General features: G+C 62.4%; 53 protein-coding genes, 2 tRNA genes and 2 pseudogenes (2 of these 57 only partly in view). 17 read left to right on the plus strand and 40 right to left on the minus strand.

Going from position 1 to position 56,384, the window contains the following annotated elements; all coding sequences use genetic code 11:
• The 4 genes in view from SK1NUM_RS08035 to SK1NUM_RS08050 are tightly spaced (at most 18 nt apart) and all read right to left on the minus strand, a layout consistent with a single transcriptional unit that may run on beyond the window.
• On the minus strand, window positions 1-2,038 hold the 5' portion of the coding sequence (locus SK1NUM_RS08035) for a glycine--tRNA ligase (RefSeq protein WP_223927972.1). It extends 1,001 nt beyond the left edge of the window; 2,038 of the gene's 3,039 nt are visible here — the first part of the coding sequence; it begins with the start codon at window positions 2,036-2,038; its stop codon lies beyond the left edge, outside the window.
• A gap of 18 nt (window positions 2,039-2,056) precedes the next feature.
• On the minus strand, window positions 2,057-3,709 hold the full coding sequence (locus tag SK1NUM_RS08040) for a DUF885 domain-containing protein (protein WP_212321001.1): 1,653 nt from the start codon (window positions 3,707-3,709) through the stop codon (window positions 2,057-2,059).
• A 10-nt stretch (window positions 3,710-3,719) separates the two neighbouring features.
• Window positions 3,720-4,760, minus strand: coding sequence for a bifunctional glycosyltransferase family 2/GtrA family protein (locus tag SK1NUM_RS08045; RefSeq protein WP_212321002.1), 1,041 nt, complete (start codon window positions 4,758-4,760; stop codon window positions 3,720-3,722).
• Window positions 4,761-4,764: 4 nt separating this feature from the next.
• Window positions 4,765-5,736 carry a phosphodiester glycosidase family protein gene (locus tag SK1NUM_RS08050; protein ID WP_212321003.1) on the minus strand — a complete coding sequence of 324 codons (972 nt, stop codon included), beginning with the start codon at window positions 5,734-5,736 and terminating at the stop codon, window positions 4,765-4,767.
• 89 nt (window positions 5,737-5,825) lie between these two features.
• Here SK1NUM_RS08050 and SK1NUM_RS08055 point away from each other — a divergent pair.
• A tRNA-Ile gene (locus SK1NUM_RS08055) sits at window positions 5,826-5,902 on the plus strand.
• 23 nt (window positions 5,903-5,925) lie between these two features.
• Here SK1NUM_RS08055 and SK1NUM_RS08060 read toward each other — a convergent pair.
• On the minus strand, window positions 5,926-7,164 hold the full coding sequence (locus SK1NUM_RS08060; RefSeq protein ID WP_212321004.1) for an alpha-amylase family protein: 1,239 nt from the start codon (window positions 7,162-7,164) through the stop codon (window positions 5,926-5,928).
• A gap of 70 nt (window positions 7,165-7,234) precedes the next feature.
• On the opposite strand from SK1NUM_RS08060, the gene SK1NUM_RS08065 reads away from it, so the two are divergent.
• Window positions 7,235-7,846, plus strand: coding sequence for a TetR/AcrR family transcriptional regulator (locus SK1NUM_RS08065; protein ID WP_212321005.1), 612 nt, complete (start codon window positions 7,235-7,237; stop codon window positions 7,844-7,846).
• A gap of 70 nt (window positions 7,847-7,916) precedes the next feature.
• Here the strand turns inward: SK1NUM_RS08065 and SK1NUM_RS08070 are convergent, their stop codons facing one another.
• The 4 genes from SK1NUM_RS08070 to SK1NUM_RS08085 form a co-directional block, all read right to left on the minus strand.
• Window positions 7,917-13,436 carry a DUF5979 domain-containing protein gene (locus tag SK1NUM_RS08070; protein WP_212321007.1) on the minus strand — a complete coding sequence of 1,840 codons (5,520 nt, stop codon included), beginning with the start codon at window positions 13,434-13,436 and terminating at the stop codon, window positions 7,917-7,919.
• Window positions 13,437-13,718: 282 nt separating this feature from the next.
• Window positions 13,719-13,791: transfer RNA gene (locus SK1NUM_RS08075), tRNA-Asn, on the minus strand.
• Between the two features lie 60 nt (window positions 13,792-13,851).
• Window positions 13,852-14,577, minus strand: a complete 726-nt coding sequence (locus tag SK1NUM_RS08080; protein ID WP_212321009.1) for a histidine phosphatase family protein — start codon at window positions 14,575-14,577, stop codon at window positions 13,852-13,854.
• Window positions 14,578-14,614: 37 nt separating this feature from the next.
• Window positions 14,615-15,100, minus strand: a complete 486-nt coding sequence (locus SK1NUM_RS08085; protein WP_212321011.1) for a hypothetical protein — start codon at window positions 15,098-15,100, stop codon at window positions 14,615-14,617.
• 130 nt (window positions 15,101-15,230) lie between these two features.
• Between SK1NUM_RS08085 and SK1NUM_RS08090 the strand changes: the two genes are divergently transcribed.
• Entirely contained in the window at window positions 15,231-15,959 is a 729-nt protein-coding gene (locus SK1NUM_RS08090) for a sigma-70 family RNA polymerase sigma factor (protein ID WP_212321013.1), read from the plus strand.
• 10 nt (window positions 15,960-15,969) lie between these two features.
• Here SK1NUM_RS08090 and dnaG read toward each other — a convergent pair whose 3' ends face one another.
• The 8 genes from dnaG to dusB all read right to left on the minus strand — a co-directional run bounded on the left by dnaG (window position 15,970) and on the right by dusB (window position 25,109).
• Entirely contained in the window at window positions 15,970-17,805 is a 1,836-nt protein-coding gene (dnaG, locus tag SK1NUM_RS08095) for a DNA primase (protein WP_212321015.1), read from the minus strand.
• Between the two features lie 34 nt (window positions 17,806-17,839).
• Window positions 17,840-18,448, minus strand: coding sequence for a response regulator transcription factor (locus tag SK1NUM_RS08100; protein WP_223927424.1), 609 nt, complete (start codon window positions 18,446-18,448; stop codon window positions 17,840-17,842).
• Window positions 18,442-19,494 (minus strand): sensor histidine kinase, encoded by a 1,053-nt coding sequence (locus SK1NUM_RS08105; protein WP_212321018.1) that lies wholly within the window; start codon window positions 19,492-19,494, stop codon window positions 18,442-18,444. The genes SK1NUM_RS08100 and SK1NUM_RS08105 overlap by 7 nt, the downstream gene beginning before the upstream one ends.
• Before the next feature lie 26 nt (window positions 19,495-19,520).
• Window positions 19,521-20,276, minus strand: coding sequence for an ABC transporter permease (locus tag SK1NUM_RS08110; RefSeq protein WP_212321020.1), 756 nt, complete (start codon window positions 20,274-20,276; stop codon window positions 19,521-19,523).
• Window positions 20,273-21,178 (minus strand): ABC transporter ATP-binding protein, encoded by a 906-nt coding sequence (locus SK1NUM_RS08115; RefSeq protein WP_212321022.1) that lies wholly within the window; start codon window positions 21,176-21,178, stop codon window positions 20,273-20,275. The genes SK1NUM_RS08110 and SK1NUM_RS08115 overlap by 4 nt, the downstream gene beginning before the upstream one ends.
• Before the next feature lie 88 nt (window positions 21,179-21,266).
• Window positions 21,267-22,373, minus strand: coding sequence for an HD domain-containing protein (locus tag SK1NUM_RS08120; RefSeq protein WP_212321024.1), 1,107 nt, complete (start codon window positions 22,371-22,373; stop codon window positions 21,267-21,269).
• Between the two features lie 54 nt (window positions 22,374-22,427).
• Window positions 22,428-23,714, minus strand: coding sequence for a citrate synthase (locus tag SK1NUM_RS08125; RefSeq protein WP_212321026.1), 1,287 nt, complete (start codon window positions 23,712-23,714; stop codon window positions 22,428-22,430).
• A gap of 252 nt (window positions 23,715-23,966) precedes the next feature.
• Window positions 23,967-25,109: a tRNA dihydrouridine synthase DusB gene (gene dusB, locus SK1NUM_RS08130; protein WP_212321027.1), complete on the minus strand. Its 1,143-nt coding sequence runs from the start codon at window positions 25,107-25,109 to the stop codon at window positions 23,967-23,969.
• A gap of 58 nt (window positions 25,110-25,167) precedes the next feature.
• On the opposite strand from dusB, the gene SK1NUM_RS08135 reads away from it, so the two are divergent.
• Window positions 25,168-27,213 carry a M3 family metallopeptidase gene (locus tag SK1NUM_RS08135; RefSeq protein ID WP_212321028.1) on the plus strand — a complete coding sequence of 682 codons (2,046 nt, stop codon included), beginning with the start codon at window positions 25,168-25,170 and terminating at the stop codon, window positions 27,211-27,213.
• Window positions 27,214-27,292: 79 nt separating this feature from the next.
• Here SK1NUM_RS08135 and SK1NUM_RS08140 read toward each other — a convergent pair whose 3' ends face one another.
• The 7 genes from SK1NUM_RS08140 to SK1NUM_RS08170 all read right to left on the minus strand — a co-directional run bounded on the left by SK1NUM_RS08140 (window position 27,293) and on the right by SK1NUM_RS08170 (window position 34,283).
• A complete protein-coding gene (locus SK1NUM_RS08140) occupies window positions 27,293-28,378 on the minus strand; it encodes an ROK family protein (protein WP_212321029.1) in 1,086 nt (361 codons plus the stop codon).
• A 24-nt stretch (window positions 28,379-28,402) separates the two neighbouring features.
• Window positions 28,403-29,578, minus strand: a complete 1,176-nt coding sequence (locus SK1NUM_RS08145; protein WP_212321030.1) for an extracellular solute-binding protein — start codon at window positions 29,576-29,578, stop codon at window positions 28,403-28,405.
• The gene (locus tag SK1NUM_RS08150) at window positions 29,575-29,757 is read right to left on the minus strand and encodes a hypothetical protein (RefSeq protein WP_212321031.1); all 183 of its coding nucleotides are present in this window, start codon (window positions 29,755-29,757) and stop codon (window positions 29,575-29,577) included. Before SK1NUM_RS08150 ends, SK1NUM_RS08145 begins: the two co-directional genes overlap by 4 nt.
• An 8-nt stretch (window positions 29,758-29,765) precedes the next feature.
• Window positions 29,766-30,695, minus strand: a complete 930-nt coding sequence (locus tag SK1NUM_RS08155) for a carbohydrate ABC transporter permease (protein ID WP_212321032.1) — start codon at window positions 30,693-30,695, stop codon at window positions 29,766-29,768.
• Between the two features lie 9 nt (window positions 30,696-30,704).
• Window positions 30,705-31,595, minus strand: a complete 891-nt coding sequence (locus SK1NUM_RS08160; RefSeq protein WP_223927425.1) for a carbohydrate ABC transporter permease — start codon at window positions 31,593-31,595, stop codon at window positions 30,705-30,707.
• Between the two features lie 99 nt (window positions 31,596-31,694).
• Window positions 31,695-33,836: an alpha-galactosidase gene (locus SK1NUM_RS08165; protein WP_212321036.1), complete on the minus strand. Its 2,142-nt coding sequence runs from the start codon at window positions 33,834-33,836 to the stop codon at window positions 31,695-31,697.
• A 165-nt stretch (window positions 33,837-34,001) separates the two neighbouring features.
• Window positions 34,002-34,283 carry an antibiotic biosynthesis monooxygenase family protein gene (locus tag SK1NUM_RS08170; protein ID WP_212321038.1) on the minus strand — a complete coding sequence of 94 codons (282 nt, stop codon included), beginning with the start codon at window positions 34,281-34,283 and terminating at the stop codon, window positions 34,002-34,004.
• 121 nt (window positions 34,284-34,404) lie between these two features.
• Between SK1NUM_RS08170 and SK1NUM_RS08175 the strand changes: the two genes are divergently transcribed.
• The 3 genes and pseudogenes from SK1NUM_RS08175 to SK1NUM_RS15455 all read left to right on the plus strand — a co-directional run.
• Window positions 34,405-34,593 carry a hypothetical protein gene (locus SK1NUM_RS08175; RefSeq protein WP_212321040.1) on the plus strand — a complete coding sequence of 63 codons (189 nt, stop codon included), beginning with the start codon at window positions 34,405-34,407 and terminating at the stop codon, window positions 34,591-34,593.
• 98 nt (window positions 34,594-34,691) lie between these two features.
• Entirely contained in the window at window positions 34,692-34,865 is a 174-nt protein-coding gene (locus SK1NUM_RS08180; RefSeq protein WP_212321042.1) for a hypothetical protein, read from the plus strand.
• 15 nt (window positions 34,866-34,880) lie between these two features.
• Window positions 34,881-35,102: pseudogene (locus SK1NUM_RS15455) on the plus strand (ABC transporter ATP-binding protein); the annotation flags it as partial.
• 35 nt (window positions 35,103-35,137) lie between these two features.
• Here SK1NUM_RS15455 and SK1NUM_RS08190 read toward each other — a convergent pair.
• A pseudogene (locus SK1NUM_RS08190) lies at window positions 35,138-36,397 on the minus strand (IS256 family transposase).
• Between the two features lie 269 nt (window positions 36,398-36,666).
• On the opposite strand from SK1NUM_RS08190, the gene SK1NUM_RS08195 reads away from it, so the two are divergent.
• The gene (locus SK1NUM_RS08195; RefSeq protein ID WP_244980160.1) at window positions 36,667-36,993 is read left to right on the plus strand and encodes a metal ABC transporter permease; all 327 of its coding nucleotides are present in this window, start codon (window positions 36,667-36,669) and stop codon (window positions 36,991-36,993) included.
• 130 nt (window positions 36,994-37,123) lie between these two features.
• Window positions 37,124-37,519: a Fur family transcriptional regulator gene (locus tag SK1NUM_RS08200; protein WP_212321044.1), complete on the plus strand. Its 396-nt coding sequence runs from the start codon at window positions 37,124-37,126 to the stop codon at window positions 37,517-37,519.
• A gap of 226 nt (window positions 37,520-37,745) precedes the next feature.
• Here SK1NUM_RS08200 and SK1NUM_RS08205 read toward each other — a convergent pair whose 3' ends face one another.
• On the minus strand, window positions 37,746-37,919 hold the full coding sequence (locus SK1NUM_RS08205; protein WP_212321047.1) for a hypothetical protein: 174 nt from the start codon (window positions 37,917-37,919) through the stop codon (window positions 37,746-37,748).
• 99 nt (window positions 37,920-38,018) lie between these two features.
• Window positions 38,019-38,747, minus strand: coding sequence for a DNA repair protein RecO (recO, locus tag SK1NUM_RS08210; RefSeq protein WP_212321049.1), 729 nt, complete (start codon window positions 38,745-38,747; stop codon window positions 38,019-38,021).
• Window positions 38,748-38,868: 121 nt separating this feature from the next.
• On the opposite strand from recO, the gene SK1NUM_RS08215 reads away from it, so the two are divergent.
• Window positions 38,869-39,537, plus strand: coding sequence for an isoprenyl transferase (locus SK1NUM_RS08215; protein WP_263407075.1), 669 nt, complete (start codon window positions 38,869-38,871; stop codon window positions 39,535-39,537).
• A gap of 7 nt (window positions 39,538-39,544) precedes the next feature.
• On the opposite strand, the gene SK1NUM_RS08220 is transcribed toward SK1NUM_RS08215, so the two are convergent.
• Window positions 39,545-40,450 carry a tetratricopeptide repeat protein gene (locus SK1NUM_RS08220; protein WP_212321053.1) on the minus strand — a complete coding sequence of 302 codons (906 nt, stop codon included), beginning with the start codon at window positions 40,448-40,450 and terminating at the stop codon, window positions 39,545-39,547.
• Between the two features lie 58 nt (window positions 40,451-40,508).
• On the opposite strand from SK1NUM_RS08220, the gene pgm reads away from it, so the two are divergent.
• A complete protein-coding gene (gene pgm / locus SK1NUM_RS08225; protein ID WP_212321055.1) occupies window positions 40,509-42,140 on the plus strand; it encodes a phosphoglucomutase (alpha-D-glucose-1,6-bisphosphate-dependent) in 1,632 nt (543 codons plus the stop codon).
• Window positions 42,141-42,171: 31 nt separating this feature from the next.
• On the opposite strand, the gene SK1NUM_RS08230 is transcribed toward pgm, so the two are convergent.
• Both SK1NUM_RS08230 and SK1NUM_RS08235 read right to left on the minus strand, forming a co-directional pair.
• Window positions 42,172-42,717, minus strand: coding sequence for a PH domain-containing protein (locus SK1NUM_RS08230; RefSeq protein ID WP_212321057.1), 546 nt, complete (start codon window positions 42,715-42,717; stop codon window positions 42,172-42,174).
• Window positions 42,718-42,724: 7 nt separating this feature from the next.
• On the minus strand, window positions 42,725-42,880 hold the full coding sequence (locus SK1NUM_RS08235; RefSeq protein ID WP_014846469.1) for a hypothetical protein: 156 nt from the start codon (window positions 42,878-42,880) through the stop codon (window positions 42,725-42,727).
• Between the two features lie 207 nt (window positions 42,881-43,087).
• Here SK1NUM_RS08235 and mce point away from each other — a divergent pair, with 207 nt between their 5' ends.
• The 5 genes from mce to SK1NUM_RS08260 all read left to right on the plus strand — a co-directional run bounded on the left by mce (window position 43,088) and on the right by SK1NUM_RS08260 (window position 47,861).
• The gene (gene mce, locus SK1NUM_RS08240; protein ID WP_212321059.1) at window positions 43,088-43,546 is read left to right on the plus strand and encodes a methylmalonyl-CoA epimerase; all 459 of its coding nucleotides are present in this window, start codon (window positions 43,088-43,090) and stop codon (window positions 43,544-43,546) included.
• A 102-nt stretch (window positions 43,547-43,648) separates the two neighbouring features.
• Window positions 43,649-44,743: a coiled-coil domain-containing protein gene (locus SK1NUM_RS08245; RefSeq protein WP_212321062.1), complete on the plus strand. Its 1,095-nt coding sequence runs from the start codon at window positions 43,649-43,651 to the stop codon at window positions 44,741-44,743.
• Between the two features lie 206 nt (window positions 44,744-44,949).
• Window positions 44,950-46,080, plus strand: coding sequence for an AI-2E family transporter (locus SK1NUM_RS08250; RefSeq protein ID WP_223927431.1), 1,131 nt, complete (start codon window positions 44,950-44,952; stop codon window positions 46,078-46,080).
• Window position 46,081: 1 nt separating this feature from the next.
• The gene (nucS, locus tag SK1NUM_RS08255; protein WP_212321063.1) at window positions 46,082-46,783 is read left to right on the plus strand and encodes an endonuclease NucS; all 702 of its coding nucleotides are present in this window, start codon (window positions 46,082-46,084) and stop codon (window positions 46,781-46,783) included.
• Window positions 46,784-47,054: 271 nt separating this feature from the next.
• The gene (locus SK1NUM_RS08260) at window positions 47,055-47,861 is read left to right on the plus strand and encodes an alpha/beta fold hydrolase (RefSeq protein ID WP_212321065.1); all 807 of its coding nucleotides are present in this window, start codon (window positions 47,055-47,057) and stop codon (window positions 47,859-47,861) included.
• Between the two features lie 23 nt (window positions 47,862-47,884).
• Here SK1NUM_RS08260 and SK1NUM_RS08265 read toward each other — a convergent pair whose 3' ends face one another.
• Entirely contained in the window at window positions 47,885-48,583 is a 699-nt protein-coding gene (locus SK1NUM_RS08265; RefSeq protein ID WP_212321067.1) for a peptidylprolyl isomerase, read from the minus strand.
• A gap of 18 nt (window positions 48,584-48,601) precedes the next feature.
• On the opposite strand from SK1NUM_RS08265, the gene SK1NUM_RS08270 reads away from it, so the two are divergent.
• The gene (locus SK1NUM_RS08270; protein WP_212321069.1) at window positions 48,602-49,234 is read left to right on the plus strand and encodes a cob(I)yrinic acid a,c-diamide adenosyltransferase; all 633 of its coding nucleotides are present in this window, start codon (window positions 48,602-48,604) and stop codon (window positions 49,232-49,234) included.
• On the opposite strand, the gene SK1NUM_RS08275 is transcribed toward SK1NUM_RS08270, so the two are convergent.
• The 9 genes from SK1NUM_RS08275 to atpB all read right to left on the minus strand — a co-directional run.
• Window positions 49,223-49,663, minus strand: coding sequence for a DUF2550 domain-containing protein (locus tag SK1NUM_RS08275; RefSeq protein WP_212321071.1), 441 nt, complete (start codon window positions 49,661-49,663; stop codon window positions 49,223-49,225). The genes SK1NUM_RS08270 and SK1NUM_RS08275 overlap by 12 nt on opposite strands.
• Window positions 49,664-49,946: 283 nt before the next feature.
• Complete coding sequence (locus SK1NUM_RS08280; RefSeq protein WP_212321073.1) at window positions 49,947-50,363, minus strand: F0F1 ATP synthase subunit epsilon; 417 nt, start codon at window positions 50,361-50,363, stop codon at window positions 49,947-49,949.
• Between the two features lie 2 nt (window positions 50,364-50,365).
• Complete coding sequence (gene atpD / locus SK1NUM_RS08285; RefSeq protein WP_212321075.1) at window positions 50,366-51,808, minus strand: F0F1 ATP synthase subunit beta; 1,443 nt, start codon at window positions 51,806-51,808, stop codon at window positions 50,366-50,368.
• Window positions 51,809-51,816: 8 nt separating this feature from the next.
• Window positions 51,817-52,731, minus strand: a complete 915-nt coding sequence (locus SK1NUM_RS08290; protein WP_212321077.1) for a F0F1 ATP synthase subunit gamma — start codon at window positions 52,729-52,731, stop codon at window positions 51,817-51,819.
• 6 nt (window positions 52,732-52,737) lie between these two features.
• Window positions 52,738-54,375, minus strand: coding sequence for a F0F1 ATP synthase subunit alpha (gene atpA / locus SK1NUM_RS08295; RefSeq protein WP_212321079.1), 1,638 nt, complete (start codon window positions 54,373-54,375; stop codon window positions 52,738-52,740).
• 29 nt (window positions 54,376-54,404) lie between these two features.
• Entirely contained in the window at window positions 54,405-55,196 is a 792-nt protein-coding gene (locus tag SK1NUM_RS08300; protein WP_212321081.1) for a F0F1 ATP synthase subunit delta, read from the minus strand.
• Entirely contained in the window at window positions 55,193-55,744 is a 552-nt protein-coding gene (locus tag SK1NUM_RS08305; RefSeq protein WP_212321083.1) for a F0F1 ATP synthase subunit B, read from the minus strand. Before SK1NUM_RS08305 ends, SK1NUM_RS08300 begins: the two co-directional genes overlap by 4 nt.
• A gap of 8 nt (window positions 55,745-55,752) precedes the next feature.
• Window positions 55,753-55,977 carry an ATP synthase F0 subunit C gene (atpE, locus tag SK1NUM_RS08310; protein ID WP_212321085.1) on the minus strand — a complete coding sequence of 75 codons (225 nt, stop codon included), beginning with the start codon at window positions 55,975-55,977 and terminating at the stop codon, window positions 55,753-55,755.
• Between the two features lie 57 nt (window positions 55,978-56,034).
• A protein-coding gene (gene atpB / locus SK1NUM_RS08315) for a F0F1 ATP synthase subunit A (protein WP_212321087.1) crosses the window boundary here: on the minus strand, window positions 56,035-56,384 show its end. Its footprint extends 454 nt past the window's final position; only the last 350 of its 804 coding nucleotides appear in the window; the start codon falls outside the window, past its right edge; its stop codon occupies window positions 56,035-56,037.

The following is a 56,384-nucleotide window of genomic DNA, read 5'->3' on the forward strand; positions in this document are numbered from 1 at the left end:
GATTCTCAAAGGTCAGCTTCTCCAGGCCTGGTACGAATTCCTCGACAGAGTCGGCCTCAAGATCCTGGTTCCAAAAGAACAGGGAATCCTCGTAGCGTGCCCGGAGCACTGATTCATTACCGGCTGCGACCACGGCTGCGTCGCATATGCCGTTGGCCATGGTGACGAAATAGGGAAGCAGCTTCCCATCGGCGTCCCGGACCGGGAGGTAGCGCTGATGCTTGGCCATGACGGAAATCAGGATCTGGTCCGGCAACTCCAGATAGCGCTCATCGAAACCGCCGAGCACCCCGACGGGTTCCTCCACCAGATTGGCGATCTCATCCACGAGCGCTGGATTGTCTGCGAAGTCGATGGCCCCTCCCACGCTCGCGGCCAGCTTCCCGGCCTGCTCGACAACAGCGGCCCGCCGCTGCGAGAAGTCAAGCACGATCCGGCCTGCACTGAGCAAGGGCAGCAGATCATCGGCGGACGCGACCTCGTGGAATCCGACTGGGATGCCATCGCTGCGCGTCCTGCTGTCAGCGGAGGCTGCGGTGGTGCGTTGCAGATAGGTCTTCCGGCCTGCGGCAATCTCCGAGATGCGGGCCGGAACCACCTGATTGCCCCAGAGAGCAACCAGCCAGCGAATGGCCCGGGAGAAGGACAGCTTCGGATCGCACCAGCGCATGTTCTTCTCAGCACGCAGCCCCAAGACACAGTCCTCGACGACGCCCCTCAGCACCTCAAGAGCACTCTTGCCAGGCGATTCGACGGCGACACAGGCATGCTCGGCACCGTTCACCTCAGCCTTAATGACCTGCTCCAGACAGACGCCCTGGCCACGCATGAAACCCTGCAGCGGTTTGGCAGGGTTGCCGTCGGCGTCGAAGGAGGCAGCCCACTTCGGTCCCTTCCGCAGGTTTGTGGCATCGGGTTCGTGGGCAGCGACCTCCGCGACGGTGGCCACGATACGCCGGGGCGTACCCTCGACGGTGATCTCACCGTGGCTCAGGCGTGAGGCCGCGAGCCCGGCAGTGACCGCATCTCGCACAGCCCGTACCGTGGGGGCGACAACATGCGGGGGCAGCTCTTCAAGCCCGATCTCCAGCACAAAACTCTGGGGCTGACTGGTACCGGGTTCCTCGGCCATGGGTTCATGGCCGCCCGGGGTCTGCCCTGCGGACTTGAGCAGCGGGAATCCGAGCTCCTCCCGCCTCTCCACCCACAGCGCAGCGGTGTCACGCATCAGGCGGCGCATGGTACTAAAGGCCTGGGCGCGCTCTGTGGTGGAGATGGCGCCGCGGGCATCGAGGATGTTGAAGGCGTGGCTCGACTTCAGGATGTAGGTGTGGGCGGGCACCGGCAGCCGAGCCTCGACCATGCGGGTGGCCTCCGAGACATAGTCCTCGTAGAGCCGTCGGTTGACCTCAATATCGGCATCATCCAGGTAGTAGCGGCTCATCTCGTACTCCTGCTGGCCGAAGGCCTCACCGTAGGTGACGATGCTGCCGTCGGCCTTGCGCGCATATGCGATGTCCTTGAAATGCGTGACGCCCTGCTGCGCCATCAGGATGCGCTCCATGCCGTAGGTCAGTTCAACCGGGATCGGCCCCAGATCCTGCCCACCGACCTGCTGGAAATAGGTGAACTGCGTGATCTCCATGCCATCCAGCCATACCTCCCAGCCAAGCCCCCATGCTCCGATCGCTGGCTGGGCCCAGTTGTCCTCGACGAAACGCACGTCGTGGGCGTCGAGGTCGATCCCGAGGGCCTCCAGCGACCCGAGGTAGAGCTCCTGCGGGTCGCCGGGTTCGGGTTTCAGGATCACCTGAAACTGGGTAAACGTCTGAATACGCATCGGGTTCTCGCCATAGCGGGAGTCGTCGGGGCGCACCGACGGCTCCACGTAGGCCACATCCCACGGCTCAGGGCCAAGCACCCGCAGCACCGTCGCCGGGTTCATGGTGCCGGCCCCCACTTCCGAGTTGTAGGGCTGCCAGGTCAGGCAGCCGCGCGAGGTCCAGTAGTCGGACAGGATCCGGAGGGCGTCTTGCATCGTCAGCACCGGGCCAGACTACCCGGCCAGCACCTCGCGCAGCACGTCAAGTGGCAGCGAACCGACAGCCAGGGCACGGTCATGGAAGTCGCGCAGATCGAAATCCGCTCCCGCGCGTGAGGCAGCGTCGTCGCGCAGCTCCTCCCAGATCCGCTGGCCGATCCGGTAGCTGGGGGCCTGCCCCGGCCAGCTGAGGTAACGGTGGAACTCGAAGCGCAGCTGGTTCTCCTCCATCGCTACGTTGTCTCGCAGCAGCTGCCAGCACTTGTCGTAGTCCCAGATGCCGCCGCCATAGCGTTCGAAGACGGGTTTACCGAGATGAATCCCCAGGTCCAGGACGACGCGGGTGGCGCGCAGCCGCTGTCCGTCGAGCATGCCGAGGCGCTCCCCCGGATTCAGGAAGCCGAACTCGTCCATGAGCCGTTCCGCGTAGAGCGCCCATCCCTCGCCATGCCCGGAGACCCAGCACACCAGGGAACGCCACCGGTTGAGATTTTCTGCCTGGGCGACAGCCTGGCCGACCTGCAGGTGATGCCCAGGCACACCCTCGTGGTGAACGGTGGTCTTCTCCTGCCAGGTGGTGAACTCCGTCACCCCTTCCGGCACGGACCACCACATGCGGCCAGGACGGGAGAAATCAGCCGACGGACCCGTGTAGTAGATACCGCCAGTAGCCGAGGGCGCGATCATGCCTTCAATAGTGCGCACCCGCGGGTCGAGGGTGAAGTATCTCCCATCAAGGGCTGAGATGGCCTCGTCGGCGGTGCGCTGCATCCAGTCACGCAGCGCGTCGGTGCCATGGATCAGGTTGGCGGGGTCGGCGTTCAGCTGGGCGATCGCGTCGGCGACGGTAGCCGAGGAACCGGCGATCTCCCTGGCGAGAGCCTCCTGTTCCGCAGTGATCGCGGCGAGGGATTCCACCCCCCATTCGTAGGTCTCATCGAAGCCGATCCTCGCGCCGAGGAACTCCCTGGAGGCCCGCTGGTAGCGTTCGCGCCCCACAGCATCGGCCTTACGCGCAGCGGGAGCCAGCTCCGTTGTAAGGAACCGCCCCAGGTTCCCGAAGGCCTCCGCGGCGATTCCGGCCGCACGTTCCAGCTCACCTCTGAGTGCTCCGCTGCGTCCGGAACCGGCCGCCAGCTCATGGAATCGCGAGTCCTGACCTGACAGAGCTGCGGCCTGGGCCGCGGCATCGACCACGGCGCGGCGAGCCGGGACAATACCCCGGCTGATTCCCTCCCGCAGGGACTCGATGTAGCCGTCCAGGGCCTCGGACATAGCCGCCATACGGGAGGCCACGTTGGCCCAGTCGCTGTCGGTCTTCGTGGGCATCAGGTCGAAGATGTCCCGCAGCCACTGGATGGGTGAGTCGATGTTGTTGACCGCGGCCAGTTGGTCCCCGGCTTCGATGCTTTCCAGCTCTAGCCCGAGCCGCTCGGTCATGGCCGCAGCGGTGACCTCGTCAGCCTCATCCACCTTCGGCGCCTCCCTGACCAGGTGGAGTGTCCTACGCAGTTCGTCAGCCCAGCGGCCGGTGGCTTCCGGCGAGAAGTCGGGCAGTTCGTGGTCATGCCCGGGCAGGCCGCACCAGGTGGCGTTGAGCGGGTTATGAGACGCGAGAGCGTCGACATGGGCCTCGGCGACGGCATCGAGAGAAGTGGGGGTACGCATGAAACTCAACCTATCGGGTGACCAGGTGCCGGCTGCGGGCATTTGCCCTCTTGTGAGTGAACACCAGGGCACGCTGGGCTGCGAAACTGACGACGAAGAGTGTCACCTCCGTCACCAACTTCGCCAGGACCAGCGGCATCAGCATGGACAGGGTCCGCAGCAGCACATAGTTGGCGGCCAGGATCCCGCACGCCAGGGCCGCGTACCGCAACGGAGTGCTGCGGTCGCCGTCGCGGAACACCGCATGCCGGTTGAGAAGATAGTTGACGGTGGCTGACAGCACCCGGGCGGCAATCACGCTGGCTAGGAGATTGTGGGTCACCGCCATCAGGACCAGCAGGGCCACGAAGTCGACGGCGAAGCCCGCCAGCGACGATCCGGCAAAGGCCAGCAGGGGACGGTAAACCCGCCACGAGTCCTGGACCGGGCGGAAGTGAGAGCTCTTGTTGCCGTGCAGATAGACAGTCTCAATCTCGATCTCCCGGATGCCTATCCCAGCCTGCCTGGCCTGGAGCAGCAGCGACAGCTCGTACTCGAAACGCTCCCCCGGGATGGTTCCGAGCCATTCGAGCAGGCTCGGCGGGTAGCCGCGCAGCCCGGTCTGGGTGTCACCCACCCGGATCGCGGTCAGGGTCTTGAACAGCCAGGAGGTCACCTTGTTCCCGACGGCGCTGCGCAGTGGCACCTGACCCGTGAAACGGCGTCCCCCCAGCACCATCTCGCGGGATTCAACATCCACCTCATGAGCCACACGCATGATGTCGGGTACTTTGTGCTGCCCATCCGAGTCGGCGCAGACGACCGCCTCACCCAGGTAGTGTCTCCTCGCGATGGCGAACCCGGTTTTCAACGCGTGGCCTTTCCCCCGGTTGACAGGGTAGCGGTGCACGGTGGCGCCATGGATGCGCGCCAGTGCGAAGATTTCGTCGAAGTCAGGACCGGAGCCGTCATCTACGACCAACACGTCGGGAACGGATGGCTGGGACCGCAACTCACGGATGAGCGAGATGAGTGAGTCTCCGGGCTCATAGGCGGGAATGAGGACGAGCATGGTGTCACTTTCCAATCCACAGGATGTCGCTGGTGCCACGTTCCCTGTTCTTGCCGAGCGGGTTGTTGACGAGGGATCCGTTGAAGACCATCTGGGAAGAGCCACCGCCGTCGAGGTTGTAGGCCACCTGTGCGCCCAGCTCCACAAAAAGCTGGGCGAAGCCGGTCATGGTGACTCCGTTGCTGTAACCAGAGGCCCGCCCGTCGACCACGATGAAGACGAAATGATTCGCGGCGATCATCCCCAGTCCGGTCCTGGGCTGGGCGCCCTGGATGGAGTGGTTGCCGAAGTTGGTGTCGATCTCAAGCTGGTCGATGCCGGAGACGGCTGCTCCCCCATCGACGAGCGTGGGACCGAAGGAAAGCGTCTGCCAGGCGCCGTCGGAGATCAGCTTTGCGGCATTGGTCGCGGTCTCGTCATAGCTGATCATGGAGCCGTCGCGCATGATCGCCAGTCCCTGCCGGGCCGGTTCATCCCGGAACGCGACACCATCGCGGATAATGATCCCGGTGTCACGGAACCCGTAGTAGTCGCCGTTGATGGCAAACAGCGCCCCGGCGCTTTGGGCAATTGCCGTCGGGTACTCGATGATGTTGGTGCCGAACGTGTTCTTCGCGAAGGCATTGCGTACAGCAGTGACATCATTCAGCCTCACATCAGCCACGAACCAGGCCATGGCTGAATTCCCGGACCCAGAAGAATGGGACGTTATCGTGATCTGCCGGTCGCTGGAGGTGTAAGTCGTGCCATCAATGACCCCGTCCCCGGCTGAGGTGGCACCGGTCGTGGCGGAACCGCTGTTCTGGGTACCTGGCAGTCCCTGATAGTCAGAGGCGGAGGTGACATCGGCATGCTCGATCAGGTAACGGTCGAGGGCCCAGGCCGTGCCGCCCACGGCGGCAACTCCCACAGCACCCGCGGAACCGGTGATGAGGGCTCGGCGGGACAGGGGCGGTGCGGGTCGTGATTTCGTCATGCCAGACACCCTCGCGAACCGCCCTGTGGGAAGCCTGTGGTGACGCTGCGCGCGCGGCATGAGCATCCCCGCTACACTTGTCCCCGCTCGGGGCGTTAGCTCAGCCGGTCAGAGCAAGGGACTCATAATCCCTGGGTCGCGGGTTCGAGCCCCGCACGCCCCACCAATCACCCGAGGCACCTGCCGCTATCAGTACTGCTGCCATAGAACTTGCCCCGCTGCATCCAGGATGACGACGGCTGGCTTATTTACAAGACTGATTTCGACTGTGAGCTGATGAACACGGTCCTTTGAAATAGCCCTGTACACGCACCGGGTGTTGTCGAGTTCAGACATCTCACTCGCTGCGGTGACCAGCCAAGGATGACGGCGACGCAGCCCTATCAGCTCCTGGTGAGCCCGGTAGATGTTCTCCCCCCAGGGCGCCAACAGCGAAGGATCGTCGGGCATGCCAGGGCGGATAGCGTCGTCTCCCCCAAGACATTCCTCCTTGATTCCAATGAAACCCTGCTCATCCCCGTAGTAGATAGAAGGCACTCCACCGAGCGTGAGAAGGATCGCCACCGCGCTGACTGCCCCATCCGCCCCGATCACACTGGCTATCCGAGTGACATCGTGGTTTCCGACGAACGTGTGTGGCGTGAAGTTCGCCAGAAACTCATTGTGACGTTTCAGCGCCCAGTCGAGTTCAAAGAGGTTCCGATCCCTGATGCTGGACCAGATTGCCTTCCACAACTCGTACTGCGTCACCGAATCGACACTCGATTCAGCGACGAACTTGGAGTAGTCGCCGTGGATGACCTCTCCCAGGAACCAGGCATCGGGGTAATCAGCGCGCACTACCGGCAGGACCCGCGCCCAGAAGTCGGGACTGATGGAATAGGCGGCATCGAGCCGCCATCCGTCGATCCCGCGTTCCAACCAGTGTTTCATGACAGCGACGGTATAATTCGCTGCCTGTTCACCAGCGTGGTTCAGCCGCACAAGTGAGGAATGACCTTCGAAGACTCGAGGAACAGGTCTTCCTGAGGTCCAGTCGATATCGAACAGCTCGGCCGCAGGGTCTTCCTTGCCCTCCTGTAGAGCACGAACAACACCGGGGTGTTGTGCTCCAACGTGGCTGAACACTCCATCCAAGAGGATGCGCAGGCCACGTTTCTTACAAGCAGAAACCAAAGCTTCAAAAGTTTCCTCCCCACCCAGGCGTGGGTCAATCCGAAACTGGTCGGTCGTGTCATAGCCATGCGTCTGCGAAGCGAATACCGGTCCCAACAGCAGGCCAGATGCTCCCAGTTCGATGGCATAGTCGAGCCATGCGAGCAGCTTGCGCATTCTCGGCGCCGGGGCTGGGTCTTCCTCCCGGAACGGGGCCCCGCAGAACCCCAGGGGGTAGACCTGCCACCAGATTGCATGATCAATCCACTCCATGACACACTCCTACTGAATCGAGATCACTAATTCTTAGTGAACTTACATCACTAGGGATAGGGTAAGCAACATGGCACGTACCGACCGCAAGCCCCGCCGGAGACTCGACCCCTGCTCGCGTCGCACTGCGATCCTGGAAATGGCAGCCAAGACATTCGCAGTCCAGCCTTACAACGAGGTGACGATCTCTTCTATCGCCGACAGCGTGGGAGCATCGAGCGCCCTGGTCTACCGCTATTTCGACGGCAAGGAAGGCCTCTACGCTGAGGTGGTGCGCTCGGCCATCACAAACCTGATGACCAAACAAGCAGATGCACTGGCAGAGCTTCCTGCCGGAACCCCTGTCCGCGATCAGGTCCAGGTAGCCAGCATCGTCTACCTTGACCACATCGCCAGCCATCCCGAGGCCTGGGCGCTACCGCTAAGACAACCAGATGGCGAGCCGCAAGCCGCTGCAACGCTACGTTCTCAGGCCCGCAGGAAATACATCAAATATTTAGAGGATCTGCTCCCCCCAAGCAGACAGCCACGTCATACCTATGCCCTATGGGGTTACCTTGGGTTCATCGATGCCGCCTGCCTGCGCTGGGTCGAAAACGGTTGTCCTAAGGATGAAAGATGGCCATTGATTGACTCTGCATTAGGTGCTCTTGAGGGCGCACTGGGTGATTGGGCCGCATAGTACAAAGACCGCTCTGCGAGCGACCATTAGTCGCCCGCAGAGCGGTCTTCACCAGTTCTGGCTCAGCCCGTCACTGCTGCCCGGTCTTAGGCAGCTTCGGTCTGATCATAACCGGAGGCGTCGGCGACGGCGTGGGCGTCAGCGACTGCTGAGGGGTCGGCGACGGCGTGGGGGTTGGCGACTCCGACGGTGACGGCGGCGGAGTGACGGGAGCGCACGCCTCGGCTGTCTGTTCCTTACCATCGAAGGTCATGGTCGCCTTGTTCAAACGACCTGTTCCGGTCTCCCCCTCATCAATCGTGCAGTCCGCGGCGGTGGCGGTGATGCCAACTACGGCCTTACCCTGCACCTTGACGGTAAAGGTGTGCGAGGCACCCCCATCGATGTTCTGACCTTTGGCAAGCATCTTGTCGGTGGTGCCGTTGAAACCGGAGTTCACTGCGACCGAGCTGGGATCCACCGAGGCGACGGATGCCTCCACCACAGAGATCCCATCACCATAGGAGAGGTTGTCGGCCAGATCATAGGTGCCTGCCAGCGATCCGCTGTTTGAAACCACGATCCGGTAGGTGGTGGTCAGGTCCACACCATTCTGCTCGCTTCCCACGATCTCCTTGGTGATACTGAGAGCGGGCGGGTTGCGGAAGGTGTTGGTGGCCGTGAGCGTGAGCTGGCTCACCTCACCGGTGTGGGTACCACCGACGACTGCCGCGTTGTCGTAGGAGTCATAGTCGACCTTCGACTCTGCAGCCCCACCGTTGTCCGTCTCCGTCCCGAAGCAGTGTGCGCCGTAGGGGATCTTCGCGGGACTGCCGGCGTCATCAAGTACCTTCTTGGTCTCGGCCCCGGTGACCGCGACCTCGCCGTTGAACACCTCGGTGCGTTCGCCTGTGGCATTCTCGGTCTGGCAGACCACGTTGACCTTGAACTGCTTACCCTGCGCGGCCTCGACGGCTTCAGCGTCGCCGTCGATCTTCTTGACGACGGTCAGCTCACCGGTAGGCGCGGGAGGCGGGGTGACGGAGCCGCAGGCCTCGCCCTTCAGCGTCTCTCCGTTCCAGGCAGCCTGTGCCTCGTTGAGCAGCCCAGTGCCCTTCTCCCCGCCGTCCAGTGTGCAGTCAGCGGCGGTGGCCGAAACATTGAAGGCCGCGGTTCCCCTGACTTGAATGGTGTACGTGTGCACAGCTCCTCCGCTGATCTCCTGGCCGGTGACGAGCATGGTGTCGGCCACACCGTCGAAAGCCGGATTGGGAGTGATGCCAGTGGGCTCCACTGAGGTGACGGAAACCTCGTTGACGCTGATGCCCTCCCCGTACTTCAGTTCGTCCGTCAGATCATAAGTGGAATCCAACGTCCCAGTATTTTTGACCGTCACCTTGTACGTCACGGTGAGGTCGCCACCGTTCTGCTCCGCTGACACCAGTTCCTTGCTCAGCTCCACCTTGGCTGGGTTGCGGAAGGTGTTGGTAGCCGAGATCTGAAGCTCGTCCAGTGCGTCCGGATCGCCGGTGTCAACGACCACGCCGTCTGCCCAGGTGCTGGGAGTCACGCTGTGGCTGGCCGCACCGCCGGTTCCAGTCTCCTGACCGAAACAGCGGGCCCCCAGCGGAAGCTTGACGTCGTTACCGTCAGGCCCCTTCGCGGTCACAGTCTGGCCGCCCTTCAGCTTCACGTCTCCGCTGAAGACCGTCGCCCCGGCTGCGCCACTGGCATCAGGGACCTGACAAGTGACCTGGACGGTGAACTCGGTGTCTGCGGCATTCGCCACGGCCCGCTCGTCACCTTCCAGCGACTTCGACACCTTGACGATACCTGCCGAGTAGTAGTTGGTGAGCGATGCCTTGACCGCCTGCCCAGCCTTGGCACCCGCGTCCCAGCCGATCGTCACCGTCGTGGACGGCAGCTGGGCGGCAGGATCAGAGCCGGAAGCGGCGGTCTCAGTGACCACGCAGCTGCTTCCCGCGGGGATTCCATTCATGGTCTCGCTGTCCGCGCTGGTTGCCCCCTTGGGGATGGTAACGGTGATGTCCTGTTTGTTCAGGACCTCAGTGCCCTCCAAGGTGCAAACAGCTTTGAATGTGAAGGTGCCGCCTTCTGCGAAGGGAACCACACCCTGTCCAGAGACCTGTTTGGTGACGGTGAGGCTGCCGCTGGCGACATAGCCCGCGTCGATGGTGTTGTCCTTGGCTCCTTTCTCCAGGATGACCGGGGCAGAAGCACCCGTGGTGGTGTCCGCGTTGGAGTCGACGGCTCTGTCTGAACCTGCCGTCTGGCTTGTGAACCCATCGGCATAGGACCCGAACGTCACGGTGTACCCCGAGCCGTCAGAGGCGCGGAGGCCACGGAAGGAATAGGCGCCTTTCGCATCCGTCGTGGTGGTTGCGTTCACGGCGTTGCCCAGGTCATCCGTGCCAGTCAGCTTGACGCTGACACCTTCAGCAGCCGGCTCGTCACTTCCGTTGAGCTGGTCCTGTATTCCGTTGCGGTTCATGTCTATCCAGGTGTAGTCACCGATCTCACCGCCGACAGCACGCTCCGCGCGCTTGATGGGCCCCACCGGCAGGGCGAGCCCAGCGGTGCGGGCGAACACCACATTGGAGTACACATCACCGTCGAGATTGCCGACCCCCAGCATCGAAAGCTCGATTTCGACGTACTCACCAGAGCCGAAGCTTCCAGGCTGCTGGATTCGCAAGGCAGTGACCTCGGCCGCCGAGGCGGGGCAGGAACCGGTGCCAGAAACCACAGCGCCACCGGCGGGGGCATCACACCAGGCAGTGGCACCGCTGCTGCCATTCGTGGCGTCATTCGGGTCCTGGTTCACGTCTGTCGCGGAGGTGTACAGGATCCGGGCCGCACCGGTCCCATGGGTGATGGAGGCAGCGTCAAAGGTGAAGGTCCCGTTGAAGGAGGTGTCATCGAGGCCGTTGCGTGGCAGCATGTCGATCACATCCGGATTGCTGATCGCCTGCGCATCAGGGTTCGGGAACGTATTTGTGATGCGAACCCGCCACTTGTTCAGCTCATTGTTGGCCTGGCCTTCACGGTTGACCTGTACGACAGGGGTCAGGGCAACCTTCTCAAGCTTGATGCCTGCGAGGTTGGAGAGCTGCACAGAAGCCTGATCCGTGCGTTTCTCCAGGGGGGAGGCATCATCCTCTGCCCACACGACCACATTGTTGGTGTACACGCCGTCCTTCGCGGTCGGTGACACCTCGGTGGTCAGGATGATGGGTGGAATAGCCTGGTTCACCTCGTGTTTCGGGAAGACCCAGCGGATGTAGGTCTCCCCTGCCGCGCAGGCTGAGCGCTTCGCATCGCTGGGCGTCGATCCAGCCGACACCACCTCAGGGGTCACCGACGCCTCGGCGTAGTTCAGGGACCCCGGCAGGCAGTCCTCCACCCAGACATCCTTCAGGATGCCCGGCACCAAGGCCGCTGATGTGAGTGAAGGCGAGAGCTGGAACTGAGCCACGTCACCCTCGGTGACTTGCGGCGGTGTGGAGCTGAAGCTTCCCGAAGTCCCTTTACGCACCTGCTTGTTCACCCGGACCTGGGCCATAGCCAGGATCAAGCGGTCACCGTACTGACCGGTATGGTTACTCGGATCGTAGCTGCTGCGCCCCCAGGCGGCGTTGTGGGCGAGCAAGTTTTCTTGGGACAGTTCCTCGAGGTTCACTCGCTTGACGCCTGACCAGTTGGGCAGGATATCGCCAGTTGCCCTGCCTGAATCGACGACTTCGTGCGAGATGCCGACCACCATGCGAACGCCGGAACCGACCAGTTCGTTCTTGGCGACTGGTTCAGGCAGGACGGTGTAGATCCGGACCCGAGATACCGCGGAATAGACACCGCGAGCAGCGAGAGTGGAGTCATTGCCGGGAACATCCGACGGCGAGTCGTACCACGGTCCCTGATCATCCCCGCATTCCGAGGCAGCCTCGGAACCGCCAGGGGTCGCCGAGTACTGGACCTTGATCGCTGGAACCTGGTCGGCTTGGGTTGCCCAGGCGGCTTTGTCACCCACGAGAGCGTTGTTATATCCGGAGACCCAAACCGGTGAGCCGTTGCTGCCGATCCGTTGGAAGTTCGCTGCGGCTTCAGTGGATCCGGGAACAGTACGCGATTCGAGGCGAAGCCTGGTGTTGTCCCAGGCATCGCACATCATGGCGCTGACTTTCCCAGGCAAGCCCGGGTTGGTCCCAACCAGAAGCAGCTGGGTTTGGACATCCTGGGTTGGCGCCACGGTGATGCCGCCGGAGCGGAAGGTCGCGCCACCAGCTGGCCCCTCGCCGTAGGAGGAGTCTGATGGGCTGAACTCACCGGGAGTCATGTTGCCCTGCTGCCCAGGGACTCCAGCGAAATACTTGGAAAAGCCGGCTCCGATACTCACCTCGGGAGTGGTGGTCCGGTAGTCATTCCAGGCAGGCTGATCTCCGCTGTTCTCGACGTCACTGGCGGTAAGGCCATTCACTCCCAGATTGGTGAAGGCATTACGGGTGGCAAGAGTCCAGGTGTTGTCCCGGGAGACCCCGAAGTCCTTGATCACGTCCACAGGCGTATAGACAATGAAGGAGGTCGTCACCGCGTAGGCGGCATCTGATGGGATCGCAGTACCGGAAGGCTGGAGCACCTGAGTCGGATAGGTCTTCAAAGTCGTATCCGCATTGCTCACGGTGAAGACCGCAGGAGTTCCAGGCCCAGCCTGATTGATGCTCACCTTTCCTGAATCCCGCACGGCATTAGCCTCTGTAGATCCTCTGAAGCCAATCTTGGGGGCCGCGGCCATGTAATAGTAGTCATACGGGTAGGCCCGGCTACCGTACTTCTCCAGATCAGCATTGATGGTGGCGATCTTTCCCGCGTCAAGCTGCGGATACATGGCAGCTGGGCTCAGATCATCGGTGAAGGTGATGTCACCGATAGCCGGCATAGCGCCTTTGCCACTGGCTGGAGCAGAGAGCTGCGCGGTGTAGGCAGTGAGTTTGCAGACCCTGCTCTTGTCCCACGGGCACTCCGAGTTGGTGGGACCGTAGACGTAGCCGCTGTTCTCTTTCAGTGCGACGCTGTTTTTGGAGATGTCCCACTTGAGGCGGGACGATGCAGTCACGGTAGGCAGGGAGGAGGCCGCAACCTCTGAGGCATCGTCCGTTCTGATCGAGCCTTCTAGGACCGCCAGCTTCGTCCCGTTGCCCACCAGGTTGCTCACCTTCGCCGTCAGATAGAACGACTCCGATACGTTGGTCTTGTCACCGATGTTGCAGATCAATTCCTGCTCAGGCATTTCATCCAGGGAATTGGACTTCAACGGCAGGGTCGGGGTAGGGAGCGTCTCAGGGTTCAAGCTCGATCCGGGCTGCTTGCAGATGCCCGGCAGGGACTCAACATAGAGTCCCTTCGGAAGCTTGATTTTCACAGTGGTGTTCTTACCGGTGTAGCTGGCGCCAGCAGAGTCATTCACGTTGTACTGAACGCGGTAGTTCAGCGTGTCATTGACTCGGACGATCCCGTTGTTCGGCCCGGAGTCATTACCGGCTGAGTCATCGGCGTCCCAGGACTCGGTGCCATCCGAGTCAACAGTGACGAGCATTTCAAGCTGTGGCGCAGCATGAGAGACGGAAGGGAAGAAACTGCTGAGCAGAGCCCCCGTCCCCAGTACAGCCAAGGCACGCAATCGCCATGTCTTGGATCTTGTCAAAGCCATCCTCTTCCCCCTCTGGCTTTCTTTTCAGTTAAAACGGCCTGGGTATCTCCAAGCGCCTCAGAAGGGTATCCCAGAAAACACAGGAAGTTAAGTTGGGGATCGCTTCCTGCCCAAAGGTTAATTCTCGAAAATAAAAACTGGCGGAAGTCTTCTTCCGCCAGTTGGCTGCTCCCCGGACTGGACTCGAACCAGTAACCCTTCGATTAACAGTCGAATGCTCTGCCAATTGAGCTACCAGGGACCGTGTGGCCTGCCGGCCACGCGAAGAAAAACTTTAGCAGGGTCTGCCTGGAAACGCCAATCAGCTCGATTGGCGCATCGTCGCGCTGCTTACCCCTGCCAGGATGAGATGGTCGATGCGGTTGAAGCAGCGCAGCTCGGTGTCGTTGCCGGGGAACAACCGGAACCAGGAGACCGATGTGTTGTCGAGGGCAAACCAGCTGGACGTCTCCCCCATGATCTGACCGGATCGCCTGCCCAGCTCAGCAGGGCAGAACAGGGCCGTCGCGAACAGAGACCCAATGGCGCCATGACTGACAAGCACGATGCAGTCCTCAGGCTCGAAGTCGCTGCGCACCCAGTCCGCCAGTTTCCTGGCACGCTCGATGGCCATCTCTAGGGTCTCGAACGGGCCGCTCCACCACCCGTCCTCTGTCGCCTCATCCGGCAGTCTCAAACGAGGTGAGATCCTCTGCAACTCTGCCCGAGGAGATCCCGGATGGTGCTGCTGGTCCATGATCGGCCCGGTGAATGGCCCGCCACGTTCCATCAGGTCTGGCTTTACCACAATGTCCATGTCGAGCGTATTGGCCAGGGGGGCTGCGGTCTCCAGAGTGCGTATGAACGGCGACACGAACAAGTGCGTGGGGTGCGCCGCGAAGCCCGGGAACCAGCCGGCCAGCGCATCGGCTTGGGAGCGGCCGAGCTCAGTCAGTCCTGGATCGGGGACCCGGAGTGACTCGTCACGGTTCTCTGCCCAGGTTTTGTTGTTGGTGGATTCGGCGTGCCTGATGAAGATGATGTCCACAGGGGAAGAACCTACCGGGTGGCGATGCCAAAGAACATCAAAGCTCGTACTCAGAACGTAATCGATCGGTTTCCGCCACCACGAAGGCCGCTGTCGTGGCATCCTTGAGGTTGGCTCCGCCGCTGACGCTGGCCAGCCAGGTCACAGCGCCATCCAGCAGATTGCGCCGGGCGATGATCTGTACGGCACCCACCGGCAGATCATGGTTCACCGTCATCACGGTGGAAGCCAGGATGCGTTCCCGGAAGATTGAGAGCACCTCTCCTGGGGAGTCGAGGAGACAGTCGAAGCTCTCACCACCGGCCTCCCAGAACAGGGACGAGGTCTCCTCATGCCATCCGCCACGCAGCACCTGCTCCCAGCCCCAGCTACGCCACTGCCCACCGAGACGGGACACCAGCGCCCCGGTCATGAGGACTACCACCCCGCCTGGCCCCTCCGCCCACCCGAGCAGGCGGCCACAAGCGCCGGCGACAGACTCCACCTCTGAGCGATACGGCAGGCGGCGAGTTCGGTTCTGCATGAGTCAATTCTGCCCCTGCAGCAGCGGGTGTCTCCCCAGAGGTCCCGAGTGTTGTCACTTCGTGTCCGGCTGTTGCCAATCTCACCTGGACCCTGGTCATGCAGCTGAAACCCATGACAGCCTTCCAGGCATGAACACCACCAAGCTTGTTCTACCGGCCTCGCTGTTGAGCGCCGGAGAGGAGACCAGTCTCGCACGACAGATCGAGGCGGGGATGTACGCCGAACATCTCATCGTTACCGGTGACCGCCGCTACCCCTACTCTGCGCTCCGGCGCGTGATACGGGCCGGAGCTCAGGCCAGAGAGCAGTTCTTCCAGGCGAATCTACGGCTCGTGATGAAACTGGCTGCCAGGTCCGCGCACCACCCGGGGTTATCCCTTGACGACCTGTTCCAGGAAGGCTGCCTGGCACTCGGTGAGGCTATCCGGCGCTTCGACTATCGCCGGGGCACTCGGTTTAGCACCTTCGCGTATGAATACATCTCGAGAACCGTGAATCATGCTGTCAGGACCCATTGCGGCAGCCTTGACCTAGTGAGGACAGCTCATGGTGGCCGACAGCCTGTGAGGTTCACGGAGCTAGACCAGGCACCCCCAGGGCTGATCACATGTGACGGCGGATTCGACGCGGTGGATCGTTCCTCCATGGATTTCCTCGAACTTCTGGGCACCGCTGGCCTGGTCTTGAAGTTACGGTTCGGCATCGGGACCGCGCGCCGGAGCCGTGAGCAAGCCGGGGAGTTGCTTGGGATGTCTGCCACGAGCGTCAAACGTCTTGAGGAACGGGCTCTCAACCAAGCGCGCATTCTGCTGAGCGCCGAGCGCTGCCGCGTCGAGGCCTTGTCATCCGCTGCCTAGTGTGGCCCTCTCACGAGAGCTGTTGTTCCAGGAGCTGTTTGCGGCGCAGCTCCAGCGCCGTTACCTCCTGGAACATGCTCTGGTGGGATTCCGGCTCCTTGAGTGGATCGGTCCGCTGGAGCCTGGACTTCAAGTCGCTGATCTGACGGGACAGGCTTACCAGGTGTAGTCGGTTCGTGTGGGCCAGGGAATAGCTCTCGTCGGCCTGCCGGAGCAAGGGCTCGACCATCAGCATCACCAGTAGCTGAAGCACCAGCTCATTGGGGGCGCGGCGCCGCAGTTCCTCAGCCCATCCCTCACCGGGCTCGGTGACGGAGATCACCCGGAACACCGCAGCGTAGCCAGGGTGTGAGAACTGCTCGGGTTGAACCGAGTTCCAGGCCTCGTCAAAGGTGAAGGGATATTGCAGCATCAGTTTGAGGGCATCGCGTTCCAGCCTGAGCGCTGGGTCGTTGGGGTCTGGCCAGTCCACGTCAGCTTTCCGGGACCGCGGCGTCGAGGCATCTTTGCCTCCGGAGGCGGGTGCCTGGCGGGAACGGTTGGCCACCTCGCGGCGGACATCCTCCAGGTCCATGCCCAGCATGTCAGACAGTTCCCGCAGGTACCCACCCACCATGGAGCGATCGCGGATCGCCCCGAGCAGTCCAGCAGCCTCGCGCAGCGCGCCCAGCCTCCCATCGGCGCGCTCCAGGTCGTATTTCTTCAGGACGTTCGACATCACGAAACGATAGATGGGGATCCGTCTGCCGACGAGTTCCCGCACGGCGGCTTCCCCGTCGCGCAGCCACAGGTCGCACGGGTCCAGTCCAGAGGGCTCGACCGCCACATAGGTCTGGGAAATGAAGTTCCGGTCCCCCTGGAACACCTTCAGCGCCGCCTTCTGTCCAGCCGCGTCACCATCGAAGGTGAAGACCACCTCCCCATGCAGTCCGTCATGGCTGCCTAGGAGGCGTTGGAGCATGCGGGCATGGTCTTCGCCGAAAGCCGTCCCGCAGCTGGCGACGGCGGTGTCCACCCCGGACAGATGGGCAGCCATCACATCGGTGTACCCCTCGACGACCACGGCCTGGGAGCGTCTCCCGATGGCCCGGCGCGCCAGATCCAGGCCGTAGAGGACATGCGACTTCTTGTAGACCGGGGTCTCGGGGGTGTTGATGTATTTGGCTGGCAGCCGGTCGTCGTCAAAGATCCGGCGCGCCCCAAAACCCAAGACCGCACTGGCGGAATCCCGGATGGGCCACAGCAGCCTACCTACGAAGAAATCACGGCCGCCATCGCGTATCAGTCCCGCTGCGCGCAGCGTGGCGTCGTCGAAACCCTGCGAGCGCAGGGTCTGTCTGAGGGCATGCCCGCCCCGAGGGGCATAGCCAAGCACGAACTGCTCAGCCACAACCCGGTCGAAGCCTCGCCGGTCGAGAAATTCACGCGCAGTCATCGCCTCGGGTGATGCGAGCTGGGCAGCGAAGAACTCCTGGGCTGCTGTGTTCGCCTCAAGAATGCGTTTGCGCTGTCCCGGCGGCTGCCCAGGATCCTGGCCATCATCGGTGATCCTGAGCGTGATGCCGGCGCGATCGGCGAGGGTTTGCACGGCCTCAGTGAAACTGAGGTTCTGCTGCCGTTGCAGGAAGGTGATGACGTCACCCCCCTCTCCGCAACCGAAGCAGTAGAAGAAACCACGGGACGGGGTGACTGTGAAGCTCGGGGTCTTCTCGTCGTGGAAGGGGCACAGTCCCTTCCACGAGCCACCGCCCGCAGAACGCAGGGCGACATAGTCGCGTACGACATCGTCGATCCGGCACCGCTCCCGAACCAGCGCGATGTCCTCGTCGTTGATCCGCCCTGCCATGGCGGGAAGTGTAGTACCGGTCCACGCCGGCCGGTCACAGCCAGCCGCGTTCCGTGGCAAACTGTGCCGCCTCCACCCGGTTCGCCGCTCCCAGCTTGCCGATGGCGCTGGAAAGATGGTTGCGCACGGTTCCCGGGGACAGGAACAGTCGTTTTGCCAGTCGCGCCACCGGCTCACCGGTACGCGCCAGCTGCAGGATTTCCTGCTCACGCTCAGTGAGGGGGTTGGGACCGCTGAACAACAGATCGTTGGCTAGCTGCGAGTCGACCGTGCGCAACCCAGCATGAGCACGGCGCACCGCCTCGGCGAGCTGAGGGGCCGGGGTGGTTTTGACGACGAACCCCACAGCGCCGACGTCAAGAGCCCTTCTCAGGTAGCCGGGACGATCGAAGGTGGTTACCATCACAACCCGCGCCCCGGGGAGCGATTCCCTCACCTGGCGGGCCGCATCGATCCCATCGATACCAGGCATCTGGATGTCAATCAGGCAGACCTCAGCCCCCGACTCCTGGGCAGCCAATACCACCTCGTCTCCCCTGCCGACCTGGGCCACCACCTCGATATCGGGTTCCAGGCCGAGCAGGGCAGCCAGCGCACCCCGCACCAAGGTCTGGTCATCAGCCAGCAGCACCCTTATCACCACGTAACCGTCACCTCGCATCCCCCGAGCCCGGAGGGACCGAAACTGAATCCGCTGCCAACAGCCGCCACGCGCTCCCGCATGCCGGCCAGCCCGCTGCCTTCTCCCCCACAGTAGCCATCCCCGTCATCTGCCAGTGAGAACCGGCCGCTGGTGAAGGTGATCTCCACGCGGGTCGCATGGGCATGGCGGAGCACGTTGGTGGCAGCCTCCCGCAACACCCAGCCGAGAACGAGGACGATCGGGCCCCGTACCTCTTGGGGATCGCCTTCGACTCGCACCTCGATCCCATTGGAACGCAACACCTTGACAACACGGATGGTCTCCTCCGCAACTGGCCGTTCCCACTCTCCGGTCACGCTGAGCCGCAACTCCTCCTGAGCCTCGGTCAGGAAGGCCCGGGTCTGCTCCAGCTCGGCCTTGGCCTGCCCAGGGTCGCTCTCGAACAGCCGCTCAGCCAGCTGCAGCCGGAGATTCGCGACCGTCAGGGAATGCCCGACGAGGTCGTGCACATCGCGGATCATCCGCTCTCGTTGTTCAGCGACCGCCCGCTGCTGCTCATGCTCAGCGGTGATGGCCTCATGCTCAACCAGCTTCACGGTGATCATCCCCATGATGGCCACCAGAACTGTGAGGATGGCACCGCCATCGCTGAGTCCCACACCCGCCCAGAGCATAACCGCCATCCCGCCCCCGGCAACGGCTATTGTGGCCGGAATGCGGACCGGGGCCCACAGACCATAGCTGGTGAAGGCCGCCAGGAAAGGGAACATGCTGAATGCCTTGGTGCCGATCGCCCAGAAAAGGATCCCGACCGCCAGCAGTATGAGCGCGCCCCGGAACAGCTGCCTGCGTCTCTCTCGTGGATCCAGATAGTTTCCCATGTCCGTGAAGGACCTGAGATAGGCGGGGACGAACAGGACCAGGGCCAGGATTCCCACCGTCCGGGCCAACGGATCCTCGAGATTCCACACCGACAAGGCGGGGAAAGCCAGGAAGACCAGCCAGATGGCGGCAAGCAGAACTCCGGTGGAGGAGCTCTGCCACACTGCCGACGGAAATGTTCTGGACGGCTTCACTGGCGTTTCCTGGAACGTCTCTGGCCGAGCACTGCGAGCCCAGTGAAGACCAACAGCCAGGCCAGGTAGTTGCCAGAAAGAACCCAGACCGAATCGGTCTGCGGTGGATTGACGCGAATGATCTCACCTTCGAGCTGCGGGTAGCGCACCAACCCAACATAGCCGTACATGGGGGTGAACCTGGCGATATCGAGCATCACTCCCTCAAGGGGCAGGAACACATTCCCGAAGAAGGCGAGGAAGACCATGGCGCCGCTAGCGATGCTGCTGGCACTCTCGGATCTCAGCAGCAGAGCCATCGCAAGACCGAAGATGCCGAACAGCACGGCTCCCAGAATGGCGGTCCCCCAGGTGGCGGCCCACACCCACCAGGCTTCGGCTTTCGCTCCTGTGAAGGCCCCCACCAGGAAGACGAGTCCGGAGGAGACAGCACCGACTACCAGGGCCACCACAACCTTGTTCGCAACAAAACCAAGCGGCTGCTGCCTGGTCAAGGCCAGTTGACGGCCCCAGCCGAGCATGGACTCCGTGGCGGCCTGCGCCGAGATCGCTGTCGCTGCGATCACAGCACCATAGGCGCCCATCGATGCCATGACATAGAAGCCAATCGTTCCGCGTCCCACCTGCTGGCCGGAGTACTCGGCCTTGCCAAACAGCAGATACATCGCGACAGGCAGCGCGAGGGTGAACATCAGGTTACCGACGTCCCGGAAACACCTGGCGAGCTCGATACGGACATAAGCGAGGTTCATGGCTGTCGCTCCGTCTCGGTGAGGGTGAAAAAGGCTTCTTCCAGGTTTGCGGCGGTGACCGTCAGATCCCAGGCTCCCCGCTCCAACAGCGCCAAGGCGAGGGCATCGGATTCGATGACAGTCGTGTTCAGGCATGTCCCGTCGAGACTCGCGTCATCGCCTAGAAACGGCCGGAGCTCTGCCACCAGGTTTTCTGCTCTGCCTGGGGGCAGCTGAGCGGTGAGGCGACGGTGGTTGGTCAGCCGGCGCACCTCGTCAACGGATCCATCGGCGATGATCCGTCCCTTCGCTATCAGCACTATCCGCTGCGCGAAGTTCTGCGCCTCCTCCAGGTAGTGGGTGGCGAACACGATGGTGCGTCCTCCTGCAGCCTGGGCACGCATGGAATCCCAGAAGTCGCGCCTGGCGGTGACATCAAGCCCGGCAGTGGGCTCATCGAGGATGAGGAGCTGGGGATCCGTTAGCAGGGCCAGCGCAAACTTGACCCGCTGCTGCTCCCCGCCGGAGCACCGGGACACCTGGCGGCGTGCCACATCCGCCAGCCCGGTGAGAGCCATCACCCTCCCCACCCGGGAGGTGGCACCCTGCAAGGCAGCGATCGCCCTGATCGTCTCCTCAACCCTCAGGTCCCGCAGTAGGCCACCGGTCTGGAGTACAGCCCCGATCTTGCCCTGCATGATGGCGCTGCGGGGAGCCAGTCCGAACACCTCGATAGTGCCCGAGGTGGGAGAGGTGAGTCCCAGCAGCATGTCCAGGGTAGTGGTCTTTCCCGCTCCATTGGGGCCGAGGAAGGCAACGATCTCACCTGGCTTGATGGTGACGTCAATTCCGGCAACAGCTTCGACGAGACCGTCAGGGCTGCGGAAGCTCTTGTGCACTCGCTGTAGCTCAATGGCATTCATGACCTCAACCCTCCAGCAGGCCGCAGGCAATGGCCTAGGGGGCACGTCACGTTGCGGGCATGACAAAAGTCATGACATGCAGCAGAGGTCAGGCGCCCCGCCCGATTCCCTTCGGGAGTAGGGCTCTGTCCCAGCCTAGGAGGCGTTCCGCGTGGTCGAAAGCAAAACGGTCTGTCATGCCCCCGACATAGGTCACGACCCCACGCACCGCATCCTCGGTGCGATACTCAGCGGGCAACTCGCCAGGATGCCCGAGGAAATAATCGACGAGTCCCTGCAACACTTTGACCACTGTGACGGACTGCGCCACCGACTCAGGACGAGTGTAAATACGCTCGTAATTGAAGCGGCGTAACTCCCCCAGCGCCCCGGCCGTCATCGGATCCATGCCAACCACGCCTGTCGTCATGGTGGTGTCGATCACCGCTCCGATGAATCGGGCGAGCTGGATTCGGCGTGCCGTGCCGGCCACGTCGGCCACTGCTGAAGGCAGCTCGTCTGTGGTGACTATGCCCGCGGCGACCGCGTCCTCAAAATCATGCGCACAATAGGCGATCCGATCAGCCCAGCTGACGATCTCCCCCTCGAGGGTGGTGGGCGCCGGCCGGGACCACGAGTGGTTCCGGATGCCGTCAAGGGTCTGGGCGGTCAGGTTCAGGCCCCGGAGCACCACGTCAGCGCCCCACGGCCCGTGGTCGTAGCCCTCCGGTAGGAATGCGTCGAAGGCATCCTCCGAGGCATGTCCTCCCGGTCCGTGACCGCAGTCATGGCCCAGGGCCATGGCATCGGTCAGGGCCAGATTCGCCCCAACCCCACGGGCTATCGCCACCGCGCACTGCGCCACCTCGATGGCATGGGTCAGGCGGGTACGCTGATGGTCGGTCGGATGGACCACCGCCTGGGTCTTCCCGGCAAGCCTCCGGAACGAGGCCGAGTGGACTATCCGGTCCCGGTCACGCTCAAAACAGGTGCGGAACTCGCAGGGTTCCTCTTCCCGCTCTCGCTCCCCCGGCCCGGAGGCGAAGGTCGCAGCGGGATTGAGGCTGAGCCGCTCCAGCTCCTCTCTCTCCTCCCGGCGCCTGGGTGGACGTGGCTCCGCCCGGGCCGACGAGTCGCGGTGAGCCACCACTACATCATCGCCATGGCCGTGCATGGTCCTAGCCCACTCACGGGCCCTGGGAAGCGGTTCTCTCATCGGGGAAAGCCTACGAGATATGAATCTGGGATTCCCCCGCCATACGCAGTGCCCTCACCTCTCGTCGCGGGGAAGCCACTTCATGAGCCGGTTGCCCGTGTAGAGCTGGCGGGGCCGGTAGATGCGCTGGGCGGAATTGTCGTTGACCTCTTTCCAGTGCGCTATCCAGCCCGCGGTCCGGCCGATGGCGAACAACACGGTGAACATGTCGAGGGGAATCCCGATCGCCCGCAGGATGATGCCCGAGTAGAAGTCGACGTTCGGGTAGAGGCGCCGCTCCGCGAAATAGTCATCTGCCAGAGCCGCCTCCTCCACTTCCCGGGCAATGTCGAGCAGCGGGTCGTCGATGCGCATGGACTCCAGGAGGTCGTGAGCGGCCTTCTTGAGGATCCTTGCGCGCGGATCGAAATTACGGTAAACGCGATGCCCAAAACCCATCAGCCGGATCCCAGACTTACGGTTCTTGGCCTTTGCGAGGTAAGAGCTGACCGACATGCCATCGTCCCGGATCCGCTCCAGCATCTCGATCACCGCCATGTTCGCCCCACCATGTGAGGGTCCCCACAGGGCGGTCACACCCGCCGACACCGATGTGAACAGGTTCGCCCCGCTGGATGCGACCATCCTCACCGTGGAGGTCGAGCAGTTCTGCTCGTGATCGGCGTGGAGGACGAAGAACATGTTCAGCGCATGGGCCGCCTCGGGAGTCACCTCGTATTCTCGGTAGGGCACGGTGAACATCATGTGAAGGAAGTTCTCGGCGTAGGACAGGTCATACCGCGGATAGGCGACAGGCTGGCCGACATGGCTCTTGTACGAGGCAGCGGCTATGGTGCGTGTCTTGGCCAGCAGCAGCGCCGCGGCCCTACGGAATCCCGCCTCCCCAGTGATATGGATCTCAGGTAGGTCGTAGGCCTGGATGGCATTGATCATCGCGGAAAGTATCGCCATCGGATGGGCATCAACAGGGAACCCATCGAAGTGTTTGCGCATATCCCGGTGTAAAGAAGAGTTATCGGTCAGTAGCTGACGGAACTCATCCCGCTCCTCATCGTCGGGCAGATCACCGAAGATCAGCAGCTCCGCCACCTCGATGAAGGACGAGCGGGCTGCGAGATCTTCAATAGGCACCCCGCGATACCGCAGGATGCCATGTTCCCCGTCGATGAAGGTGATGGCGGATGTACAGGATCCGGTGTTGCTGTATGCGTCATCGAGGGTGATGAGACCGGTGGTGGAGCGCAGCTTGGAGATGTCGACAGCTCTCTCTCCCTCGGCGCCGGTGATAAGGGGCAGCTCGTAGGCGATGCCGTCGACGGTCAGGGTCACGGTATCGGACATGGGACTCCTCCGCTTCTTAAGATTGGGTCACCGTATCCGGGTTGTGTGACACGCTTGTTACGGGATGGTGAAAGCTGGTGTCCGTGCGCCGGGAATTCATCGGTGGCAGGCGACTCTGGACGGTTGCTGCGCCAAGGCAACTGAGCGAAATGCCACCGGGTGCACTGTGAGCGAAGTGACCCTCGGCACAGGCACCGTTTCCGGGAGAAGAAAACCACCTGAATGAATCCACGACACGGCACCAGCACCGACTCATCCTCCGCTGACCCCGTCCTCGGCCTCGGTGAGGTCCAGTTCACGGCCCCCGGTGTCGTCATACCAGCCGTGGGGCAGGACCACCTTGCTCCTGGGACCTCCTTGCCGTCCCCTCGGGGTACCTAGCTCTCCTACGGGGAAGGGCTGGTCGGCGTCGAGGAGGCCAACCAGCCGGCGCAACTCATCAAGCGAGGCGACCATGGCGAATCGGCGGCGCAGTTCGCCGACAGGATAACCCTTGAAGTACCAGGCCATGTGCTTGCGCAGATCCACCACACCACGCTCTCCCATCAGCGCGGTCAGCAGCTCAGCATGACGGACGATCATGGCACCGACCTCTCCAAGGGTCGGTCGGGCACGCTGGGGTTCCCCGGCGAAAGCGGCTGCAAGGTCGCCAAACAGCCATGGCCTACCCAGGCAGCCACGCCCGATCACCACGCCGTCGCAGCCGGTCTCAGCCATCATCCGCAACGCGTCCTCGGCTTCCCACAGGTCACCGTTGCCCAGAACGGGGATGCCCACGGCCTGCTTGAGCTCCGCGATGCGGGACCAGTTGGCTTTCCCCGAGTATGCCTGCTGCACGGTGCGGGCGTGCAGGGCGATGGCGGCTGCCCCTTCCTCCTCAGCGATGCGTCCCGCGTCAAGGAAGGTTTCATGGTCCGCGTCGATCCCAATCCGGGTCTTGACTGTGACGGGAACCCCGAATTCATCCGCAGCGCGGACCGCTGCCCTGATGATGGCGCGGAGGCGATCACGCTTGTATGGCAGCACACCGCCCCCGCCTTTGCGGGTCACCTTGGGGACAGGGCAGCCGAAATTGAGATCGATGTGGTGGACACCATGGCCAGTGATCAGAGTCCTCGTGGCCTGCGCCATGATCTCAGGGTCAACGCCGTAGAGCTGCACTGACCGGATGGTCTCGCTCGGGCCAAAGGTGAGCATGGAGCGGGTTTTCTGGTCGCCAGCGATGATTCCTCGCGATGTCAGCATCTCGCAGACATATAACCCGGCACCCTGCTCCAGGCAGAGCGCCCGGTAGGCGGCGTTCGTGATGCCGGCCATCGGTGCCAGCACCACAGGAAGCGGCACCACGACGGCATCACGTCGGCTGGGCGCGTGCAGGCGAAGCGACTCGACCACTCAGGTTCCCCTTCCATCTTCCAGACCGGGAGATTCTACGCGTGGTTGGATGGAGGCCATGAATCCGTTGCTGACTCCCTCGACGCTGCCTTTCCAACTTCCCGACTACGCCAATCTGACCGACGCACAGTTCAAGGAGGCTATAGAGGAGGGCCTGGCGCAGCAGAGAGCCGCTCTGGAGGCAATCGCAACCAACCCCGAGGCACCCGATGCCGAGAACACCATCATCGCCTGGGAGCTCAGCTCGGCTACCTTGGATCGTGCCGGTTCAGCCTTCTGGGTCGCGAAAGCGGCTGATGCCAATGAGCAGCGCGACGCCGTCGAGACGGCGCTGGCCCCCAGGCTGGCAGAGCACAACAGCATGATCCTGCTGGACAGTCGCCTCTTTAACCGGCTGGTTAGGCTCCGCGACCGCGCAGACACCGGGGAGGTGACCCTGAGTGAACAAGACCGCTACTGGCTCGACGAGCATATTCGCGAGTTTGAGCGCTCAGGCATCGCGCTAGATGACGCTGCGCAGCAGCGACTGCGGGAACTGAATGTGGAGCTGGCTGGGCTGTCCGTGGCCTTCGAGCAGGCTCTCGTGGATGGCCGTAACGCCTCAGCCGTGCTGGTAACTGACCGGTCTGATCTGGCTGGCCTGGGGGATGAGGAGGTCAAGGCGGCCCGGGAGGCGGCCCAGGCCCTGGGGCAGGAGGGCTGGCTGATTGAGCTGACCAACACCACTGGCCAGCCGGTACTGGCGGATCTGGTGAACCGTGACCTGCGCCGCCGCGTCTTCGAGGCTTCCGTGGGGAGGGGCCTGAGCGGCCCATACGACACCCGCCAGCTCGTGCTGGACATCGCCCGGCGCCGCGCGGAACGCGCCCGGCTCCTGGGCTACGAACACCATGCCGCCTGGGTAGCTGCCGACGGGTGTGCACGGACCACCGAGGCAGTTCTCGGCCTGCTCAGGCAGGTCACGCCAGGGGCAGTCGAGTTGGCGAATCGTGAGGCCGAGGAGCTACAGCAGGCCCTTGAGGAGGATGAGCCGGGCGCGAGGCTCGCTGCCTGGGACTGGGAGCACTATGCCGCGAAGCAGGCTGCCTCCAAGACCATAGATCCTGCGGTGCTGCGCCCCTACCTGGAGTACCACCGGGTGCTGCATGAAGGGGTTTTCGCGGCCGCCACAGCTCTTTACGGCATCACCTTCCATGCCCGCCCCGAACTTCACGGCTTCACCGGAGAGTCAGAGGTGTACGAGGTCTGCGAAACTGACGGTAGCACGCTGGGGGCGGTGATTCTTGACCCGTTCACCCGGAACACCAAGCGGGGCGGAGCCTGGATGACCTCCATCGTCGACCAGGCGGACCTGACCAAGGCCCTGCCGGTGGTTACAAACACCTGTAATTTCCCCCGTCCCACCGAGGGTTCCCCGAGTCTGCTGAGCTGGGACAACGTGATCACGATGTTCCACGAGTTCGGCCACGCGCTCCATGGCCTGCTCTCAAAGGTCAGGTATCCGTCCCGCTCCGGCACAGCAGTGCCTCGTGACTTTGTGGAGTTTCCCTCGCAGGTGAACGAGCTGTGGGCCTGGGATGCGAAGCTGATCTCCCGGTTCGCGGTCCATCATGAGACCGGTGCGCCCCTGCCTGCCGCACTGGCTGAGAGGCTCCGGGCCTCGCGGTCCGTCGGTGAAGGACACCATACTCTGGAGCTGGTGGCGGCGATGCTACTGGATCAGGCCTGGCACAGCACTACCCTGGAGGAGTTGCCGGCCTCGGTTGATGAGCTGGAGGGATTTGAGGCCGCTGCCCTACAGCGGGCTGGTGTCGCGCATGAGCTGGTCCCGCCGCGGTACCGTTCGTGCTATTTCAGCCACATCTTCGGCGGCGGCTACGCGGCTGCCTACTACGGATATCTGTGGGCGGAGGTCATGGACGCCGATGCCTGCGCCTGGTTCAAGGACAATGGCGGTCTCAACCGGGAGGCTGGCGAGCATTTCCGCCGCGAGTTGCTGAGACACGGTGGGAGTATTGAACCCATGGAGTCGTGGCGTGGTTTCCGCGGCGCAGAGCCCGATGTTTCTCATCTGCTGCGCCGCAAGGGACTTGCCAACGCCTAGAGATCCTGTGCCGCCGGGATTCCCGGAGGTGGGGCTGAGACCCTGCCCGGGAATCCCGTGGTCACGACCTGTGCCGCAATCAGTAGGCGAGGCTCAGCCGCGTTGCCACTGCTGCGGCGCCACGGGCCCAGGCATGGAAATCCTGTTCGGCCAGCACCAGCTCAGGTGGGTCGATGTTCTCGAAACGCCGGTCCCTCAAAACCTGCTGGATCAGATCCACCCGATCCTTGTAGTGGATGATGCCCTCACCAGTCAGCAGGACCCGCTCCGGACCCCAGAACTGCTTGGCCAGCACCACCAGTTCACCGAGAGCGACAGCCGCACGGTCAAGTACCGCCACGATGGCCGGATCATCCGCCTGAGCCAGTTCCTCCAGCGACACCTCCCGGCCGGCAGACTCACTGGCTGCTGCCCGGAGTGGTTCGTCGGCGAGCGCGTCATGGAAGCGCTGCCCCCACGTCGTCCACGCCTCGCCCACCATCCCAGTCGATCCCTGGTGTCCGACGACCAGCTCATCGGCAACCACGGCCCCAGCCCCCACACCTGCCCCAACGGTGATGACGACGAAATTATGGGTCCGGCGCCCATGCCCGACCCAGTGCTCGGCCAGGGTCAGGGCATCGACGTCGTTGGCGGCCTTACACGGCAGTCCGCAGGCCTCGGTGACGAGGGCAGTCAGGTTGCCGCCTCCCCAGCCAAGCAGAGGCGCCGCACGCACCTCTCCGTGCGGATCGACAGCGGCTGCCAGCGCCACACCCACCGAGGTCGGCTCGTGAGGCCCGGAGAACTCGTCGACAAGCTGTGCGATGGCCTGTGCGGTCGTTTCTATCGTAGAGGTGTCCGCCTGGCGGACATCAGTGGCCCGGACATGGCCAGCAAGCCCGGTCACCACCGCGTGCAACTGCCCCGGCACCACCTTCACGCCGACGAATCGCGCAGCATCATCAACCACCACCAGTGGCAGGGCGGGACGCCCAAGCTGTTTTGCGGGTGTGGGGCGTCGTTCCTGGAGAATCCCGGCGGCAACAAGCGGCGTGGTCAGCCTGGTCATCGAGCCGGAGCTCAGACCGGTGCGCTGGGCCACGCCGACCCGCGCGATGGGACCGTGGCGCAACACCGTCTGCACCACTAGTCGCGAAGTGGGATCGATGGAGCTGAGAATCACTGGCGTCTTTCCTCCCGATACTCGTCACGATGATGTTAGCGACAACAGCCTATTGACTTGGTGATTCAGTTCGCTCAGGTAGGTTACATCCTTCTGACCGATGAAGACCGCCTCGAACCCTGGAGATGTTAGGGCAGCCACGTCAGCGGCGTTCACGGTCACCGCGGGATCCTGGGTGGTGCCGTCCTTGACGTGCAGGGCGAATGGTCCAACATCGAATCCTGCGTCCTCACGGACCTGGATGGAGCGTTCCATGGCTTCGGAACGGGCCGGCAGCACCACCCCGGCGTCGGCGACCTTCATCTGGCATTCAGAGGACCCCAGATAGGCCACCCACTTACCCGCCGCTGCCTTGTCGTCGGCAAACTTGGTGACCGAGTCTGCAAGGCCGTTGAACGGACTCGCGCGATGTCCGCGGGGCCCGACTGGTGTGGGGACGATCTGCAGATCGATGCCGGGGATGGAGGCGAAGGTGGAGATCATCCAAGACCCATTCATGCCCAGCACGGCTTTGCCCTGGGCGACCTGCTGATACGAACCTGAACGCTTCCCGAAGATCTCGTAGGAAGGCATGTATCCCTTTTCGACGAGACCGAAATACCAGGCAATGGTCTTCTGGAAATCGGGATCATCCAGGTTGAAATGGGTGCCCCAGGGGTTCTTATCCAGGGGATTCCACCCGATGGAGCCGGTGTAAGCACCCCATTGAGTCTGCCCGAGGTTCTCACCTCCAGCTCCCTCGGAGGCCAGCCCGTAGACCGCGACGTTCTTCTTGTCGAACCCCGGTTCATCACCCCGGATGCCATTGGCATCGACGCTCAGGTGAGCGATGATCTTCTCAAAACTGCCCCCGTCAACGGGATTCCAGTCCATGTTCATCAGCTGTTCCCGGCTGATCCCAGCTGCGTCGGTGGCCTTCTGGTCGTAGAAATAGGCGATAGTGTCCCAGTCCTTCGGGATTCCGTAGCGTTTGCCGTCTCGCCCCTTCCAGAGTTCGGCTAGGTTACCGACGTACTCGGAGTCGTCGACATCATGGGTGGCCTCAAGGTCATCAAGCGGTACCAGAACCTGCAGATCGACGAACTGGGCATATTTGGTCAGGTGGTTGGTGAACACGTCGGGGGTTTGTTCGGCTATGAACCCGGCGGTCAGCTTGCTCCAGTAGTCGTCCCACCCGTACTGGGTGATCCTGATCTTCAACCCCGGTTCACCGTCTCGAAGGCATCAGCGCAGGCCTGGTAGCCGGGCTGCTGGGTGGCGTCCCACAGCCAGTAGTCGATGACACCGTCTGGCCCCTCTCCTCCTTTAGTGGTGCACGCTGCGGCAAGCAGGACTTCAGCTGCTAAAACCGGCAGGATTTTTGCAATTCGTTTCTTCATTTCGATCCTTATTTGATGCCGCTGAAACCGATGGAGTTGACGATGCGTTTGGCGCGGAAGGCAAAGAGCAGAAGCATCGGGACCGCGGCCACGAGAGCAGCTGCCATCAGACCGGACCAGTCAGGCCCGGTGTTTGGGGTCTGGGACCGGAAAAATCCCAGACCGACTGTGAGCACACGTGAGTTCTCGGAGTAGGACACCATCAGCGGCCAGAAATAATCATTCCAGGATGTGATGAAGGTCAGCAAGGAGATCGTTGCGATCGGGGCAGCTGACATGGGCAGGATCAGGCGGAAGAAATTGCCGATCTTACTGGAGCCGTCGAGCAGGGCCGCCTCTTCCAATTCCACGGGGACATTCATGAAGAACTGCCGCAGGAAGAAGACCGCGAAGGGCGTCATGAACATAGTGGGCAGCGAGATGCCGAGCAGAGTGTCGATCAGGCCAAGCTGTTTGATCAGGACGAAATTGGGCAGGAACGTGAAGATTGCCGGCACCATCAGGCCACCGAGGAACAGGCTGTAGATCAGATCGCGGCCTTTCCACTTCAACCGTGAGAATGCATAGGCCGCGCAGGCGGAGAAGAAGACCTGCCCAAAGGTGACCAGGGTTGCGACGATGATGCTGTTGCCCAGATAGCGCCAGAAGTCGATGGACTGGCCGGAACCTCCCTCCGCCAGTGCCGCTTCGCCCGCCTGGATCCCGAAAACCCGGGCAAAGCTGCTCGTGTTCCAATCGGTTGGCAGCCACGTGACGGCTCCGCTGTACAGGGAGGAATTGGAGGATAAGGCGGTGCGCAGAATCCAGTAGAGGGGGAACAGGGTGATCAGCATGACGATCCCCATCACAACCCAGGCACATGCTCTCCCCCAGGAGAGACGGTGGTGGGCGTTGGCCATCCGCATCCGCTGGCGAGCTGTAATTGTGTTAGCGGACATGTCTTCACCTCAGTTTAGATCGGTCTCGCCCGCGCGAGTCAGCCGGTATTGGAAGAAGGTGATCACGACAAGAATCAGCAGCAACGCCACAGAAAGTGCGGAGGCATAGCCGAACTGGAACCGACCGAAGGCCATGTCGTAAATGTAGAGCTGGAGCACTCGCGATGAGTTGACAGGACCACCCTGCGTAGCGATGGCGACCGTGTCAAAGACCTGGAATGACTCGATGATCGTCATAATCAGGACCAGCGCCAGAATAGGGCGCAGCAATGGAATGGTGATGCGCCAGAACATCTGCCACTCCGAGGCGCCATCGACCCTCGCCGCCTCATAGGCAGATTCGGGAATGGTCTGAAGGCCTGCGAAGATCAGCAGTGCTGTATAGCCCATGTGCCGCCACACGTTGATCAACGCAATCGTCGGAATAACTGTCGACTCCTGGGACAGGAAGGGGATCATCTCCAGGCCCAGCAAGGAAAGCAGCTGGTTGCCGATCCCCAGATGGGTGTCCAGAATCCACATGAACACGAGCGCGGCCACCACGTTGGAGACCAGGTAGAGGGTCAGCACGATGGACCGGACCCATGTGGACTGGGTGAGCCGGTGCATCAAAACCGCGATCAGCAAGGCTAAGACAGTCTGTATTCCGATATTGACCATCACGTAGTAGACGGTGACAGCAGCTGCATTCCAGAACACCGGGTCCTCCAGCAAACGGAGGTAATTGTTGATCCCGACGAATTCAGGCAGGGTGAGTAGATTGTAGTTGGTGAAGCTGAGCCAGATCCCATTGATCGTAGGCCACATCAGAAACGTTGTGAAGCCGATGAACGCAGGCGCGATCAGTACAATAGCCAGGAGCAGATCGTTCCTGCTTCTGGCGCCCTTCCGGCTGGGCACAGTCAGCCTAGGACTGTTCATAACATACCTCCGTTGGTACGAATGAATTAATTCTGTAACAGAATTACATCCTTCTGCGCGAGGTTGCGGATATTTTTTTCAGATCCGGGTCACTACAAACAATACCGTAGTGGATGGACGGAGCACTGGAGCCCTCAGTCCGGCGCCCATCAACTGCGCTCCAGTCAATTCAAGGGGTGCCCCAGCCATCCAGGGCACCTGCAGGACCCCCTTCAATGCGGGACGATCGATTATCTCAACTCGGTAGCGCCTCTCGGAAATCAGCCCAGGGAACTTGAGCATTCCCAGATTCACTGCGGGAGTGGCTTCCAGCACCGACAGAGAGTAGATACCGCCTTCATCGTTGACGATCCCCTTGAACCAGACCCCGGGGTCGGGCATCGAGACACGCACCAACCGCCCCGCAAGCAGTCTTTTACGATGGTCCTTGTACCACGCGATCCACCAGGCAAGTTCCTCAAGCTCCTCCTCGGTCGCACTGGCAAGATCCCACTCGATGCCCAGGTGGCCAAAGACAGCGGTTGCAGCGCGGTGACTGAGATCGTGCCAGCGGCCCGTCACATGGGACCGCCCTGAGGCGATGTGGGATCCCAGCAGCTCGGCGGGCAACAACTGAGAGGTCCACCACAGCATCCGCTGTCTGTCGTCGGGGTCAATGTTGTCGGAGACCCACACGCGCTCTGCCCGCTCCATCACCTCCAGATCTATACGAGATCCCCCGGATGAACATGACTCGAATTCCACCTGTGGGAAACGGCGGCGCAGCTCATCCAGCAGGGCGTAGAAGGCGCGTGTCTGTGCAGCGACGGCAGGACGACCATCAGGTACGGTGCCTGCATCGTTGAGATCACGGTTGTGGTCCCATTTGACGTAGGAGATGGGGTATTCCTCAAGGATGGCGGACATCTGGCCCAGGACATGGTCAAAAGCACCAGGAAGCGACAGGTTGAGTACTTGCTGGAACCGCCCCTCCAAAGGTAGCCGGTCCTCAAGCTGCATCAGCCACTCAGGATGCGCCCGCGCCACATCAGAGTCGGGATTGACCATCTCAGGCTCGAACCAGAGCCCGAACTGCATGCCGAGTTCCGTCACCCGGTTGACGAGCGGATGCAGTCCCTCCGGCCACACCTCAGGGCTGACGACCCAGTCGCCCAGACCAGCATGATCGTCACGACGCGCCCCGAACCACCCGTCATCCAGCACATAGCGTTCCACCCCTAGCGCAGCGGCCTGCTCGGCTAAGTCGATCAGCCGTGAAACGTCGTGATCGAAATAGACAGCTTCCCAGACGTTCAGGCTAACCGGACGCTCAGAGTCGGGATGCAAAGGCAGAGCCCGCAGATGCTGATGGAAACGTTCTGCCTGAGCGTCCAGGCCGACAGCATGATTGAAGTAGACCCATGGTGACCTGTACCGCCGCCCAGCCGTCAGCCATCCCTCCCCTGGCAGGAGCAGCTCTCCGCCGCCAATGAGTTGCGCGCCGGTGAAATCCCGCTCGGCGAGATGGAGATGGTTGCCGCTCCATGCCACATGGCAGGCCCAGATCTCGCCAGTTTGATACCCGAATCCCTCCTCCCCCAGGCTGAGCACGAAGGCCGCGTCAGCACCAGTGCGGCCGTGCCGTCCCTCGCGGCGACGCACTCCCATATCGAGCCTTGTGCGCTGCGGCATGCGCTCGGCGGCCCACCGGCCCCCAAAGTCCATGAGGTCGCGGGCCTGCCCAGGAACCGGCATCCGCAAAGTCAGCTCAGTCACTTCAAACGGCGCGTCGCCCACATTCTCCAAGGTTGCGCGCACACGTACCAGCCCTGTTGGCAGCATCTCAACCACCAACAGCATCCACAGACTCGCAGAGACTGCCTCCAAGGCATACTCCACCACCGCGGGGCCAGCCACGATGAAGTCGTCCACGGGCCGCCCACTGACGCGGACCTCTCTGATGCGCCAGCCGGGACTCCACCCCCTCCCGGCACAAGAGCCGATCAGGCCAGGCGTCCCAGTCCAGCCATATCGACCCTCAGGGATAATCCCCAGGCGCGGGTTGAGGTCAACAGAGTTGCCTGGAACCATCCAGGCCGATCCCAGCCGCAGCGCCTCGAACTCAGCCTCTGTGACCTCTCCCAGGTCTGTCCCCCAGTGGACCACCTCCGGCATTCCGTCCTGTCCAGCCGAAATCAGCAATGCAACCCCAGCGGAGCGCAGAACGACTCGCGCAGGCATCTACCCTCCCACATAATTTCGACGTTGAAGTTATCAAAAGAGTAGCCTCCCCCCGGGACATCTGGAAACGCCGGTCCACAAAACTGCTTGCCACCCGACGATGTGAACAGACTCCACCAACGGATATCCGACACCCGGCGCTGCGCCAGGCAGATTCGAGCAGATCTACAGGTGAAGCTCTTGGGGATCGAGATAGGCAGACGGCTCATCTATGGCGCGTATCAGGATAGGGGTCAGCAGTAGTTTCGCCTCGTTGCCGGAGAGAGCACGCCGGTAGCTTCCAACATCACGCCACCGGCTTACCAAGGCCCACAGATCTGGGGCATCCAGGTTGGCCACCACCTCGACATCAAGACACCCCGGACGGGAACGCCAGAACTCTGCGATGGACTGAAGCCCCCTGGCAAGTTCCTCGTCAACTTTACTGAAGCGGGAGATCGCAAGCATTGACTCAGGCTATCCACCTGACACCCACGAGTTTGAAATTCCCCATCATAAAAACGATAGCGCCTGCGCATCAGAGAACCCAGCCACCACTAGCCCTGCCACCAGCGCGGCGGCAGGTGCCGTGAAGATCGCGACCGTCTTCTATCCGCTCGAGTTATGCCGCCACCAAGACCTGAGGCGCCAAGATAAGCGTCTCGAACCTGACATTGCCGGCCAGGAGCCACACGACCTGGAGCTGACGCCGCAACAGATCGCCAGTCTCGAGGAGGCGGATCTCGTGGTCTACCTCAAAGCTTCCAGCCTGCTGTGATAAGGCAGTGGAACAGTCGGGCATTAAGCACAAGCTCGCCCTCTCCCAGGTATGATCCAGCTACCTCGGCTGCCGAAGACCATAACCATGCGCTGAAGGTGAAGGCGCTCGGGACCATTGCCGACGAACTCGCGAAGATAGACGCCGGAGGCAAGGCCTTCTTCGAAGCGAAAGCCAAGACCGCCAGTGACGAGCTCAGTGGTGGCACTGACCCGTTCCAGCAAGGTCAGGTACGTCTGTTCGGGATGCCGATCCGGCAGTTCCGCGAATGACATCACGTAGGGTACGTCCCTCAGCACGCCACGTTGAAAATGCAGAGCACCACAGCGCAGGAGGTGGTTACCTCTGGACCGCTGGCGCATCACAGGTTGTTGAGACGTGCCAACAAGACCGACCGGAAAATTGTCGCTGAGGCACTGGAACGCGTACACCTGAACGACCAGGCCCGCTGGCCCTTCACCCCACTGTCCGGCGGGCAGAAGCAGCGGGCGCTGCTTGCCACGGGTCTGTCCGATAAACGGTGTGTAGGGTCCGGTGGTTTTCATCAGTGGGTGGTTCGGTTGAACCGTCCAGCGAAGGTGATTGCGAACGCGTTGAGTGCGGGCTTCCACCTGATCACCCAGCGTGCCCGGCTCCCGTCGGTGGGGTCAAGGGAGCGGGTCACTAGGTACAGGCACTTCAACGCGGCTTGCTCGTTGGGGAAGTGCCCACGGGCCCGCACGGCCCGGCGGTACCTCGCGTTGATGGACTCGATGGCGTTGGTCGTGCAGATCACCTTCCGGATCTCCATGTCGTAGGCCAGGAACGGTACGATACTGCGCCCACGCGTTGCGCCACAGCTGCACGATCGCCGGATACCGGTCGCCCCACTCGGTGGCGAACTCGGCAAACCGGTCCTTGGCCGCTTGCTCGGACGGGGCCGTGTACACCGGTTTGAGGGACTTCACGATCGCGTCGCGGTGCTGCCGGCCGGCGTAGCGGAAGCTGTTGCGGAACCAGGTAGATCGATGCACTGCTGCACGATGGTGTGTTCCCAGGTCGTGTTGATCGCCTCAGGGAGTCCCTTCAACCCGTCACACACCGCGATCATCACCTCGACGATGCCTCGGTTCTTCACCTCCGAAAAGATCTGCAGCCAGAACCGGGCACCCTCAGCACCGTCACCAGCCCAGATCCCTGTGGATGTCGCGTTCCCCGTTCATCGTGACACCCATGACAACGTAGAACGGGGTGTTACGGACTTGACCGTCACAGACCTTCACGTGCGAATCGCGCCGGGCGAAGATCACCGGGTAGACAGGATCCAACGGCCGACTCGACCACTCGGCGAGCTCACCGACGATCTTCTCGGTGATCCGGCTGATGGTGTCCTTCGACACCCTCGCTCCGTACACCTCCTCGAAGTGGGCAGCGACTTCACCGGTGGTCAGCCCGCGGGCGGTCAACGACAACACGATCTGATCGATGCCGTCCAAACGTCGCTTCCGTTTCGGGACGATGATCGGCTCGAAGGAGCCGTCACGATCACGGAGAACCACCGGTCTCGACCGGCCCGATCTGGGTCAACACCGTCTTGACGCGGGTGCCGTTGCGCATGTTCGCCTCGATCGGCGTGCCACCGTGCTCGTGACCCAGATGCTCGGTCAACTCGGCGTTCAACGCCGCCTCCAGGACGTTCCTTGGTGAGCTGGTTCAACAACCCTCCCGGGCCGACCAGACTCACCCCCTGTCCCCTGGCCAGCGCCAGCAAACGCCCGGCCAGGTCCTTCTGATCGATGATCTCTCCGGTCACGGGATCGATCATCTCGTCTTCCATCATGTCGGTCATGTCAGCCACAGCCGTCTCCTCTCGGATCAGGCCGGACCTCACACACCGTTAATCAGACAGTCCCCTTGCCACTCGGTGCGTGAGCCCGGCCTTTGGGTGATCGCTTTTTCTGGCGGCCATGGTTCTATGGTTCGCGCTGGGCCTACACCACTGGCTATTCGCCATCTGCGCCGATGAGGACTTTGCCAGGGTGCTAGGGGGTCCGGGTCAAGATATTGAACCTACTCATCGTGGTGGTCGCTTCCGTGACCATCACTCTCTCAATGCGCACTGTGGGCTTGCTCCTGATCAGCGCGCTGATGGTGATCCCCGTGGCCACCTCCCAACAGCTGTTCACCGGTTTCCGGACAACCCTGCTGGGAGCCATGGGATTGGGGGTCGTGGCTGCGCTTGGCGGCACCGTCGGATCTTATTTCTGGGACACTGCCAGCGGAGCTACCAACGTCGTGTTCGCTATCGCTTTGCTGGGGATCGCCACCGCTGGAGCGCCCCTACTCCAGCGGTGGCGCTGGAACTCCCTGGGCCCGGTCGCAGACCGGGAAACCACCCACTACTCAGGACCTACCCGATAGCGACAGGATATTGGGAATCACAGCGATTCCGGTTCTCGTTCAGGTAGGGTTGCTCTCAATCTGGCATGACGGTCCTCCTAGCCAAGTGGTGGGAGGGAACTCACCGGCATGCATTGCACGGAGAATATTTATGACGAGCATTAGCACCCGCAACACATGGCAGCGCGCTGCTGTGCGGGCCTTACTGGCGAACACCGAGGAATTCCGCACCGCAGCCCAGATCCATTCAGAACTTCGCCAGGTAGGTGACAAGATCGGGCTCGCCACGGTGTACCGGGCTCTCCAGACCATGAGCGAATCCGGGGATCTCGATGTGCTGCGGACCCCCGACGGCGAAGCTGCCTACCGGATGTGCTCCAACACCCACCACCATCACCTAGTATGCCGCTCCTGCGGCATAGCGGTGGAGATCTCCGCCGATGCCGTCGAGTCGTGGGCAAGCCAGGTAGCGGGAGAACACGGTTTCACCGACGCGGGACACAACCTGGAGATCTTCGGCCTGTGCCGTAACTGCTCCCCCACCTGATCTTCCACAAGATCACGCCAACAGGGTCCAGCGGCTCTGTACCCACACACATCGCCCTGGCTCCAGGGGCATGCTCGGCCTGTGATCCGCTGTTCGTTCTCACACTGCAACCTCACCAGCTCCAGGCCCGGACACTGCCGAGTAGGTCTTTCACCAGGCCTCCTGGGCCCAGGACCAGCACAATTCGATGCCTGCGCCAGCAACCATGAGAAGTGAGATCTGGGAATCAGCCCATCCGGTGCTCGTGCCCCAGAGACTCACCAAGATGGGCTGGCCGGCCCTGGCTGCGGTCCCCCAGCCGGTCGATGGCGCCGCCAACCGGCACTGTGCACAGAATCGAGATGACGCTGGCGATCGCCACCAGAACACTGGCCAGCGCATCCGAGGCGCCGGCCTGCACCGCCCGCCAGCACCTGGACAGCTGCGATGGCCCCGATCCCCTCGGCGAACAACAGAGCAGGTACATACACCGGCCAGAGCAGACCTCGCAGTCCTGTGGTCAACTCGCTCCCAGGAAGGGGAGGGACCTGAGAGAACGGTCAAGGTGCCAGGTGGCATAGGCTGCCACCACACCATGGGCCCGGTTCCGCAAGGGTGGCCCGGCTTTGCGGATCACTTCCCATTGACCGGCCAGCAGAGCTCCGAGCAGGCTCAGCAGCTCAGGGCTCGCGGAGGCCGATGCAGGCGGTCTGCAGACAGGGCAGACTGCCCCACCAAGTTGAGGGGAGAACCAGCGCAGCTGTTCTGTAGTGCCGCAGCTCACACAGGCGTCCGTCATCGCCGCCCATCCGGCCGAGGCCAGGCCGCGGAGCAGGTAGGAGTCCACCACAGCTGCTAGCGGCAGTTCACCCCGGTCAAGGGCTAGGAGACCTCCCAGGAGCAGACGATACTGAGGCACAGACGGCACCCCATCTTCAGCGACCAAGCGGTCCGCTGCCTCCACCAGAACCTGGGCAGCACAGAAGCGTTCGTAGTCGGCGCCGAGCAACGGAGGATGCAATGATTCGGCCTGGGTGACCGTAACCAAGGTGCCACGGCCTTCGGCAAGCTGCACGTCCACATGCCCGAAGGGTTCCAGCCGGGAACCGAACTTGGAGCCGGTCCTGCGTATTCCTTTGGCGACGGCTCTCACCTTGCCGTGCTCGCGGGTGAACAGGCTGATGATCCGGTCAGCCTCTCCGAGTTTCCACGTCCGCAACACCACTGCTTCATCTCGGTAGGTGCGCACAGCGCAATGGTATCCGGATAGGCTTCGTCAATGGCCTATCGCGACCCCACACCTCATCCCTCCGGCGCACGTCCCCCCCGTGATCCCTGCGGCAAAACTGCCCAAACATGTGGCCATCGTGATGGATGGCAATGGCCGCTGGGCCAAGCAGCGGGGGCTGAAACGCACCGAGGGCCACGCACGCGGCGAGGCAGCTCTGCTGGACGTGATACATGGGGCACTGGAGCTAGGGGTCCCCTACCTGTCTGCCTACGCCTTCTCCACGGAGAACTGGAAACGTTCCCCGGATGAAGTCCGCTGGCTGATGGGTTTCAACCGCGATGTCATCCACCGCCGCCGCGACGAGCTGGATGCGATGGGGGTCAGGATCCGCTGGGCCGGACGCCGTCCAAGGCTCTGGGAGTCCGTAATCCGGGAGCTGGAGGAAGCGGAGAATCAGAGCCAGCGGAACACCAAGCTCACCCTCCAATTCTGCGTCAACTACGGAGGACGTGCTGAGATCGTGGACGCCGCACGTGAGGTCGCTGAGCTCGCGAAGGCAGGCAAGCTAGATCCCAGCCGGCTGACAGAGGATCGTTTCCGGCGTTTCCTTGATGAGCCAGAAATCCCGGACGTCGACCTGTTCCTGCGCTCTTCAGGCGAGCAACGGACCTCGAATTTCCTGCTCTGGCAGTCGGCCTACGCCGAGTTCATCTTCCTCGACCGCCTGTGGCCCGACTTCGATCGTCGTGACTTTTGGGACGCTGTGGAGCAGTATGTCACTCGGGAACGCCGCTTCGGTACCGCCTGAGCAGATCTCAGAACAGGACCGTGGAGAGGCGCCGCCGCGCCTTGAGCACCTCCGGGGAGGTACGCCCGGCAACATCGAAAAGCTCCAGCAGGCGAACCCTGATGACCTCTTTCTCCTCAGGGCTGGTCTCGACCGCCAGTCTCAGTAGCCGGTCGAAGGCCGCGGCGTATCCACCCTGGATGACCTCCAGGTCAGCGGCATCCAACTGGGCATTGACGTCGCTCGGGCGTTCGGCAGCAGCTTTGACTATGGCAGCGCCGTCGAAGGACGTGGAGCGTTCCAGGAGGGCCGCCTGGGCGCGCCCCGCAGTCGCCTCGGGATCATTCGGGCTGGCAGCCAGCAAGGCATCGAATTCAGCGATGGCCTGGGAGAAGTCACCCGCAGCCAGCGCGGCATCAGCCTTCTCGAAGCGTGGATCGGCGGCGGGCTCAGCTTCCCCGGGGGCAGCGGCAGCCGAGCCCACCGGCTGAGCACGACCAGTCATCCCGTTTGCCACAGCCAGCTGGGTTACCTGGTCGAGGACGGCTGAAATGTCCTTGCGGTCCCGGGTGCCCTGGAACAGGGGGGCGACCTGTCCCCCGATGATCGCCACGACCATTGGCACTGCAGTCACGCCGAGAGCCTGGGCCAGGCGTGGCTCGGCGTCCACATCCACTCGGGCCAGCAGGAATCGTCCCTCGGCGGCATTGACGAGCTCGGCGAGAACTGTGGAAACGGTGGCTCCGTTGGTGTCACGAGGCGAATGGAACTCCACGATGACGGGATACTGCATCGACTGGCCGACCAGCGCCTGGAAGCCGGCCTCGGTGACATCGGTGACGTAATTGCCTCCGGCGGTACCAGCAGCAGGCTGCGCGGCGGCGAGGCTGGACAGATCTACGGCACCGGGGCGTGTGAAGTTCGGATTCGTCATGCCAGTAATTTTTGCGGGCGGTGTCAATTCCCACAACTGGAAGTGGAAAGATGGGGGTATGGCACATGAGCGAGCTGGCCTGGTGGCCTTGGAATCTGATCTCATCGACGTCGATGCCGTCATCGCGGCCTATTACGACCTGACCCCCGATCCCAGCAATCCTGACCAGAGGGTGGTGTTCGGAACCTCGGGACATCGTGGTTCCAGCCTCGACACCGCCTTCAACGACCTCCATATAGCCGCAACAACGCAGGCCATCGTGGAGTACCGGGCCGCACAGGGAGTGCGTGGCCCCCTGTTCATCGGAAAGGACACCCACGCCCTGTCTCTGCCTGCGTGGCGTACCGCGCTTGAGGTGCTGGTGGCGAACGGTGTCCCCGTGTTCGCCGAGCAGGAGGATGAGTACACCCCGACCCCAGCGGTCTCACGCGCCATCATCCGGTACAACCGTGAGCATTCTGACCAGGTCGCTGACGGGATCGTCGTGACGCCTTCCCACAATCCGCCGCGTGACGGAGGATTCAAATACAACCCACCCACTGGCGGACCCGCCGACACTGGTGCGACGAAGTGGATCGCCGACCGTGCAAATGAGCTGATGGCGTCGCCCTCGGGCATTCGCCGCACGCCGTATGAGCAGGCCACGGCCAAGGTGACACGGTTTGACTACCGCACCCCTTATTGCACGGAGCTGACAAGCGCCCTGGACTTCGAAGCCATCGCGGCAGCCGGAGTCCGCATAGGAGCCGATCCCCTGGGCGGCGCCTCCGTCCAGTATTGGGAGTACCTGGCCGAGCACAGTCCCCTCGACCTGACCGTCGTCAACCCGACGGTGGATCCCACCTGGCGGTTCATGACCCTCGACACCGACGGCAAGATCCGGATGGACTGCTCCTCACCGAACTCGATGGCGTCGCTGGTGGCCAACCGCGACCGCTATGACATCGCGACGGGGAACGACGCCGACTCAGACCGCCATGGGATCGTCACCCCGGACGCCGGGCTGATGAACCCCAACGCCTTCCTGGCAGTCGCCATCGACTACCTGTTCTCGCACCGGCCAGGCTGGGCTGCCGCCGCGGGAGTCGGCAAGACCCTGGTATCCTCATCCATCATCGACAAAGTGGCTGCCCGCCTTGGACGCCGCCTGGTTGAGGTGCCCGTCGGATTCAAGTGGTTCGTGCCAGGGCTCACCGACGGATCACTCGGTTTCGGTGGTGAGGAATCCGCTGGAGCGAGTTTCCTCGATCTTGAGGGGCGCACTTGGACCACCGACAAGGACGGTATCCTGCTGGCCCTGCTGGCCAGTGAGATCCTGGCGGTGACAGGCCGTTCCCCCAGCCAGCACTACGCCAACATGGAGTCGGATTTCGGCACCTCCTACTACGCCCGCGTTGATGCGGAGGCCAGCAGGGAACAGAAAGCTAGGCTCGCAGCGCTGTCCCCCGATGACGTCACAGCACATGAACTGGCTGGCCAACCGATCACCGCTGTCCTCACCCAGGCCCCTGGGAATGGGGCTGCCGTCGGGGGGATAAAGGTGACTACTGATTCGGGCTGGTTCGCGGCACGTCCCTCGGGCACGGAGGACAAGTACAAGATCTATGCAGAGTCACTGCGCGATCCAGGCCATCTGGCACAGATCCAGCAGGAGGCCCGGCAGGTGGTCGACGCCGCCCTCCAGAGCTGACACGCGCTTTCCCGAACGCGGCCGGCCGGGCTCATACCCCGTCGGCCGCGTCCTCGTCCTCCATCACCATCTTCTTGCGGAGGCCGGAGCGCTGGATAACCCTCTGGATCGTGAGGTCACGATCCGCAGGGCGGGCGACATAGCGGATGTCGCGTAGCCCCTGGGCCTGGGCTGCCGACTCAAAGACCAGATGTCCGTAGTCGAAGACCTTCCCGAGCACTGGTTGTTCCAGGGAGATGTCGAGGATCCGGGTCATCGGCATCGTCGCCAGATGAGTGTTGAACACCCCATGGATACGGAAAACTCGCATGTTGGTGATGACGAACCGGTCCATGTGTGCGACGTGGGCCTTCCAGAACCCGAGGCCCAGCAAGTAAAGCCCCACCAGCATGGGGACCCAGAAAAAACCGCGCACCGCCGTCATGAAAACGAAGGCGGGGATGCTGAGACACATCACGCCGATCCACGGCAGGGAAACCACCCAGTGCTTGCGCACTTCATCGATGACCCTCTCATCCTCCTCCACCAGCAGGTGACGCTGGATATCGGGTTCGAGGAGACGGGCAATCAGGCCCATGACCGGCTTAACCGGCGAGGCGGGAGAAGAAACGAGCGATCGACTCGAAGGCCCCGAAGAATGTCCTGATAGCCTCCGCAGCCGCTTCGGGACGGGTGAACAGGTAGAAGACCACGAAGGCGATGCCGAGCACAAGCAGAACCTTCTTGATCCAGCCAACCATGATGTCTCCAAGTCTCAAGGGGGAAGGGACTCAAATGAGCACTTACCAGTGTGCATGAACCCTGGGCATCAGCTAAATCCGACGCGCCGCCGTCCAAACTCGTAGTGTCGCACTCGGTGCTCCCCCGCCGCTGTCACGCCGCGCCGCCGGACCGGATGAAACTTTTGTCCCCACCCCGCCGGTCAAGCCAGAAAGCCGGGTGTAACAATGGCGGGCATGGAGAACCAAGATCTGTTCATCTGCATCGATCACGTCGGCCTGGCGGTCCGGGACCTTGATGAGGCCATCAAGTTCCACACCGAGGTCTTCGGTTGGCGAGAGCTGCACCGGGAGATCAATGAGGAGCAGGGCGTCGCCGAGGCCATGATCGGCACCGGGACTCAGGGAGAAGAGAACGCCAAGATCCAGCTCCTGGCCCCCCTCAACGAGAACTCCACTATCGCCAAGTGGCTTGACCGCAACGGCGGCCCTGGCATCCAGCAGCTCGCCTATCGCGTCCATGACCTGGACCATGTGAGTGCCGTCTTGCGGGAACGTGGCCTCAGGCTGCTGTTCCCAGAAGCCAAGCGCGGCACCGCTGATTCCCGCATCAACTTTGTTCACCCGAAGGACGCCGGCGGGGTCCTTCTTGAGCTGGTGGAGCCTGCAAAGAGCGCCTCTCACTGAGATCGATGCGATACGCCGGTGGACGCGCCTGAGCTCCACCGGCACCAATACCTTCACTCCAAGGTAGGCTCAGTACCGATCGTGCCAAGCCAGGAGACAACAATGACCGATGTTCGTACCGAGATCGAGGAGGAAACCGGCCTCAACCTCTTCGAGGACAAGGCCAGCGCCGTCGGGGGATTCCCCCATGCCATGCTCGGCTATGACAAACAGGCGGTGGATTCCTACATCCAGGATCTTGAGCAGCGGATGCTTGAGATGAAGGTCCAGCTGCGAGAGCAGCGCCGGGAGACGAGCTTCGCCCGCTCGCAAGTCGGGACCACGGATTTTTCCAAGTTGGGAGCCCATGCCCGTGCTCTGCTGGAGGCAGCAGAGGCTCAGGCGGCAGAGCTGGTGCGGTTGGCCGAGGCCGAGTCCGACCGGCTACGGCAGGAAGCCCGGCTGTCGGCAGCTGCCTCTCGCGAGGCTGCGCAGCAGGAGGCCGACGACGTCCGGCTGTCCGGGCTCGCCAGCCTCCGCAAGCTCCGGCAGGAGCAGGCAGAGGCTGGGCAGGCAGTGCTCGAAGCTGCCCGGCGCGATGCAAACCTGGTACGCGCCGACGCGGAGGCCCAGTCAAAATCCCTGCTGGAGGAAACGGCGCAGCGTATCAACGCACAGCTGGAGGCTGCCCGTCTCGATGCCGCACGGACGCGCCAGGAGGCGGAGCGCGACGCCACTGCCGCTCGCCTGGCAACGGAAAAATCCACTGCCACCGCCCTGTCCAAGCAGGCAGAGGCCGTCAGGAAGACAGAGGAGAATGTCACGGCTCAGCTCACCGAGGCCCGGGCGCGCTCTGACGCTGCCTCAAAGCAGATCGAGGAGGCCCGGTCAGAGGCGATCAAGATCCGTGAGTCAGCGGTGGAGGAAGCCGAGCAGATCCGGCTGACCGCCACCCGTGAGGCTGAGGCCACGCTGTCTGCCATGCGGGATGAGGTGCACCAGAAGCAGGAGCAACTCGAGGAACAGGTCGCCTGGCGCAAGGAACAGCTCGAGCGGGAGGTGGCTGCCCTGATGGCGCGCCGGACTTCCATCATCGCATCTATGCAGAACCTGCGTGCCATGGCTGAGGAGGCTGTGCCTGACATGGAGCTGACCGAGATCATTAGCGCTGACGAGGTGACGTCCCCGCAGCCGAGGGATCACAAGCAGGCAAAGTGACGGTCTCGGGCCCCGAGGCAGAAGATGATCTTCCTTCCCAGGCATCGGAGGGATTCCCCGGATCGGCTGCCACTTCACCGGCCGCTCCCGGGGAACCGGACAGCCTAGTCCCCAAAACTGGTTCAGCTGTCCCCCGGTCGCAAGGGGGTTTCCAGCCCCGTGGACTGCGCGGTTTACTGCACCGGTTCCGCCGCGCCTTCAGCGGAATGTTCGGCAATGCCCGCCAGGGGGCGAAACAACTGCTGACCCCCACCCCGGAGGAGCCGGTGAAGCCGGTTCCCCCGGTGGTCGTGCAAAATGAGGCCAAGCTGCTGAACCATTCACCGTTCTCCATCGGCTTCTTCGGGGCACTGGGTGTGCTCGTAGCGATCGGCTTGATTGTCGCGGCTTTGCAGGTCCAGAACATCTTGGTGCTGGTGGTGCTCTCTCTGTTCCTCGCCCTGGGGCTGAATCCAGCCGTCGAGTTCTTCACAAGACGCCGGGTGCCCCGGCCGCTGGCGGTCTTCATCGTGACGGTGGCCCTGTTGGGAGTCATTGTGCTGGGGGTGACGGCGCTGGTTCCGTTGATGACCAACCAGGTGCAGTCACTCGCCTTCCGGGTTCCCTACTGGATAGGGATGCTAGCTACGAATGAGCAGGTGGCCCGCTGGGATGCCCAATACAACTTGCTGGAGACGGCTCAGCGCTACCTTGCCTCGGGCGGGCTGGTGCAGAATCTGTTCGGAGGCATCTGGGGGGCTGGCGTCCTGGTCGGCCAGTTCATTTTCTCCGTGATCATGACACTGGTGCTCACCATTTACTTCCTAGCCTCGCTTCCCGCCATCAAAGAGGTCATCTACAAGCTGGCCCCTGCCAGCCGAAGGGAGCGTTCCCGGTATCTGGCTGATGAGATCTTCCGGGGGGTCTCTGGATACATCACCGGTATGTTCATGGTGGTCACCGTGGCCTCCGGATGCAGCTTCGTCTTCATGAACGTCATCGGCCTGGGGGCATATTCACTGGCCTTGGCCTTCATTGTGGCGCTGTTCTGCTTCATCCCCCTGGTCGGTTCCTCACTAGCGATGCTCGCGGTCGCCCTGGTCGGTTTCGCAACCTCCCCCACCATCGGCATCGCCACCATCATCTACTTCCTGATCTATCAGCAGTTCGACGCCTATGTCCTCTACCCGACGGTCATGAAACGTACCGTCAAGGTGCCCGGGGCACTCGTGGTGCTGTCCGCGCTGATCGGCGGCATCCTTCTGGGACTCATCGGCGCCTTGATCGCCATCCCGACAACAGCCGCCTTGCTGCTGCTCTACCGAGAGGTGCTCCAGCCGCATCTGGACGCCAGCTAGGATGTGTCGCGTGCGTCTCGTCATCGCCCAGTGCCAGGTCGACTACGCGGGTCGGCTAACAGCTCACCTGCCTATGGCCAAACGCCTGATCATGCTGAAAGCGGACGGCTCTGTCTCCGTCCATGCAGATGACCGGGCGTTCAAGCCCCTCAACTGGATGAGTGCGCCCTGCACACTGACCGTGATCGAGCCCGACGAGGCTGCGCAGGAAGCCGGTGCCACAGCGTTGTGGCTAGTGCGTTCCCGGTCCGGTGACACACTCAGGATCGCTCTGGGCGAGGTGTTCTTGGATGCCGATCATAACTTCGGGGTGGATCCGGGGCTGCAGAAGGACGGAGTGGAGGCACACCTGCAGGCTCTGCTGGCAGAGCATCCGGCGACCTTCGGGACTGGCTGGCAGGTGGTCAAACGTGAGTTCTACACGCCGATCGGCCCGGTGGATCTCCTGCTGCGTGACGCTGAGGGCCTGCACGTCGCGGTGGAGGTGAAGCGACGGGGTGAGATTGACGGCGTCGAGCAGTTGACCCGCTACCTGGAGCTGATGAATCGCGACCCGCAGCTGGCCCCCGTGCGCGGGATCTTCGCGGCACAACAAATCAAACCGCAGGCTGCCACTCTTGCCGCGGACCGGGGGATTGACTGCCAGCTGCTCGACTATGACGCGCTGCGTGGCATGGACAACTCCGAGGATCGGCTGTTCTGATGGCTCGGCGTGCCTCAAAGCATCTGCGTCCGCCACGTCCTCTGGACACCTCTCGGCATGTCTCCCGGCAGGCCACGTCTTCGGGTTCCTTTCTGGTGCGGGAGGTGCCGAAAGATCGTGCTTTGAAGCAATACATCTGTCCGGGCTGCAATAACCAGATCCCCGTCGGCATGGCCCATCTGGTGGCATGGCCCGAAGAGCCTGGCCTTGGATTCGATTCAGGGGTGGAGCAACGCCGCCACTGGCACTCTCACTGCTGGAGGGTGAACCGATGATCCACTACATCACCACAGGGTCAGGACCCATACAGTTGGTGTTCCTGCATGGCCTATTCGGGCAGGGCAAGAACTTCTCCCGGATCGCAGCCGCCCTGGCCGACGTGGCGACCTGTCACCTGCCTGATCTCCCCAATCATGGCGCCTCGTCGTGGACAGTGGGTTTCAGTCTCGACGGCCAGGCTGAGCACATTGCCCGCTGGCTGCAGAAAAGCTTCGCCAGCCCCGTCGCGCTGGTGGGACATTCGCTTGGCGGCAAACTGGCAATGCGACTGGCGCTCTCCCATCCTGAGATGGTTGACCGCCTGCTGGTCGCGGACATCTCGCCAGCACCGAGTGATGGTCCCAGCAGTTTTGCTCCCCTAGTCGGGGCCATGCACAGTCTCGACCTGGAGCACTTGACCAGCCGCACCGAGGCCAGCCGTCGGCTCTCCACAGCTATTCCCGACCCCCAGGTCCGGGGGTTTCTGCTGCAGAACCTCCGGCGGCTCAGCGGGGACTGGGCTTGGATGGCCAATCTGGACCTGCTTGGTGACTCCCTGGGAACCATTGGTGGCTGGCCACACACAGATGCGGTCTATGACGGCCCGGTCTGGTGGGTCGCTGGAGGCCAGTCCTCCTACGTCCAGCCTGAGCACGCCGAGCCGATGCGCCGTCTATTCCCGCGAGTGGTCACGATCACGCTGAAACGCGCAGGACACTGGGTACATGCCGATGACCCAGAGGCGTTCACCTCGATCTGCAGAGAGTTCCTGGCCTCACCAGCGGGTAGGACCCAGCCGTTGCAGCAGACCGTCAGCTGAACGCTGCCCTGGCGGTGACGTTGTCAGCTCAGCGTGACGGACCTGATGAGCACCTCGCCTATAGGTGTTGTGCCGTCGGAGGCGTCAACGCCCTGCGCAGCGATGCCCTGCACAACCGTCAGCCCGGCTTCATCTACCGTCCCGAAGACGGTGTACTCAGGGCTTAGCTGCGTATCCTCCCATACGATGAAGAACTGCGACCCAGCGGTGTTGGGTTCCCCGGTATTGGCCATGGCGACGATGCCCCGAGGGTAGGTGGCGGTGTCCCCTTCCCGCTCCAGTCCGGTGGTCCGCGGGTTCAGCTCGTCTGGAATCGTGTAGCCAGGGCCGCCGGTACCGGTGCCGGTGGGGTCACCGCATTGCAGGGTAAAAGTGCCGTAGTCGGTCAGACGGTGGCATCTCGTCTCGTCAAACCAGCCCTGCTGCGCAAGGGACATGAACGAGTTGATGGTGCAGGGAGTGGCCGAACGATCCATCGTGATCTCGATATCGCCCGTTGCTAGATGAAGAGTCGCCTTCGTCTCCCCGACGTTCAGTACGTCATCAGCGCTTGGGGGATCCACGGGTTTGGCTGGTTCCCCACTGGGCGGGTAGGAACAGCTGACCGCGCGTGTCGCCTCATCGGCGGGGGCTGACTGATTTGCATTGCCGCATCCCGCAAGCAGGGCCACGGACGTGATCGTGAACAGGGGGACCAAGGCCTTGAATGACACCTCAGCCATTCTAGATAAAGTTGCTTCATGGTGAACTTGACACGCATATACACCCGTACTGGCGATGCTGGGAAAACCCGTCTATCCGACAATGCAGAGGTCCCGAAGACTGATCTGAGAGTCGAGGCCTATGGGGCTGTGGACGAGACCAACTCCAACCTAGCCCTGGCGGTGGCTCATGGCGGCCTGCCCGAAAAGCTAGTTGAGATGCTGTCCCTGATCCGCAACGAGTTGTTTGACGTCGGCGCCGATCTCAGCACCCCGCTGCATCCACACCCCGAGTATCCACCGTTGCGGATCGAGCAGTCCTCTATCGACCGGCTGGAGGAATGGTGCGATGAACTGGGTGCCGATCTCCCGGCGCTTCGCTCCTTCATTCTGGCTGGCGGTAGCCCTGCCGCAGCCCAACTGCACGTGGCTCGCACCGTGTGCCGGCGTGCGGAGCGGGTGGCCTGGCGGGCAGCTCAGTCCCACGGCACTGAACCCTCAGAGCAGCGCGGCGAAGGTGGGATCAACCTACTTGCGATCACCTACCTGAACCGGCTGAGCGACCTGCTATTCAATATGTGTCGGACCGCAGCGGGTCCTGAGGGCGATGTCCTGTGGGTCCCGGGAACAGACCGTGAAGCACCGAAACGCCACCGACGTTCAAAAGGGTGAATCAGCGCTACCAGGTAGGTAATGGCTTCCCGGCGGAGCGGATTCTATCCAGGCCATCAGGCCCATCACATTGTCCAAGTCCATGGCGAGGTTGTGCTCATGCCCTGTGAAACGGTCTTTGATCGTGACAATCCAGGAGCGATCGAACAACACGACCTCCTCCAGAGCGGTTGCGGCACGGCGTCGTTGCCAGCTGGTCCCGGCGCGTGAGAAGGAGCAACTGGGCCGCAACGCCAGGGAGAAGGCGCGATACCAGTCCAACCGGTCTCCACGATAACGGGCAAACCCCAGCACCCATCCGACGCCGGGCCCACCGTCACGCAGCCTGTGCGCGCAATCAAAAAGGCCGCCCTGGCGGGTGAGCCAACGGCGGCGCGCATAGAGCAGCAAAAAAGGCAGAATACAAGCGCAGGCGATCGCGATGACCACCGCGAAAGCCAACCAGCCCATGCACAAAACATAGCGTCAACACATGCATATGACGAACCAGGACCCGCCACACGGCGTGTAAAAGAATTGTCTTCCCCGTAGGTATGCCGATAAAGCCAAACGGCATGCAAGCGTCATCATGGACAAGACTTCAACAGGTAAGGCGCACCGGGCCACACGCCGCCGACGATCCCCAGGCCAGGGAAGAAAGAAGCATGCATGTGTCAGAACAGCCGTTCCCAGCACGCTCTCCAGGTCTCCGCGCCCGCAGCCAAATCACTGATCATCCGCGATCCGCGAGGTACCTCTCCCCCGCCCGGATCTGCGCATTGAGGATGTACAGTCTGTGAATCTGCTCATCCGACGCCTCACCCTTGCTTCTGAGGTGCCGCAGCTCGTGCGCCTCCCTGCGGGCCGCTTCCAGGGAGACCTCCTCAGCAGGTTTGACCTCATGGCTGAGGATCCGGATGTGCCCGTGGGCAACAGCGAGCAGCCCACCGTCAATGGCCAGGATTCCCGTCGTGCCATCTGCAGAGACGATCTCCACCATGCAGGGAGTCAAAGCCGCCATCAAAGGCTCATGGCCCGGAAGAATGCCGATGTCCCCCTCGCTGGTGCGTGCGATGACGTTGACGACATCACCCTGCCAGACCATCCTGTCCGCCGAGACGACATCCAGCTTCAACGGCTGCCGCTCCATGGTCACAGGTCCTTCTGCATCTTGTTCCAGTTCTCGAAGACATCCTCCATGGCACCCACATTGAAGAAAGCCTGTTCGGCGATGTGGTCGACATCGCCGCGGCAGATCATCGCGAATCCCTCAATGGTGTCGGCCAGCGGAACCGTGGATCCGGGGATGTTCGTGAATTTCTCAGCCATGTAGGTGTTCTGGCTGAGGAACTGCTGGATCCGCCGCGCCCGGTTCACCATCAGCTTGTCCTCCTCAGACAGTTCATCGATCCCCAGGATCGCGATGATGTCCTGCAGTTCCTTGTTCCGCTGAAGGATCTGCTTGACCTGGACCGCGGTGTCGTAGTGCTCCTGGCCGATGTACTGGGGATCAAGAATCCGCGACGAAGAGGTAAGCGGGTCGACGGCTGGGTACAACCCGCGGGAGGCGATCTCCCGGCTCAGCTCTGTCGTGGCATCCAGGTGAGCGAAGGTCGTGGCTGGCGCCGGATCCGTGTAGTCGTCGGCTGGCACATAGATAGCCTGCATCGAGGTGATGGAGTGACCCCTGGTGGAGGTGATGCGCTCCTGCAGCTGCCCCATCTCGTCAGCCAGGTTCGGCTGGTATCCAACCGCAGAGGGCATACGTCCCAGTAGCGTGGACACCTCGGAGCCGGCCTGGGTGAACCGGAAGATGTTGTCGATGAACAACAGAACATCCTGGTTCTGGACATCGCGGAAGTACTCAGCCATGGTCAGCGCTGTCAGTGCGACACGCAGGCGAGTGCCCGGAGGCTCATCCATCTGGCCGAACACCAGGGCTGTGTCCTTCAGGACGTCTGCCTCCTCCATCTCGTGGATGAGGTCGTTGCCCTCACGTGTGCGCTCGCCCACGCCCGCGAACACCGATGTGCCACCGAAATTATGGGCGATGCGGTAGATCATCTCCTGGATGAGCACAGTCTTGCCCACACCGGCGCCACCGAACAGGCCGATCTTGCCGCCCTTGACGTACGGGGTCAGCAGGTCCAAGACCTTGATTCCGGTCTCAAGCATCTCAGTGCGGGACTCAAGAGCATCGAATCTGGGAGCCGGGCGGTGGATGGGCCAGCGTTCGGTGACCTCGATGGAGGCCGGGTCGACGTTCAACACGTCCCCCGTCACATTCCAGACATGTCCCTTGGTGATATCGCCTACCGGCACCGAGATCGGGGCACCCGTGTCACGCACCTCAGCACCGCGGCGCATGCCATCAGTGGGTTTCAAGGCAATGGCCCGGACCAGGTTGTCCCCGATGTGCAGGGCAGTCTCCAGCGTGATCATCTGCTTGTTGCCCAGCACTTCAGTCTCGACATGAAGCGCGTTGCCGATCTCAGGTATCTGGTCAGCCGCGAACTCAACATCCACGACCGGGCCGATGACCCGGGCAACACGACCGACACCCATCGCTGTGGTCGGATCTGCAGTGGCAGTCATTTCTTACCTCATTCGTTTCCAGCTGACTCGGCGAGCGCTGAGGCACCACCGACGATTTCAGAGATTTCCTGGGTGATCTCGGCCTGGCGGGCCTGGTTGGCCTCTCGGGTCAGGCGTTCGATCAGTTGCTGCGCATTGTCCGTGGCCGATTTCATGGCCCGCTGCCTACTGGCCAGCTCCGATGCACTCGAGTTGAGCAGCAGCGAATAGATCCTGTTGGTGACATACATCGGAAGCACCTGATCCAATACCGCAGCAGGGCTTGGCTCGAAGGCATAGTGAGGCAGCACATTGTCGCTGTTGCCTGTCGGCTCATCGGATTCCTCCACCACTAGAGGAAGCAGCCTGAGGGTCATGGCCTCCTGAGTCAGCATCGTCAGGAACCGGGTCCCGACGACATGCAGCTGGTCGACTCCCCCCTCCTCGTATGGGCGCAGGAACCTTTCCATCAACACGTCCGCGATCTGCTTGGCATGGGAATACTGGGGTGAGATGGAGAAACCCGTCCAGCTCTCCGCCACATCAAGGTTCCGGAAATCGCAGTAGGAGACTCCCTTGTTCCCGGTCACATAGAGCAGGCATTCCTGCCCCTCACCCCGCATCCGCGCCATGAGCTGCTCCGCGAGCCGGGTCACGTTGACCGAGTAGGCTCCAGCCAGTCCCCGGTCGCCAGTGATGATGAGCACCGCAGAACGCCGGGGCGGCTCCACGTCACGTAAAAACGGGTGCTCCAACACATGGGAGTAGTTCGCCAGGGCGGACACCGCGTGTACCAACGAGTCCGAGTAGGGCAGAGAGGACCGCACCGCCTGTTGAGCTTTGACGATACGCGAAGCCGCAATCAGCTCCATCGCCCGGGTGATCTTCTTGGTGGTGGCGACAGAGTTCCTTCGCTGCCTCAGTTCCCGCAGGCTGCTGGCCATCGGGCATCAACCCCGCTTCTTGCGGACGATCGTCTCCTGGGTGATCGCGTCATCCGGCATCGGAGCATGTTCCTCGCTTCCCGGCAGCAGGTTCCCCTCCGAGGTCCGGAACAGCTGCTTGAATTCGGCAAGCGACTTCTCAGTGGCTTCTTTCAGGTCATCCCCGAAAAGCCTGGTCTCTGCAATCGTCTGGAGCACCTGGGTGTTGTGCCTCAGGTGTTCGAGGAACTCCTGCTCGAAACGCAGCACATCGTCGACAGGAACGTCATCGAAGTGTCCCTGAACACCAGCCCACACCGAGATGACCTGGTCCTCAACCCGGTAGGGGGCATACTGTCCCTGCCGCAGGAGCTCGACCAGCCGGGCGCCACGATCCAGTTGCTGTCGCGAGGCCGCATCCAGATCCGAGGCGAACATCGCGAATGCCTGCATGTCGCGGTACTGGGCAAGATTGATCTTCAAGGATCCCGCAACAGACTTCATCGCCTTGATCTGTGCAGCACCACCCACCCGGGAAACCGATATGCCGACGTCGATTGCCGGGCGCTGATTCGCATTGAACAGGTCTGACTGCAGGAAAATCTGGCCATCGGTGATGGAGATCACGTTCGTCGGGATGTATGCCGACACATCATTGGCCTTGGTCTCGATGATGGGCAGGCCAGTCATCGACCCCCCACCCAAGCGGTCCGACAGCTTAGCGCAGCGTTCCAGGAGCCGTGAGTGCAGGTAGAAAACATCGCCCGGATACGCCTCCCGACCCGGGGGGCGGCGCAGCAGCAGTGACATAGCCCGGTAGGCCTCGGCCTGTTTGGTCAGGTCATCGAAGATGATCAAGACGTGTTTACCCTGGTACATCCAGTGCTGGCCGATAGCTGAGCCAGAATACGGGGCGATGTATTTGTAGCCTGCGGGGTCGGAGGCGGGGGCATGCACGATGGTGGTGTACTCCAGCGCCCCGGCCTTCTCAAGGGTGCTGCGCACCTCTGCGACGGTGGATCCCTTCTGCCCGATCGCCACATAGATGCAACGAACCTGCTGCGTGGAGTCTCCGGTCTCCCAGTTGGCTTTCTGGTTGATGATCGTGTCGATCGCGATGGCGGTCTTTCCGGTTTTGCGGTCACCGATGATCAACTGGCGCTGTCCCCGGCCGATCGGAGTCATCGCGTCGATGGCCTTGATGCCTGTCTGCAGCGGCTCACGGACCTCCTGGCGGTCCATGACACCCGCAGCCTGCAGTTCCAGAGCCCGGCGGCCCTCGATGCCGGCGATTTCACCAAGCCCATCGACGGGATTGCCCATGGCATCGACAACGCGCCCAAGGTAGCCGTCGCCGACAGGCACGGAGAGCACCTCACCTGTTCCATGCACGGCAGAACCCTCATCGATGCCTTCGGAGTCTCCCAGCACAACAGCGCCAATCTCGCGCTCGTCGAGGTTGAGGGCAATGCCCATGGTGCCGTTCTCAAAGCGCAGCAACTCATTCGACATCGCCGAGGGTAGCCCCTCGACACGCGCAATGCCGTCGCCTGAAGTCACGACAACGCCGACCTCTGTCATGCTGGCAGCGGCCGGCTGATATGACGAGACGAACTCGTCCAGCGCACTGCGGATCTCGTCGGGACTGATGGTGAGTTCAGCCATTGCGTCCTACTTTCGCTTATCGCTTGTTGTCAGTTCAAGAGCCTGCGGGCCTCATCGAGCCGCCCGGCCACAGTTGATTCGAATATGTGCTCTCCGAGAGTGATGCTCATGCCGCCAAGCACTTTTTCATCCACCTCAATCTGCAGGGAAACAGGCCCACCCACCCGGGCCTCAAGGGCCCTGCGGAGCCGTTCCTCGCGGGCTTCATCCAGCGGCCGGGCGACGGTGACCTGGGCTATCCGCTCCCCTGCGAGGGCAGCGGCCAACACCAGGTAACTGGCGAGGGTCAGGGAAACCGTCCGGGCCCGGGCTGCAGCAGCACGCAGGGCCAGGCGTTGCGTGAGCGCAGCCGCCTTGCCCGCCAGCAGTCGGGAAATCAATGCCTTCCGCGCGTCGAGGCTCCTGACCGGGTCACGCAAGGCGTCGGACAGCTCCGGTGAGCTCTCAATAACCTGGGCGAACCGGTATAGCTCCTCCTGGATGCGTTTCAATTCCCCGCGGTCGATGGCGGTACGCAGCAGCCCCCGCAGACCCTGGCGCTCGATGGCATCGACCATGGCCCGGCCGCTTGGCCAGGGAGTGCCCACGACTTCAAGGAGAACCGCAAGCGCGGCAGCCCCCAGCCTGTTGTCAAAAAGCCTCCGGGCCAGCACCTGTCTGTTCCCTGGGCTGGCAGACGGATCTGAGAGTGAGCGCCTCAGTGGGGGCTGACCATCGAGTAGGTCAACCACCGCGAACAGATCGTCGGCAGCAGCCTCATCTATCCGGGTGGCGTCGGCTACCGGATCGAAGGAAAGCAGAGCAGCCTCACGTGATTTCATAGAGTCCTGCCCGTCGCCTCGAATTCGGACAGGAAGCGATCGATGGTGCGATTGGCGCGTTCATCATCTGCGAGCGCCTCACCGACGATCTTACCCGCGAGTGTCGTGGCCAGGCCTCCGATGTCTCCGCGCAGCTCGGCCAGAAGCTGGGCTCGCTCGGCCTCAAGCTGTGCCCTGCCTGCTGCGAGGATGCGATCCGATTCTTTGGTGGCCTGTTCACGTGCTTCCGCCAAGATCTGCGCCCCGGTGTTCTTGGCATCCTCGCGGATCCGGGCTGCCTCCTCACGGGCGGAACTGAGCTGGTCGTTGTACTCGGCCAGGGCTTCCTCCGCCTTGGCCTCAGCCTGCTCAGCACGCCGAATCCCGCCCTCAATACGCTGGTACCGCTCCTCGTACATCTTCTCAAAGGCCGGGACGACGGCCTTCCACATGACGAAAAACACCAGCAGCATCAAGATGATGCCGACGATGATCTCGGAAAGGTGATGGGGCAGAAGAGGTCCGAGATCTATCCCAGACTCAAGCAGCACCCCATTGACGGGGACCATGCTGATCCTCAGCGCAGGACGAAGGCGAGTGCGATGGCGATGATGGCGAGTGCCTCAACCACGGCGAAGCCGATGAAGGCGGTGCTCATCATGGCGCCCCGCGCCTCGGGCTGGCGTGCAGTCCCGTTGATGACTGCGGCGAAGATCCAGGCCACGCCTAGGGCCGGCGCGATGGTGGCGATCGCGTAACCGATCATGTTGAGCGAGCCGTTGATTTCCAAGAGGGTCTGCATGGTTTTCCTTTCGGATGGCTCCTCACCGGGATTGGTGCAGGAGTCGGACTTTTCGGATCAGTGGGCCTCTGAGATGGAGGTCGAGACGTACTGGGCGGTCAGGACCGTGAATATATAGGCCTGCAGTGCGCCGATGAACAATTCCAGGAAGAGGATCGCAAAACTGAAGATCACTGATACTGCGCCTGATATGTTATACACCAGATTATTCTGGAAGGTGAGCAGGAAAGATCCTCCCACAACGAAGACCAGCACCACGAGATGGCCTGCGAACATGTTGGCAAACAAGCGCAATGCCAGAGTCACGGGCCGGGTGACGAAAGTGGCCAGGAACTCCAGCGGGATGATGAGCCACAGCAGGTACCACGGCACACCCTCTGGGATGAGGGCGCGTTTGAGGAAACCAG

Source organism: Arachnia rubra, assembly GCF_019973735.1.
GTDB classification, from domain to species: Bacteria; Actinomycetota; Actinomycetes; order Propionibacteriales; family Propionibacteriaceae; genus Arachnia; species Arachnia rubra.

What these genes read in the sequence shown, in the direction of transcription:
- SK1NUM_RS08270 (WP_212321069.1), top strand. Translation starts at nt 48,602, where the DNA reads ATGGTGAACTTGACACGCATATACACCCGTACTGGCGATGCTGGGAAA.
- nucS (WP_212321063.1), top strand. Translation starts at nt 46,082, where the DNA reads ATGTGTCGCGTGCGTCTCGTCATCGCCCAGTGCCAGGTCGACTACGCG.
- atpA (WP_212321079.1), bottom strand. Translation starts at nt 54,375, where the DNA reads ATGGCTGAACTCACCATCAGTCCCGACGAGATCCGCAGTGCGCTGGAC.
- SK1NUM_RS08150 (WP_212321031.1), bottom strand. Translation starts at nt 29,757, where the DNA reads ATGAAGAAACGAATTGCAAAAATCCTGCCGGTTTTAGCAGCTGAAGTC.
- SK1NUM_RS08245 (WP_212321062.1), top strand. Translation starts at nt 43,649, where the DNA reads ATGACCGATGTTCGTACCGAGATCGAGGAGGAAACCGGCCTCAACCTC.
- SK1NUM_RS08305 (WP_212321083.1), bottom strand. Translation starts at nt 55,744, where the DNA reads ATGGTCCCCGTCAATGGGGTGCTGCTTGAGTCTGGGATAGATCTCGGA.
- dnaG (WP_212321015.1), bottom strand. Translation starts at nt 17,805, where the DNA reads ATGGCAGGGCGGATCAACGACGAGGACATCGCGCTGGTTCGGGAGCGG.
- SK1NUM_RS08045 (WP_212321002.1), bottom strand. Translation starts at nt 4,760, where the DNA reads ATGCTCGTCCTCATTCCCGCCTATGAGCCCGGAGACTCACTCATCTCG.
- SK1NUM_RS08290 (WP_212321077.1), bottom strand. Translation starts at nt 52,731, where the DNA reads ATGGCCAGCAGCCTGCGGGAACTGAGGCAGCGAAGGAACTCTGTCGCC.
- SK1NUM_RS08220 (WP_212321053.1), bottom strand. Translation starts at nt 40,450, where the DNA reads ATGACGAATCCGAACTTCACACGCCCCGGTGCCGTAGATCTGTCCAGC.
- SK1NUM_RS08265 (WP_212321067.1), bottom strand. Translation starts at nt 48,583, where the DNA reads ATGGCTGAGGTGTCATTCAAGGCCTTGGTCCCCCTGTTCACGATCACG.
- pgm (WP_212321055.1), top strand. Translation starts at nt 40,509, where the DNA reads ATGGCACATGAGCGAGCTGGCCTGGTGGCCTTGGAATCTGATCTCATC.
- SK1NUM_RS08050 (WP_212321003.1), bottom strand. Translation starts at nt 5,736, where the DNA reads ATGACGAAATCACGACCCGCACCGCCCCTGTCCCGCCGAGCCCTCATC.
- SK1NUM_RS08300 (WP_212321081.1), bottom strand. Translation starts at nt 55,196, where the DNA reads ATGAAATCACGTGAGGCTGCTCTGCTTTCCTTCGATCCGGTAGCCGAC.
- SK1NUM_RS08260 (WP_212321065.1), top strand. Translation starts at nt 47,055, where the DNA reads ATGATCCACTACATCACCACAGGGTCAGGACCCATACAGTTGGTGTTC.
- SK1NUM_RS08155 (WP_212321032.1), bottom strand. Translation starts at nt 30,695, where the DNA reads ATGTCCGCTAACACAATTACAGCTCGCCAGCGGATGCGGATGGCCAAC.
- SK1NUM_RS08040 (WP_212321001.1), bottom strand. Translation starts at nt 3,709, where the DNA reads ATGCGTACCCCCACTTCTCTCGATGCCGTCGCCGAGGCCCATGTCGAC.
- SK1NUM_RS08250 (WP_223927431.1), top strand. Translation starts at nt 44,950, where the DNA reads ATGTTCGGCAATGCCCGCCAGGGGGCGAAACAACTGCTGACCCCCACC.
- SK1NUM_RS08070 (WP_212321007.1), bottom strand. Translation starts at nt 13,436, where the DNA reads ATGCTCGTCACTGTTGACTCGGATGGCACCGAGTCCTGGGACGCCGAT.
- SK1NUM_RS08065 (WP_212321005.1), top strand. Translation starts at nt 7,235, where the DNA reads ATGGCACGTACCGACCGCAAGCCCCGCCGGAGACTCGACCCCTGCTCG.
- SK1NUM_RS08120 (WP_212321024.1), bottom strand. Translation starts at nt 22,373, where the DNA reads ATGAGAGAACCGCTTCCCAGGGCCCGTGAGTGGGCTAGGACCATGCAC.
- SK1NUM_RS08280 (WP_212321073.1), bottom strand. Translation starts at nt 50,363, where the DNA reads ATGGAGCGGCAGCCGTTGAAGCTGGATGTCGTCTCGGCGGACAGGATG.
- mce (WP_212321059.1), top strand. Translation starts at nt 43,088, where the DNA reads ATGGCGGGCATGGAGAACCAAGATCTGTTCATCTGCATCGATCACGTC.
- SK1NUM_RS08135 (WP_212321028.1), top strand. Translation starts at nt 25,168, where the DNA reads ATGAATCCGTTGCTGACTCCCTCGACGCTGCCTTTCCAACTTCCCGAC.
- atpD (WP_212321075.1), bottom strand. Translation starts at nt 51,808, where the DNA reads ATGACTGCCACTGCAGATCCGACCACAGCGATGGGTGTCGGTCGTGTT.
- atpE (WP_212321085.1), bottom strand. Translation starts at nt 55,977, where the DNA reads ATGCAGACCCTCTTGGAAATCAACGGCTCGCTCAACATGATCGGTTAC.
- SK1NUM_RS08090 (WP_212321013.1), top strand. Translation starts at nt 15,231, where the DNA reads ATGAACACCACCAAGCTTGTTCTACCGGCCTCGCTGTTGAGCGCCGGA.
- SK1NUM_RS08165 (WP_212321036.1), bottom strand. Translation starts at nt 33,836, where the DNA reads ATGCCTGCGCGAGTCGTTCTGCGCTCCGCTGGGGTTGCATTGCTGATT.
- SK1NUM_RS08110 (WP_212321020.1), bottom strand. Translation starts at nt 20,276, where the DNA reads ATGAACCTCGCTTATGTCCGTATCGAGCTCGCCAGGTGTTTCCGGGAC.
- SK1NUM_RS08115 (WP_212321022.1), bottom strand. Translation starts at nt 21,178, where the DNA reads ATGAATGCCATTGAGCTACAGCGAGTGCACAAGAGCTTCCGCAGCCCT.
- SK1NUM_RS08060 (WP_212321004.1), bottom strand. Translation starts at nt 7,164, where the DNA reads ATGGAGTGGATTGATCATGCAATCTGGTGGCAGGTCTACCCCCTGGGG.
- SK1NUM_RS08215 (WP_263407075.1), top strand. Translation starts at nt 38,869, where the DNA reads ATGGATGGCAATGGCCGCTGGGCCAAGCAGCGGGGGCTGAAACGCACC.
- SK1NUM_RS08235 (WP_014846469.1), bottom strand. Translation starts at nt 42,880, where the DNA reads ATGGTTGGCTGGATCAAGAAGGTTCTGCTTGTGCTCGGCATCGCCTTC.
- SK1NUM_RS08085 (WP_212321011.1), bottom strand. Translation starts at nt 15,100, where the DNA reads ATGCAGAACCGAACTCGCCGCCTGCCGTATCGCTCAGAGGTGGAGTCT.
- SK1NUM_RS08170 (WP_212321038.1), bottom strand. Translation starts at nt 34,283, where the DNA reads ATGCTTGCGATCTCCCGCTTCAGTAAAGTTGACGAGGAACTTGCCAGG.
- SK1NUM_RS08200 (WP_212321044.1), top strand. Translation starts at nt 37,124, where the DNA reads ATGACGAGCATTAGCACCCGCAACACATGGCAGCGCGCTGCTGTGCGG.
- SK1NUM_RS08230 (WP_212321057.1), bottom strand. Translation starts at nt 42,717, where the DNA reads ATGGGCCTGATTGCCCGTCTCCTCGAACCCGATATCCAGCGTCACCTG.
- SK1NUM_RS08125 (WP_212321026.1), bottom strand. Translation starts at nt 23,714, where the DNA reads ATGTCCGATACCGTGACCCTGACCGTCGACGGCATCGCCTACGAGCTG.